This window comes from Nostoc sp., assembly GCF_036919495.1.
Lineage (GTDB): Bacteria > Cyanobacteriota > Cyanobacteriia > Cyanobacteriales > Nostocaceae > Nostoc.
The window spans coordinates 1-51,968 of sequence record NZ_JBALBZ010000191.1; the positions used below are offsets into that span (position 1 = coordinate 1).

A 51,968-nucleotide genomic window follows, 5' to 3' on the forward strand; every position below is an offset into this window, starting at 1 on the left:
TATGGAAGTAATGCACGAGCGTAACGCTCACAACTTCCCCTTAGATTTGGCTGCTGGTGATGTTGCTCCTGTCGCAATGAGCGCTCCTGCTATCAACGGTTAATTCTGAAGTTTAGTTAAATTAAAAAGCGCTCTCCCTTTTGGGAGGGCGTTTTTTAGTGTCAATGATAATAACGCTTAATTCTGGCAGCGCATTCTCAGTTGAGTATGCGGTAGTTTAAAAACAACTGACTTCCAACCTAACGAGTTTCAACGAGTTGGAGATGAATAATTTTACTTTTTTGAATTCTTTACTATGAATACTTGTTGCATTGTGCTTTAGATGACTTACTAAATTATGGCTCCAGGTGCTAAAAGAATTGTGGTTGGATGATTGTCTCTATACAAGAGTCTAACAAGAGTCAATTTTTTTACATTTAAGAGCCTGTCATGCAAAAATACATATCTATATCTGCAATTGTATTTGTCTTAATTTTAATTTTGGGGTTTATATCTCCAAGTCAAGCTGCAACTGTCCGTTCAACTTGGGTGGAGAATGAAATTTATCAATACAATCATCCCTTTGCTTCTCAATTGCCTCAAGAACTAGCAACAAAAATGCAAAAGATGAAGGCTAGCCCTTTCGCCTTTTATCGGGGGACAGATCACATTTTTTATCGTGATATGCAGACCTTGCCAAGTTCAGGATTTGTGAATTCTTCAACTTCAGCTATCTGGTTAGAGGGAGATATGCATCTGCAAAATCTTGGAGGGATAAGAGATAGCAACGACAACAACGTTTTTGACACCACTGATTTTGATGAAGGCTATCTTGGCCCCTATGTTTGGGACTTGCGACGAATGGCAGTCTCTATCTTGTTGGCAGCTAAAGAGAACGGTCTTAACTCAAGTGACGCTCAAGATATTGTCCGTAATTTTTTGGATGCTTATTTGAACCAGATGAGTGACTTTAAGGGAACTAACGACGAACTTTCATACCGTTTGGAATCTGGCAATACAAACGGTGTGGTCAAAGATTTGATTCAAAAGGCATCAGATAACAGCCGTTCTAGCTCGCTAAATAAGTACACGCAGTTAAATAACACTAACAATCGAGTATTCCAGACTACCTCAGAACTTCAGCCTGTATCCAGTAGCACCTATTCCGACATTGCTAGGGCTATGAGCAGTTACATTGCCTCAATTCCTAGCAGTAAACGCTATAGCAATAGTTATTATGCTCTCAAAGACATTCGGCTAAAATTAGGTTCAGGCACTGGTAGTCTTGGTAAGTACCGATATTACCTGCTAATTGAGGGGCCAAGTTCAGGAACCGACGACGATCGCATTTTGGAGATGAAGCAAGAAGGTAGTAGTGCAGTTGCGATGGCGTTCCGCCCACCGGAGGCGATCGCAGTTCCAGGTCTGCTGCCAACTTCAGTTTACGGAAATCAAGAAGGGGCGAGGGTGGCAATCGCCACTAAAGCAATGCTTTCCAATAGTGACCCTTTAGTTGGCTACACTACGGTCAATGGTATCCCCTTTCTGGTACATGAAAAATCACCTTACCAAGTGGACTTTGACTATACATTGCTAACCACTAAATCAAAATTTATGGATGCGATGGGGTATGCGGGGAAGGTTGTTGCCAAGAACCATGCAATCTCTGATAAAGACTATGATGCTGCTATTGTTCCCGTAAGCGTTGACAAAGAAGTGACTGATATTGTTAGTGGTAACAAGGTTGTATTCAAAGACGAAATTGTTAACTTTGCGGTGGACTATGCAACTCAAGTTGAGTATGACTACACGAGTTTTGTAAATGCTTATAACCAAGGGGTGATACTTTACTAGTAGTGCAAGGCGGAAGTCAAAAGTACAAAAGACTTTAATTTTGAAGGGGTTGAGAAACGAACCGCATTGGCATTGGCGTAGCCTCTCGTAGAGAAGCCTCTCGAAGAGAAGACGCAAAGGAAGAAAAACTAAGAATTAGTTTAGCCATGATATTTAATGAGACAGACCACTAGAACACCGATTCCGTATTTAGAGATTGTCTGCTATTCAAACCTTGAGGAGTGAATTTTATAATGTTTCGTCTGCTAACAGCCTTCGCGCAGCGACTCCTGCGGAGTATCGCTTTTGTAATATTGCTAACTTTGATTAATACTTTAATACTTCCTACCGCAGCTTGGGCTACCTCTTCTGCTTTGGGAGTTGATAATGGTCATCTTAGTTCTTGTCCGGCTTCAGACAACTGTGTTGTGAGTCAAGATGGCGATCCCAAACATGCCATTGACCCAATTGCCTATCATATAGATCGTGATGCAGCACGAAAAACCTTACTAAAAACTCTTACCGTCGTTCCCCGCACAGAAGTTATAGAACAAACAGATAATTACATCCACGCTCTTTCTAAAAGCCGCATCTTCAAATTTATTGATGATGTAGAGTTTTATTTCCCTCCCAATGAGTCGGTAATTCATGTGCGCTCGGCAGCTCGCGTGGGAGAGTCGGATCTTGGTGTTAATCGCAGGCGTTTGGAGCAAATTCGTCTGGCTCTACGCGATCTAAATATTTGATTTTGGCTTGAGCGGTAATATGAATAGCAAGAGAAAAATGCTTCGCCCTCAGATAATTGTCCTGGTGATATATTAGGTTTTTTGCAAGTATAAAAGCTCCTCTGGCAAACTTCTCTCGAAAATTTTAATAGTAGATACCCTGTTCGCCGACTTTCCTCTAAGAAAATTTGCCTCTGAGCGATCGCTAGGAAGCTTCTATTGTTGATTCAGCGTGAGTGCGATCGCTATTACTCATGCATTAAAACTGGCAAACGAAGCTTGATTATTGCTTGGCTTTTTGTCATTAGCTAATCTCCTTTCTCAATAATTCTGGAATTTGAGAAGGACGTTCAGCTACTGGAACTTCCGCTTCTTTTAAAGCAGCTAATTTACTTTGGACAGTGCCAAAGTTAGGATCGCGTCCGATAACTGTTGCTAAAGTTCCAGTTTGACGCCAAGTTTTTCCTGGTGGTGCAAGTCTACCTGCAATGTAGGCAATTACTGGTTTATCAATTGCCTCGGTAATGTACCGGGCTGCTGCTTCTTCACTACCACCGCCAGGTTGACCAACTAAAACGATCGCCTCTGTAGTTTCATCCTCATCGAGAATTTGCAGCCATTGGAGAAAGGAGGAACCAACGATCGCATCACTACCAATACTGACACTAATCGACTGCCCCAAACCTGCTTTTGTTAATTCGTAGGCGATTTCGTAGGTAAGGGTGCTACTACGACTAACGATCCCCACTCCCCCAGGAGTATAAAATTCGCTTGGTTGAGTACCTAAAAGAATTTTCCCCGGCACAATGATTCCCGGACTATTTGGCCCGACTACCAAAGTTTCACAGGCTTCGGCTTTGCGGAGTAATTGCACCATATCCAAAGGTGGCACGCCAGCAGTGATAATAATGATCTGGCGAATATTAGAAGCGATCGCTTCTAATGCCGCATCTAGCACGTCGTAAGGATCTACACAGATAATTGTTGTGTCAATTACCCCAAAGTGTTCTATTACTTCCTCTACTAAGTCAAATACTGGCAGTCCATGCAGTTCCTGTCCGCCACATCCAGGATTGACACCTGCTACTAAGTTCGTACCATAAGCTTTCATTTGAGCAACATGAGTGCCTGAGATAAATTCACAAAAGCCTTGAATTAATACTTTGCTGTCTGGCGTTAGGTTCATAAAAAATTACCGTAAGTTTGGCAACCCAGTGGTCTATGGCACTGGGCATAAAAACGACATATTTACAGTGTCGTATTGATTCAATTTTTTTTTAATTTTGAATTTTAAGAATGTGACACTCATTACCTCTTATTAGCTGTTGGTTTAGCCAGACGAACTGCTGCCGCGACTGCCTCATCTAAATTTTCTACAACAAGGAGCGCATTACTAGGGGTTTTTAATGTTGCTAAATACTTTCTCGCAGCATCAAATTCCGAACCAGCAAGACGGACAACTAAGGGTGAAAAATTCTGCTCTCGCCGACTTTTACCACCATTAGAATGCACAACCTGTGAGTTAAGTTCGTTGTTATCTTGCTGTACAACTCTAGCTATAACTTCAACCACTTCCTCTGTTTGAGGAATGCTACCCAGAAAGTTAATTAATATTACTTGAATGCTGTTATCAGCCTCTAGGATTTTTAGACCTGTCTCTAGGCGATCGCGGAAAGTAGTTGGTGTAGTATCAGTGAGGAAAGCATGACGTAGATTCAAACAAAGACCTGGATTGCCACCAGCGTTAGCGACTAAATCCAAAGTTGCCATCACTGAACCAGTACCATTACCTAAAATACCGATTTTTCCGTGCATTTTCACACCATCCCAGTCGCCCGATATACCATCTATCTCAGTACTGGTATGACGACTGATGATTTTTGCCGCCATCTCGGTGAGGTCGGGATGACGCTTGATCGACCGTTCGTTGACCCTGACTTTACCATTAAGAGCCATAACTTGATCAGTAGCACTCACAGCCAAGGGATTGATTTCGACTAAATCCAGGTCTTTTTGCACAAATAACTGGTACATCTTCTGGACAACGCAGCTTACCGACTGCATCAGCGTCCCCTGCAAACCCATTTTCAAAGCCAGTCGTCGGGCATAAAATGGCGAAAATTCCTGTTCCACGACAACATGGTGCATTCTTTCCCCAGCCGATTCCCAATCAATGTCTGCTTCCTTGCAACCTAAAAGTACTGGTCGGCAAACAGCAGTATCTAAAACCACCGCCAGATAAAATTCCTGGTTGGCGTCGTATTGGGATTCTGCCAGCACAACTTCTGGCAACTCCCCCCATATTGGTAAACTAAAGATATTTTGGGCAGCTGCTATCGCATCAATTGTAGTCTCCGCAAATCTGACTCCACCTGCTTTTGCCCGTTCCGCTCCATGTACTTGAGATTTCAGTACAATTGGAAAGCGAATTTTTAAACGTTTTAAATCTGTGGGATGGTCAATTCGTTGCGAAGGCAATACAGGAATGCCTATCTTGCCAAACCACTCTTTAACTTGATACTCTAATAAATCCATTGATACACCTTGTATTTACACTTTCCCAGCCTTTGCTTAATGCTGTCTTAATATTTTGCAGCACTTTTCTTTTAGAATTAAGCTTTTGGCAGCTATAAAAATTTATTTTTCACATCAATTTTATCGATTTCAGCCAATGAGGCAGATTAATTTTGATAGCCAACCTGTTGGCGCTAGAGTCACAACATGTAATTTATCTCTTCAGTAAGTTTCCTAGCATAGAAGATAACTACCATTTCTGTCAAAACCCTTTGACTTAGCATTGTTTCCTTAACCTTTAGATAAATTTGTTGCAACTGTGCAACTAGAATCTTGCAGAGCATTAGCTCCTGTGTATTTTATTGTCCGGACATAATGCAGTTAAAATACTCAAAAATTCTATTATTCCCATTTTTTATTTGTAATTTACATCTAAAGACAGATAATTTAACTTTGCATCTAGCACTATGAAAATGTAGCAATGCGAACAATAATTGCTTTTTTTATTTTTGGTGAAAAGTCCGAATGTGTGTTAGAACGTTGGTCGTTCAGATTTTCAGGCTGTGGTTGGTTAAACTGTGCATTTGCATTCAACAAACCTCAAAAGTTCATTTTCTTCTCTTAAAGATAATCAAAACAATATAGAAATTAAGCGGGAAAGCTCTATGAAAGTAGCAGTCCAGCAGGAAGATTTACAGCTTTTAACCAAAACTTTGCAAGAACAATTACTTGCAGAAGTCTCAACGGCTGAAGTCTTCGAGGTTAAGTGTGTCGTCAATAAAGACGAGCTAATGATTTTAACCCAACACGAATCAAATGTAATAGTTGATACTCAGATAATCTTTGCAGTAATTGAGGAAGTACTTCAGTCTCTAGCACCCCACAGAGAGCGGCGAGTGCAATGTTTCCTCAGAGTTTTTGGTGAACAACTCCCTTATGCGAAATGTTTCTTGCCTTTGAAAGAGACGGGGGGAGGGGGAGATGAGGCAGGGGAGGCAGGGGAGGCAGGGGGAGCAGAGGGGCAATACTTTTCTACTCTTTCTTCATCAGCTATTACCTATTCTCCATCAATCGATAAGATTGATGAGGAGGAACTGTTTGATCCGTTTGCAGATGCGCCGAATTTGCCGACTTTAAAGCCAGCATCTCAAATCAAATCCATCTTACTGGGTGCAGCTTTGGTGGGAGTTGTAGTCTTAGGGGGCGGTGCTTACTTATTGACTCGCCCTTGTGTGATGTCTGAGTGTAAAGAAATACAAAATGCCGAGCAATTAAAAACAGAATCCCCGCAACTAATGCGCCGCGCCAAGTCTGAAAAAGAATTAGTACCTGTACAACAACAACTTGCGGTAGCCAGTGCAGCCTTGAATGCAATTCCTAGTTGGTCGCCTCGTTACCAGGTATCAGAAGAACTAAAAGCAAGTTTGTCTGGACGGTCAGAAAAAATCAGCCAGGTGGTAAAGGCTTTGGAGATGGGATCTTTGGCGACACAAAAAGTTCAAACTCCTGCATCTAGCCTAGAGGAATTACAAGCTAGGCAACACTTATGGCGACAGGCTATAGCGCCACTAGAAACTATAAGTTCCAGTAATGAACTCTATGGACTGGTGCAAGGTAAATTACTTAATTATCGTGTCCGTTTGCACGCTGTAAATCAGCAGATAGTTACGGAGGAAAAATGGCTAAAAAAACTAACGGCAGCAAAAGCTGTAGCTAGTGCAGCTGAGAATCGGGAAGCTAGTGCTAAATCTTTGAATGACTGGCAAAAGGTGCAGTCTACTTGGCTGGTGGCCATTAATGCCTTGAATAGCATTCCCCTAACTAGCTCTGGATACCAAGAAGCCGAAAAGCTGTTGGTAGATTATAAACCTAAGTTAGTGGCGGCACGCGATCGCGCTACTAAACAACGATTAGCTGTTAAAGCCTACCAACAAGTCCTTAGCGCTGCCAAGCAAGCCAAAGTATATGAGCAACAAAACCAATGGCAAGCAGCAGCGACATACTGGAATCAGGCTTTGCAAACTGCTAAAAAGATTTCCCAAGATAGCTTGTACTACACTCAGGCTCAGTCTCTTATCGAACCTTACTCAACAGCCCTCAAGCAAGCACAAGAAAAAGTACAAGTTATTAGTAGTTTGCAACAAACTCGCACTGACTTAGATAAAACCTGTATTAATGGAATTCGGATTTGCACCTTTAGCATAGACAATGCAGGAATTATTGTCCGGCTAACCCCTGAGTATGACCAAATAAGGCAAAATAACTTGGCTAATCCTTATTCTAAGAACTCGGATACTGCTGTTGATATTACCAATCACTTACAAATATTACGAGAAGCCCTAGCTGTAATTGGTGAAAATGCCAACTTGTCTCTTTTCCTTTATGATTCCCAAGGTCAGGTAATTTATACGCGGACTTTAGGCGGGTAGAAAAGTTAGGAGTTAGGAGTTAGGAATTTTTGATTTTGGGCAAATCCAACGTAACGTTAGGTAGCGAAATCACTACGATCAGAAGTATCTAATAACCCTTTGATTTATTCAATACTGAGTGGAGGGGAACGGCGATGAATCATAGCGTGGCAGTTTGGACAGACAGGACGTAAATCTTTCACAGGATCAACATTGTATTCCTCAGCAATTTCTGAAATAGGGCGTAGATGATGCACATGAATAAAACCTTCGCCGAATTGCCCAAATACTTTGCCAAAATTGAAATCGCAAACAGAGCAACTTGAACCGTAATAATCAATACATTTTTGTCGAGCTTTAGAATCTCGCTCATAAGCGTTGACTGAAACTTGGCGTACCGCTCCTTCACGAAATATTTCCGATGAATCTAACTCATCAGGAAAAAACCTGGCAGTGTTTTCAGAGCTTAACTCAGCGCCTTTTATTAAGTATCGTTGAGCAAGAAAATCATAGACTTTGTTAATTTCTAATTCCGATCGATGTCCTAACTTTGCTCCAAAGCGATAACCCAAATTGTTCCACGTAAAAACTGCATTCAACGTTTCATCAGTGTAATATCTTCGCTGTAGAGTTGCATTTTCCCATCCAATTTTGAACTGTGCCCGTCTTCGATTATCAGGAGGACTGCGATTGTCTTGGTCATAAACTAATTCATTGAAAATCTTTTCGCAAAGAGCTTCATTAGATAGTTCTGTTGTACTGCGTACAACCCATCCCAGTGTTTCTAGAGCCTGTGCAACTTCAGGTCTTAAAACCCAGTGCCACTCACCTTTGCGTTTCTCAAATGTGACCAGTGTGCCTAACTTCTCTGGTTCTGGGCTGTAACCCAACTGCTCACCGACCTAAACGCCCATACATCATATTTGCTGTTGTATGGTGGCTGTAGCCTATAGCTTGAGAAAGTTGTTTTGCAGTTATTTTTTGCTCAGGTGCATCATAGTGAATCTGGAGCATTTGAATATGATTATCTGTCAGATTATTTACTGCCTGAAAAGCAGCTATATATTGCTGGACTTCTGGAGGATTTGATGAAGCTAGGGTTGGCATAACTAAGCTCTAATACATCGCTACAAAGATAACTTGATTGCATAGGTTATTGATCATTTGTATCTGGTCGCTTGAGTGCTTCCATTAGAACTGCTTGTTGAAAAATATAATTAACCGCAGCAAATAATTTATCTAAATCTTGAATCACATACAAATTTTTATTTCGAGTAAACACATTAGCAATCAACTTTCCAAATTGCCATATTTTCCCGTTAGAAACAATCCCAAAAACATCACTAGCAAAATCATCATTAATTCGCTGGACTGCAATCATTTCAGCTAAACACTGACCCCAACCTTCTTCAAATTTGTCCTGTTTAGCTTCAACCGTCAAAAAATAAGGTTTATCAAAAACAATCGTACCCAGAGGGTTTCGCTGTGTCACCGTATAGTCTGGAACGCCTGATAAATCTTCATCGTAAGCTAATGTTTCGTGACTCCAAAGTGTTAATTTACTTCGGTAAGTTTTCCATACTTCTTTCAATACTGGATAGATGAGATTTTCACAAATAGCATCTTCAGAATTATCAATAACTCCATCTGTAAATAGCAAATCTAATTCTTCTTTGAAAGACTGTTTAACTGGAAAATCTACTTCCAGTATAAAATTAGACTGTACATATTTGATTTGAAATTTTTTAATTACCGCACTAATACTTTTGTAATTACTAAATGCCATTTTAATTTACCTTGTTGTGAAAACACTATTAACGTCTAAACACAGGTAATATACCGAAAATCTTTTTAGCACTCCCATTATCAAGCTATCATCATTATTTCAAGACTATTAATTGCGATACCTGCGGTAGTCACTGAGCTTTGTCGTTCGCGGAGCGTCTCGTAGAGAAGTGCGGGTGGAGCCATTGCTAATCAAAACCTGATGATTAAAATCTGGGGATGGGTATGTTGCACAAAACAATGTAGGTTTAAAATCCTTCATACATCGTACCAAATCAGGAAAATTGTAAATTAACCGCTTCACTTCACCAACTGGGCGGCAGAATTGAAAAATTGACGACACAACCCCTTCGTGACTAAAAGTGTTGTCAACAAATTAGCGAAAGCAACCATAAATATAATTAAAATTTCGTAGGATACAGCATCCAAAGGTTTCACACCAGCTAATAGCTGTCCGGTGGTAATTCCTGGTATTGCTACCATACCGATGAGGAGCATTTGATTGAGAGTCGGAATCAATCCGGCTCTGATGGCATCTTTGCGATATTGGCTAACTGCTTGCTGGGGCGTTGCGCCTAAGCTCAAATGGGTTTCTATTTCGAGATGGCTGGAATTTATGGTGCTGACAAGACGTTCGCCTGCGATCGCAGCTGCATTGGTAGCATTACCTAAGACTATCCCTGCTAGGGGAATTACATACTGTGGTTCATACCATCTTTCTGGTTGAACGATCAAGAAGTTGGTGTAAAGCACTGTCAGTACGGTACTAATTAAAATTGCACCCCACACTAAAGGCAATATATAAGGAATTTTTTGGCTGATCCGATTTCGTGCGACAATCGCCGTAATTGTCAGCATTATTGTTAATATCGCCAAAACTGCCCAAGCATTGTCTAAAGCCAAGATGAAATCTAAAATGTATCCCAATACAAGTAGTTGTAAGATGGTTCTCCCAGTAGCAAGAGCTAAGTTTAACTCTAGTCCTAATTTTTCCCAGGCAGATAAACCAATGGCGATCGCCATCAATCCTACAGCAATAGCTAAATCCACGAAATCCAGCTTGATCAACTCCTGCATGGGTTCTCTATCTCCATCTCCTGGTATTTCCTTTTCAAAGCAGCCCACACACCTGGAACTTTGATCCGATGTGTTGGATCTTGGTTGATATATATTACCTTTATCAATTCAAAATTCAAAAATGGTACAACCTTAACATGGCAAACACCTAGTATGCTTATTATCTGTAAATTAAATGTGCGGTAGTTTCTGGCGCCACAATTTAAGTAAAAACCCTAATAGATGCGTATCTTGGGCGATAGTCTTTTAGTAGCTCCTTTTTGATTAACAATTCAATTAGCAAAAATTGACTCTCGAAGTGCATCCTTTGTATCTCCCAATCAAATAAGAACTCATGATCCAAAGTGTAAATCCTATCCCTGCCTTTGATATCAAGCAGCAATACACCACCATCGAAGCAGAAGTAAGTGCAGCTGTCTTAGAGGTTCTGGCTTCTGGTCGCTATATCGGCGGTCCGTTAGTCGAAGGCTTTGAGCAACAGTTTGCTGCTTATAATACTGTTACTCAATGTGTGGCTTGTAATTCTGGTACTGATGCGCTCTACTTAGCGTTACGAGTCTTGGACATTGGTGCAGGCGATGAAGTCATAACAACGCCTTTCACCTTTATTGCTACGTCTGAAGTAATTAGTGCCGTGGGTGCAAAGCCTGTTTTCGTTGATATTGACGCTACTACATTTAATTTGGATGTGGAGCAAGTAGCGGCAGCGATTACACCCAAAACGAAAGCGATTATCCCAGTTCACCTATTTGGACAACCTGTGGATATGACATCATTGATGGCGATCGCTCAGTCTCATAATTTATCAGTAATTGAAGATTGCGCTCAGTCTACAGGGACAATGTGGGCTAATCAAAAAGTAGGAAGCATTGGACATATTGGTTGCTTTAGTTTCTACCCTACCAAAAATCTTGGTGGTTGCGGCGATGGCGGGGCAATAACGACTAATGACCCTGCGATCGCCACTAAACTGCGAATACTACGAGATCATGGCAGTAGAATTAGATATTTACATGAAGAAATCGGTGTGAATAGCCGCTTGGATGCTCTCCAAGCAGCTATTTTGCAGATTAAGCTGCGTTATTTAGATATTTGGAACGATCGCCGACGAGATATTGCCAACTATTACTATCAGTTCCTTAGTCAAGTTCCGGGAATTGTCCCACCGCAAGAATTACCTGAAGGTGTTGGGGTATGGAATCAATACACTATTCGCATATCAGGCGAAGGGCGAAATGGTTCTAGCGCCAAATATCGAGATTGGGTGCGTAGTCAATTGCAAGAACAGGGCGTGAGTTCAATGATTTACTATCCCCACCCTTTACATTTACAACCAGTTTATCAAAGTCTGGGCTATCAAATTGGAGACTTACCGATAGCAGAGCAAGCTTGCCATGAGGTTATATCCTTGCCTATGTATCCAGAACTGACACAACAACAGCAAGATCAGGTGATTTATGCGCTGAAAGATTGTTTGGGATGAGGGGAGTAAGAAGTAGGGAATAGGGAGTAGGGAATTTTTATATTCACCACTCCCCACTCCCCATTAAAAACTAAGCGATCGCGCGGTTGTTAGCAGTCGCTAAGGCTTCTACTAAGCCACGCACAGCAGCAATCATTGCCACTTCGCTATTGAGTTGGTTGATGGCGGAACCAACACCAACACCAGCAGCACCAGCTGCGATCGCTAATGGTGCGGTAACGTTAGAAATACCTGAAGCACACAATACTGGTACTAACACCACACGGGAAATCTCAAAAGCTGCTGCCAAGGTCGGAGCAGCTTTTTCAATTAATCCTAGAGTTCCAGGGTGAACTGGGTTACTGCTAGTACCGCCTTCGGTTTGGATAATATCTGCTCCAGCTTTCACCAGTTCTTCTGCTAACTGTACCTGTTGATCTAGTTCTAAAATGTGGGGAACGGTGACAGATAGGGTGATTTCTGGGAAAAGAGCGCGGGTTTGCTTAGTCAGCGCTAGCACTTCTGGAGCCTCAAAGCGGCGTCCTTGAGCATAGAAGGAATCGAAATTCCCGATTTCAATTAAATCAGCACCTGCTGCGACAGCTTGCACAAATTTTTCTGGTTCTACTGCTGAAACACAAATTGGTAAATTTGTCAAACTTTTAGCTAGCTGCACTAAGACTGGATCGGCAGCAATATCGACAAAAGTAGCACCGCCAAATTCAGCAGCTTTAACAATAGCAGCGACGCTAGCGGCGTCGAAGTTATTCAAGCCGCTAATCACTTTCAGGACGCGGTGGTTAGTAAATGCACGTTGGAGTGTGGAATGCATCGTCATATTTTGGCTTTTGAAGCTACGAAAATTAGGTATATTCTACCGTCCCTGGGCTGATAGGGGACTAAATCACTATCGCAGTTGCCAAATTTTGATAATTTTATTGTAAATTAAAGGGTTTAAGTCCCCTATGTCTACAGGCAGTCTCAGTTACACTAGGGGATTTTGCTACAGTCGGGGTTTAAATCCCTGTTTGAAAAGTGTTTAATTTTGAACTTTGAATTGTTACCACTATCCTAGTCAAACTCTGGAGGCCACAAATCTGCAATTGGCACTTCCCATCCTGGGAGCAGTTCGGGAACTGTTAAAATATCGCCATCACGAAGTATTATTGCTTCTTGCCCAAAGTTGTAGACTTCAACAATCCGCTCATCTGGATTGAGCAAAATTCCTACCTTAGTTCCCAAACTCAGAAATTCTTGAATCTTGGCTCTGAGATCCTCTAAATTATCACTAGGGGACTTCACCTCTACAGTCAAATCGGGAGCCAATTGAGCAAAAGACTTCGGACTGCGACGCAAGCGTTCGGCTAAAACAAATGAGGCATCCGGTGCGCGTAAATTTGAATTTGGCAACCTGAAACCGGCGCTAGAAGCTGCTGTTCGTCCCAGCTTGCGCGGTCTAACCCAGTTACGTAACTGGGCTACCATTTCAGCTGCGACTTCATCTGATTCGTATCCTGATGGACTCGAAACAACAATATTACCCTTGACTAGTTCCATGCGATAGTCGGGATGCTGTTGCTGCATTTGTTCCAAGTCTTCAAGCGTCAGGGACATAAAACCTCTCTAGGAGCGATCGCTTTATTTTGCCTAGAATTACTATACCGTAATACTTATAGACCTCTCCAGGAGCGATCGCCCCATGAATTCTCCAGTCATCGCCAAACCTGTCACTCCAAAGACATCCTATGTTTTGTTGTATAACGTCAGTTGGGATCAACTAGAAAAGCTAGATGTAGACCTAGAAGGTACAGGTGCGCGACTAACTTATTTGGATGGAATTTTAGAAATTATGTCCCCAGTTTCCGATGACCATGAAGATGCTAAAAGTACTACAAGTCGTTTGTTAGAGGCATACCTGAGAGAAAAGAAAATTCGCTTCTACGTGAGAGGAAGTGCTACACTCGGCAAATGCAAAGATGGTATGCGACGAGAACCAGATGAGTCTTATAACTTTGGGGCTAAAAAACCGATTCCAGATTTGATTATTGAAATTACTGTCACCAGTGGCGGCATTAATAAGTTGGAGATATACAAGCGTCTGAAAGTTCCAGAAGTCTGGTTTTGGGAAGATGGGCTACTTTCAGTCTATTGTTTGCGAGATGAGGAATATGAAAAAGCATCCCAAAGTTCTTTCTTCCCAGATTTAGATATAGAATTGCTAGCCCAGTATTCGCGTATGGCGGATCAGTATGATGCAGTTAATGAGTTTAGCCAGGTGATTCGAGAACATAGATGAAGGTAAAATCTAATATCATTGCTTATTTTTCAAAACACTCCATTGCTGTTTGTACCTTCTCAACTTGCTTGGGTGCTTGCATTTCGTTAAAAAGTGCGATCGCTTGCATAAAATTTCCCTTACTATTCTCAATTTCATCCATTTGTTGATGAGTTAATGCCAATTGATAGTAAGCCTCTGCTAAATTAGATTTAGCTCCTATTTTATTCAAAATTTCTATCGCTTCTGCATGATGGAAAAGTGCCCTAGCAAATTCTCGTTCTTCTCTATATAACCCAGCTAAACAAGTTATAGCTTTAGCCTTAAGCTGAGTAAAGTTGTTTTCTTCGGAAGAAAATATAGCTCTTTGGCATAAATCAAAAGATTTTTTAATATTACCTAAATTCTTGTAGGTTAAACATAGGTTTATTAAGCTATGCCCCATTCCCCATAAAGTCACTTTAGTTGATGAAGATATTGCAGAGAAGGCATCTTCAGCAATATAAAAAGCTTCCTCTTTAAAGTTAGAACATGATTTAACAAAAGCCAAGCAGCACTGAGCATAAGCCATGTAATTGTCAAGATTTCTATCTTCTTCAGCTAAGTTACAAACCGATTTAAAACAATCTTCGGCTGCTTCCATTTCCAATAAATCAAGTTTGCACAGTCCTGTATTAAACATCATAGATATTTTGATTAGCTTAATATCTAAATTGTCTAATATCTCTTCTGATTTTTTATAGCAATCTATCGCTTCTCTAATACATCCGATAATTCGATATGTATAGCCTAGTATATTGTAAAGTTTAATCAGTCTTTCTTGCGATTTTACATCGTCTATTATTCGTTTAATGACAGAGAAATTTTTCTGGAGCAGTCCCAGTTGGTAAAACGAGCAACCCAAAGGCAAACCTATAGTCCACTGTTCACCTCGCCCTTGTAAAATTACATCACCAGCCTGCTCAAAATCATTAATTTCTACATAGTGATAATAAGCTTCTAAAGCGGTTAATGCATCTGTAATATCTTTGATGGCTGGAACTCGTTGCGTCCAGCATTCTGCGGCTTTTCGGTTTACTAATTCCCATTCTTCACTGACTAACCTTAATCTACCGATAGCTTCATACTGAATTACCGGATGCAGCCAGTACTGTCCTTTTTTTGCTTCTATTAAAGACAAATCTTGCAGAGCTTTAATTACACCTCTACGTTTTTGCTCTGGTACATCCCAAAGCAAACATAAAACTCCCTCAATAGGTAATGAAGGAATATCTTGATAACGATAGCATCCTAAACGACACAAGAGGCGATAGGCTTCTAAGTCATTTTTTTGGAGACGGTTAAATTGACTGGCGACTAAATCTTTTAACTCTCTTTCCATTAATAAATCTGTACAGTTTTCCTGCCAATAGGCGTGGATGTCACCAGAAAAATCTGTCAATATTGCTCCTCGAAGAATTTGCATGGCTTTGGCGTTACCTCCATAAGCTCTGCACATTTCACTGAGAATAGTACAATCACAATTAATGTGGCAACTGCTGAAAAACTCTCGCCATGCTTCATCATCTAAACCTTCGAGTGGATAAAGATGAACTTCTACACTAGACTCCCGCAAACGCTCACGACTTGTTACTAAAGTAACGGAATGCACATCCGAATCTGCTAATACTCTCAATAGCTCAACATAAGGGCGACGATATTCTAGGAACTTGCCATTTTGATCGAGAGCAGTTTCTAGATTATCGATAAATACCCCAATTTTAGATGTTTGTTCTCGGAGTTTGCGCCGTAGTCGTTCTAAACTGATACCAAAGTCTCCTCCCGGTTCTTCGTTAAAGTACCGCCGTAGCCATTCTTCAACCACACTCTCTACAGGAGTCAGGTTTTGGATTTCTGTAGCCATCCACAGTTCTAGGACAAAATTAAATTTTTGACTTTTAAAATATTTGCGTGCTAATCTGGTTTTGCCAACACCACCTTCACCTTGGATGAGGATAACTTTTTGTCCCCGACTAACTAAGATGTGAAGTTCGGCTATTTGGCGATCGCGCCCCACGAAGTTAGAATCTAAATCTTGGGGTTTAGTGTTATTGCCCATTAGATTTGGGATATCGAGGATTATTTGCGACTGTTGAGTTGTTCTAAACCTCTGAATCACTCCTTGAAAGTTTGATTTTGAGACTTTCTCTTCTAGCACCTTTGATAGTAGATGCCAAAGTTCTGCACCAACTGCTTTTAAATGCGCTTCTGTATAACGAACACTTTTGGCAATATCGTGGTAAGTCCGCTTTTCGTCCTCCCACAAATGACCTAAGATAATTCTTTGAGTTTTATCTAAATGTTCTCCCGTCTTGAGAAAAACCAAGTTATCTACAAACTTTAAGGCTTCTTCTACACCCATTTGTTAACTTGATGTATCATTTGTAATTCATTATAACGATATTTTTACTACTTCTTCCTACCCGCCATACTACAAAATACTTTTTCCTACTCGGTAGGGAATTTACTTTATCCGACTGCAAAGCATTCTGGACTGTATTACTCTTGTAAGTAATACAGGCGAAGTTAAGTTAAGCGTCAAGAAAAGGTGGTTGAGGAGAGATTTAGAGAGCGCTACTACTGCAAGCTTAGTAAATCACACATATTACTTGTTACTGTCCGATATTAATTACTCATGAAAGTGGTGTCTACTAAACAGGCAGTGGGTATTAACTAACTAGATTCTGTAGAGCATATTTACAACTCAGTATGTAAGCCATTACCCTACAGGAGGTTCAATGATGTTAGACAGAGATTGTCATCATGATTGCAATCAAAATCAGTGCCCCTTTGCCCAAGATACACGTAATCCCAATAGATATGTTTGTCTTAAATGTGGTGTTGAGCGAGAAATAAATAAGTACTCCTCTGGTTTCGGCTCGTTTTTGCTGCTGCTGTTAGGCTTGTTTATTTCGTTCCAACTATTAGCTAATTATGAAAAGCAAAACAATCCACAAAGGCAACAACAGTCTTTGAATAATTCACCCCAACAGATGAATATCGACGGGTAAAACTAATCTTTAGGCTGGGCACGATTTCCCATAGCCTTGTTTTTTAAATGGGAAATGGGAAATCAAAAAGAATATTCGCTCGTAAAAAGTCAGCTACTTTCGTGAGTAAAATTATGGACTCAAATCAAGATACGCTTCTATTTCGCTTTGCCTCTAGATCCTTGAAATATTTCTTGCTGGTGCTAGTTGGCATTGCGATCGCCTATGTTTTATCCAGTGGTTTAGGTATTTTACAAATCATACCCATACTGCTGTACCTTTTACAACAGTTTTTGCTTCCACTAGGAATTATCCTGTTGTGTTTAATTACAACAGCAGTAATTATTGAATCTTTGCGTTAAGAATCTGGGGAGTGGGGAGCGAGGAGTTATGAATTACGGCAATTTTCTCTATAGACTACGGTTTAAGACAGCAAGTAGTCTACTACTCCAAACCCCTGTACAGACGCGATTAATCGCGTCTCTCTTCTTCACTTTCCGTAGTAAACCCTGGCATTTTTGTATCCTAAATTTCGCAGATATTTATTCCATTCTCCAGCTTGAAATCGATCGGAGAAAGGCCCTACTGCTACATGTGGCCCTCGTGGTTGCGTCCTTTCGAGGACTCCGCCAGAGCGTCCTAAATCTTGGCTAAATCGGGCTAGATTCTGCCTAATTTGTTCTGCGATCGCAGGTAACTGTTCTTGAGTGGCCGGAATAACGACATAATATCTAGAGGCTTGTTTGGGAGGATTTAGAGTATTGCGATCGCCTCCAAAGGTTCCACCGCCTACACCTATTTCCTGCCCGTTACCGAAGCTGATAATTCGGGCGTTATATATGCCTCGTGACTGTAACTCATTCACCCGTTGTTGGGCGTTAGATACTCTGTTAAAAACGCCTGATTGTATTACATTCCGTCCTTGATATTGGCGAATGTAAGCACTGGGTTCAATCTGACGAATTGCTTGTAGTGTCTGAAAATCATTAGCATCTACGTAAACTAAGTAGCGCTCAAAGTTCTGGTTATATTGACTAAACTGTGCAGGTTGAGAGGGCTGATTTGGCGTAAACTGATTGTTTCCTAATGGTTGGGAAGGCTGAAAATCCTGCTCCAATTGATTGGACTGTAATGGTTCCGCCGGTTGTAACTGCGGTGATGGCTGTTGACCAAAGGGAATTGTCGGTGGCGGTAAAATTTCACCGATTCCTTGAGCTAGTAGCACTTTGTTGTTGGGAATCAGCAGTAACCATCCTCCCACTAACAAAGGGAGAAGTTTTATAGTGGGCTTCCAACCTTCATAACTTCGACGCAGCATCTGAAATGGGATAAATTGACTTGGTAATCCTCTCGACATAGTACTTTAGAAAGTAGTCAAAGTATTTTTAAATAATTTCCATCAAGAACTAATTAGTTCACCGTTGTAGCAACTATAGCAGTCCGCTTTTATTTTTGAAATTATTTGCGTGGTGCGTGAAACGCAGCGCAAGCGCGATAGACAGGGAGTGGGGAAAAAGCTTTTTCAGGGTGTACTGATTTTTTTCAAAAATCAAATATGAGCCCTAATATATAGGGTTAACGTAAAATTAGCTCATCTGCGTGGCAAAAAATACTTCTGTAATTAATCTTAGATAAGGGTGATAAAAGAGTAAACAGCGATGTCTACGATGGGCTATGCCTACGTTCCTTCAGCTAGCTTAAAACTGAAGTCCATTGCTAGCAAGGCTTTGAAAGAGTGTGTGCTACAATTGGACAACCACGCAGCTATCGTGTCGTGCAATGTATGAAAAAAGTCGTCGTTGGTCTTTCTGGTGGCGTTGACAGTTCCACCGCCGCAGCTATGCTGCACCATCAGGGTTATGAAGTGATTGGTTTGACTCTTTGGCTAATGAAAGGCAAAGGTCAATGTTGCTCTGAAGGTATGATCGACGCGGCTGATCTTTGTGAACAATTGGGCGTTCCCCATCAGGTTGTGGATATTCGGGATCTCTTTCAGACGCATATTGTCGATTACCTGGTAACTGGTTACAGTGCTGGAATCACGCCTTTGCCTTGCTCACAGTGTAATAAAACGGTGAAGTTTGGGCCAATGGTGCAGTATGCTCATGAAGAATTGGGGTGCGATCGCATCGCCACTGGTCATTATGCCCGAATTAGCTATGACGAAGCAACTGGACGTTACCAATTATTAAGGGCTGTTGACCGCAACAAAGACCAGTCATACTTTCTTTATGATTTGTCTCAAGATTTACTTGCAGCAACTATATTTCCTCTAGGCGAACTAGAAAAAACTGATACGCGTCGGATTGCAACTGAATATGGATTGAAAACTGCTGACAAGCCAGAAAGTCAAGACTTATGCTTAGTGGAAAGTAACGGTTCCATGCGGGCATTTTTAGATAAATATTTAGCTCCCAAAACAGGCGATATTGTGGATGTTACAGGCAAAGTTTTGGGACAGCATGATGGTGTCCATCACTACACCATTGGCCAGCGCAAAGGCTTGGGAATTGCTGCTGCCGAACCGTTGTATGTGATTGAATTAGATGCGGAAAATAATAAAGTAGTAGTAGGCGATCGCACTAAGGTAACTCAGCCAGAATGCACTGTAAATCGGGTAAACTGGGTTTCCATTGCCGAACCATCCACCCCAATTCATGCCGAAGTGCAAATTCGCTATCGTTCAACCCCAACACCTGTGACAGTGATTCCGTTGGAAAACTCCCGTGTGCGTTTGGTGTTTGATGAACCCCAAATCAGCATCACTCCCGGACAAGCGGCGGTGTGGTACGACGGGGAAAAAGTATTAGGTGGCGGAATTATTGAACAGTTTAGTTGAACCCAACCGAGGTTTCGGTAGAAGTTAAAACTGCCCCTCCTGTGAACTTCAGATAGGCAAAAGCTGCCCTGAGTTTTGGAGGGGTATTTTTGTCTTTAAATTGGATAATAATGCCAGAAAAAGAGCTACTCCTCAAAACTCTGATAGAGAACATCTAATGCCCCTTCAAACTCTTTCAAAGCTTGTACGGTTCCTACTTGCCAAGCTCGTTGAACTGTCGCGGTAATAATTTGAGTTATAGGGATATTTGGAAAGTTAGGACTGTTATCTGATTCGATGTAATGTCCATCCCTAAGTAAATAAATCCTCAGTTTTTTACTATCGTAAATCCATAGTTCTGGAACTGCGATCGCAACGTATGCATCAAGTGTTATTTTTAATGTTACATCTGTTTCAATTGCCAAATCAGGAGGCGGATCGTTTGGTTCCAGTTTACGACGACCGATCATTCTTTGGTAATTCTGGATGTAGAAACAAGCATCTGGTTCTACCCCTGCTATATTTTCCCGCTTAAAAGTGGTTGAACCGAAGGGTTCATAACTTTTCCCTGCGATCTTCAGCAAGATTTTTACAATATCCGAAATTAAGTCCTTTGATTTTTCGTGTTTGGGTAGAGGAACCATAATTTCTAACGTAGACTTGCTATAAGCAACTCGTAGCGATCGCTTTTCCCCCAATTCTTGCAAAATGGACTCAAATTCCTTCCAGCTTACATCTTGAATAGACACTGTACTACCAGGCGCTAGCCACATTTGGCTAACAGGTTTAACAACGGGGGATACAGTAGTCATAAGCATTTTCCTTATAAAGGAACTATTCTGAAACTTGAGGCTGGATTAGCTTTAGCGTAACCTAATCAGATCGCTTACAGGCTAGTTGCAAAATTTTCCTCCATTGCCTAAACTCTTTTTCTCTACGTACCAGCATTTGATAAGTTAGTACATAATCTGAAAGAATAACAGTTAATACAAAGAGGGGATTACGTTGAGTCAAAATCCAGATGCCATAGCCCCGCACGGTGGACAGTTGGTTAACCGTATCGCCACACCAGAACAAAGAGCAGAGTTTCTCTCAAAAGCTGACTTTTTGCCGCGAGTGCAACTTGACGATCGCGCCGTTTCCGATGTAGAAATGATTGCGATCGGTGCTTTTAGTCCACTCACGGGTTTTATGAACCAGGAAGACTACGATCGCACTGTTACAGAAATGCGACTAGCTAACGGTCTTGTGTGGTCAATCCCGATTACACTATCGGTAAGCGAAGAAGTAGCTTCCCCCTTACCAGAAGGCGGCTTAATCCGTCTGGATAACTCGATAGGCGAATTTATCGGTGTTTTGCAACTTACGCAAAAATATCACTACGACAAAATCCGCGAAGCAATAAAAGTCTACCGTACTAATGATGTCAATCATCCCGGCGTGCAGGTACTCTATAACCAAGGTAATGTACATCTGGCGGGTGATATTTGGTTGTTGCAACGCGAACCTCATCCCCAGTTTCCCACTTACCAAATCGATCCAGCTGCCTCACGGCAACTATTTCAAGACAAGGGTTGGAAAACCATCGTCGGCTTTCAAACTCGCAACCCCATCCACCGCGCCCATGAATATATTCAAAAGTGCGCCTTAGAAATCGTTGATGGTCTATTTTTGCACCCGTTAGTGGGGGCGACAAAAGAGGACGATATTGCTGCTGATGTGCGGATGCGTTGCTATGAAATTTTGCTGGAACACTACTACCCCTTAGACCGGGTAACTTTGGCAATCAATCCAGCCGCAATGCGCTATGCTGGGCCTCGTGAGGCTATTTTCCATGCTTTAGTCCGCAAAAACTACGGCTGTACTCACTTTATCGTCGGACGCGATCATGCTGGCGTTGGTGACTATTATGGTACTTACGATGCTCAACACATCTTTGATGAATTTGACCCAGGTGAATTAGGCATTGTGCCAATGAAATTTGAACACGCTTTCTACTGCACGCGCACTAAGCAGATGGCAACATCTAAAACCAGTCCCAGCAGGCCAGAAGAACGCATTCATCTATCGGGAACAAAAGTCAGAGAAATGCTGCGGCGCGGTGAATTACCTCCACCAGAATTTTCTCGTCCAGAGGTGGCAGCAGAATTAGCGCGGGCAATGCGGATACAAGTACCGGCTTAGGGGATTGGGCATTGGGCATTAAAAAGAGGCAGAGGGGCAGGGGGCAGGGGGCAGGGGGGAAAACTCTTCTCTCTTTCTCCCTGTTCTCCTGCTTCTTCCCTACTCCCCAAACTTTTGTAACTTTACAATACAGAGTTCAGCCCTGTAAGCTGCTAACTGATGGCTGAGGGCTGATAGCTAATTATGGAACGGCGCACGTTTTTACATAGAATTGGCTCAATACTCGCGGTATTGGGGATAACTGAAGCTGAGTGGTTGACTTTGGGAAATCGCTATTATCAGGCTTTGGCACAACCCAATCCGCGTAAGTTGGCATTTTTAATTGGTATTAACCAATACCCCCAAATTCCAGCCCTCAGTGGTTGTCTGACGGATGTGGATTTACAAAGAGAGCTTTTGATTCACCGCTTTGGTTTCCAAGGGTCAGATATTCTAACCTTAACTGAGGAACAAGCTAGCAGGGAATTCATTGAGGCGGCTTTTTTGGATCACCTGGGTAAGCAAGCTAAACCCGATGATCTTGTCGTCTTCCACTTTAGCGGCTATGGCAGCCGTGTCAAATTGGAAACATCATCAGATACAATGCAAAATGCTCTGGTGCCAGTTAATGTGGGTGAATATGCACAAAATGATAAAATAGTCAATTATATATTAGAAGAAACTCTACTGCTATTATTGCGATCGCTCCCCACAGATCGAGTAACAGCAGTATTGGATACTAGCTATTATGCTCCTAGCCCAGTCTTAGGATTAAAAATTCGCGCCCTTCAGGAGTCAGTAGCAAAGCTAGCAGCAGAAGAACTCGACTTTCTCAAACAACTTCAAACTCAGAAGTTATCCAGCACTCCGATTGTTTTAGCAGCTACCTCACAAGCAAACCAGTCAGCAAGGGAAGGACTCTTTTCTGGTTTTAGTGCTGGGTTATTTACCTACGCCTTGACACAGTATTTGTGGGAATTCACCCCACCTACTAAAATTCAAGTCGCCCTCTCGGATGTGGAAAATTCTCTATATAAATTGGGTAGTAAACAGCAACCAGCGTTATTAAGTAGTCAGAAAAATCCAGATATAAAGTCTCTACAGCCAGACAATATCATTGGTGCAGAAGGCGTGGTGAGTGCTATTGAAGAAGACGGTAAAACAGTTTATCTGTGGTTGGCAGGATTACCACCACAAGTGCTGCTATACTACGGAGTTAATTCTCGATTCACCTTAGCAACAACAGAGCAATTAGTATTGCGATCGCGCACTGGGTTAACAGCAAAAGCGCAAATTTTCAAAATTGAAGGTGCAAATCCCCTACAAGTCGGACAATTTGTCCAAGAAGCAGTCCGGGTTTTACCGCGAAATATTAATTTAATAATAGCTTTGGATACTCGATTAGAAAGAATTGAGCGGGTCGATGCGACAAGTGCCTTTGCTGGATTTTCCCATGTATCTACCGTAATAGCAGGAGAAAAACCAGCTGATTATGTATTTGCCAAGCTACAGGAAATTCCTAGTCGTTATGGTCTATTTTCTCTTGGTGGGGAACTAATTCCCAATACCGCCGGGGAAGTAGGAGAAGCAGTAAAATTAACAGCCCAAAGGTTAGCGCCCAAATTATCAACCCTGTTTGCAGCTAAGTTATGGCGACTTACAGAAAATCAAGGTTCTTCCCGCTTGCCTCTCAAGGCAACCTTAGAAATAATTAGCGGTATATCGCCACAGGTGTTGATGCAACGTGAAACCATACGAACTTTCAAACCTGAAACTTCGATAAAAAAATCAGCACAGACGCGATTAATCACGTCTCTCCCGACTGCGATTGTACCTATCGGTAGCCGAATGCAATATCGAGTGGAAAACCAGAGCGATCGCTCATTATATTTAATCTTACTGGGATTAAACAATAATCATACAGGAGTTGCCTTCTATTCTTGGGAAACCCCTCAAGAACCAAATACTGCGGACACCAAGCCCCTCCTTAAACAAATCGTCATCGCCCCAGGTGAAACCCTTACCCTACCCCAAGCTAATAGTGCTTCCGAATGGCTGATTTCAGGGCCAGCTTGCTTTTGCGAACAACAACTGATTTTTAGTACTGCCCCCTTTAGTGAAACCCTCGCCGCCTTGAGTACTGTTAAGTATTCCACAGCCGAACAACAGTCGATTGGTTCATTGTTAAATCCCTTAGACGTTGCACATGCCTTGCTACAAGACTTGCATAACGCCAGCGCCCTCAAAGCAGAGATGAACAGTACAGCAGCCGACTCATATATCTTAGATGTGAATAATTGGGCAAGTCTTAGCTTTAGTTTTCAAGTTGTGTAAACAAAGATATGATGCAATATCCTTGAGTTAAGGATTGTCATTGCCCACATTTTTATAACAATCAAGCTGTCGCACTGTGACTAACATCCCGTCCCAAACTTAAGTTCTGCGGCTTAGAACTACTGTCCACTTAAGTGGACTGAAATCTTGCCTAACACACAGAGTTTAGCCATAGACATCGCTTAAAATCCCTATATTTAGTCCTCTTGAGAGGACTTAAGCTATTAGCCTGGGAATAAATTCCCAGGCAGGTTAGCAACGAAGCGAAAGATTTATTTGATGTAGCTATAAGTCTTAAAAAGGGAGGTTGGGGGATCTTAAAAAGATTAAAACGTTAACCTTAATCGTATTGGATCATCTCTAGGAAAACTTTTTTATACCAGCAGAATATAGAGTTTTTTATCACTTTAGCTTTTTATTACTTTAGTTCTACTCCTATTGATTACCCTGAGCGTTCAATTTGAGTATTTAGATTATAAGGTATGAACTATAAACTACAAAATATCTCACTTGCAATTCAGTCGCCAGCAGGAGGAAACTGAGCAAAATATTTTTTACAGTATAAAATGAACCTTATAAATAAACTGGAAACAGCATATGCCTCTTCACAAACTTGAACATTTTGACCCCAACTATCGAGAAACTTTTGGCGGAGACGATGTTAAAGCCCTGGTTCTTTACACTGAAGGAGGAGACAGAGTTGGCTCAGTGGTGGATGTTTTAGTTGATGATCATGGCCATTTCCGGTATTTAGTTATTGATACAAGCTCAGATTTTTTGGGTAAGAAAATATTACTACCAATTGGTCTTTCCCGGATAGACTATCCTGCAAAACGCGTCTATGTTGATGGATTAAGCAGACATCAAGTAGAAGGTTTAGTCGAGTACAGAGAAGACATGGTTGTTGATCGTGATTATGAAGAAAATGTCCGTAGTGTATTTCGTTCTCCAAATAGCGGTGTAACTTACGATCGCAATACATATAATTATGAAACAGAACCAGCTTTATACGGGTTAAAAAATCAGGATAATCAAACTTTTAAACTCTATGAAGAACGATTAATTGCCAGCAAACAGCGCATCAAAACTGGAGAAGTAACAGTTGGTAAACACATTGAAACAGACACTGCAAGCGTTACAATACCTATTCAAAAAGAACGAGTTATAATTGAGCGAGTTGTGCCAACAGAAGCAGGAAAAACTGTAGATTCCAGTGAACTTAAGTTTCAAGAAGGGGAAGTAGCACGCATAGAAGTCTACGAAGAAACGCCTGAGATACATAAAGAAGCCTTTGTGCGTGAAGAAGTCAGAGTTAAAAAAGTAGTAGAACGGGACACTGTGGAAGCACAAGAAACTATTCGTCGAGAAGAGTTAGATGTTGAGACTGAGGGTAATTTACAGGTTCAGGAACATGGTACAACTACACATGAGGCTATTTAAGTAGTTGGTCAATAAGTTTGTTTGCTAGATTGATCTGAAATAATCATGCAGGCAAATTTAATTTTTATCTCTGCATGTGTTGTTTTATTAAACAATTAAGATTCCCGATTTCTCTAGGAAGTCGGGAATTTAACGCTTTAAAAAATTTACATTTTAAGCAAGTATATAGAAACATGGGAATTTTTTGCTTTGCTATCATAAAATATCTATAACTTTTGATGATTAAACTTTTGAAATAATTCATTCGCCAGAAGGAGGTAAACAAATCATAAAATATCTAACTTAGTTAATAGGAGATGGGAAATAAAATTTTTGAGGAAAATATAATGGTACTTTACAAATTACAAGATTTTGAGCCTAACTATCGGGATACATTTGAAGGTCACGATCTTAATGGACTCGGCGTTTATACACAAGGAACTGATGAAAAAGTTGGTACTGTCAGCGAAGTTTTAGTGGATGAAGAAGGTCATTTTCGCTATCTAGTCGTTGATTTAGGCTTCTGGATTTTTGGTAAAAAAGTGTTACTACCAATTGGTCGTACCCGTGTCGACTATAATGCTGATCGCGTCTACACAATTGGCTTGACTAGAGAGCAAGCAGAAGATTTACCTGAATTCAATGAGCGCGAAGCGCTTGATTATGATTATGAAGAACGGGTGCGTGGGGTATATCGCCAACCCGCAGAGTACGTTCAACCTCCTGTAGATCCATTATTACCATTGGAAGCGACAGCACCAGTGGATACAACCTATCAGCAGCCGGTTACGCCAACTTACAATCGTGATAGCTACAATTACGAACAAGAGCCTTCTTTATTCGGGTTAAATGAGCAAGATCATCAAACTCTGAGATTGTATGAAGAACGGCTGATTGCCAGCAAACGCCGCCAAAAAACTGGGGAAGTAACGATTGGCAAGCACGTTGAGACTGATACTGCACGGGTTGCAGTGCCAATAGAAAGAGAGCGAGTTGTAATTGAACGTGTAACTCCAGCAGACGCAGGTACTGCGGTTTCTGGGCGCGAAGCAGACTTCCGTGAAGGCGAAGTTGCTCGCGTGGAAATCCATGAAGAAACTGCTGAAGTTCGCAAAGAAGCATTTTTGCGTGAAGAAGTCAGAGTTAGAAAAGTGGTTGATCAAGACACAGTTGAAACTCAAGAAACCGTGCGTCGTGAAGAGTTAGATATCAATTCTGGTAATCTTCCCGTTGAAGAACGCTAAGTAACAAAGTCATTAGTTGCCAACTAATGAATAATAATTAATTCGACACAGTACAGGTGAGGCTGTAAAAGTAGCTTTACCTGTGCTTCCAATAACTAATACAACTTTAGATTTTGGATTGCGAATATTTCTCTGAATATAGGTTAGATAAATACATCTATCGCAATCATTTTCTAAATGGTATTTAGATGATTGATACATTTAATTTAGCTAACTAGAAAACAGCTCATAAATTTTGCACTATGAATAGCCAACCGATGACAAAAAACATTGGACAGGCAAACTCTGACTCTCAGACTAGTACCTCATTAGCAGATTTAAAAAAGAAGGTGAATAATTTTGCTGTGTTCGATCGGCAAGGTCAGCTAGTAGGAGTAGTTCGTGATTTAATTGTGGATGCTAATCGCCGATTAAACCTAGTTATATGTAACCAGGTGAATCAAGAAACTCTAAAATATGGTCAGCAGTTAGCTGATAAACATCCTTCTTTATTTCGGTTGCAGAGCCAGAGAATAAAAAAAATAGACAAGCCAACTAAATCTGTTTTCATAGACTTAAATAAATCAGAAATCGAATATATGCCTGAATATTTAGAAACAGAAACACCAGGCGAGGGCACACTATCAGAAAACTCAACTGAGCAATTAGTGAATTATAAAACTACAAATAGCCCAGTTGAGCCAGTAGATTTAGATGAGGCTACGGAAGAACAGATTATTCGTTTACTAGAAGAACGACTAGTTGTTGAAAGCAGTAAGCGTAAAGTTGGTGAGGTGATTGTTCGCAAAGTAATTGAAACCCGGATGATACAAGTTCCTGTCCGGCGTGAAAAGTTGATTGTAGAACAAATTAGTCCAGAACACAAACAACTTGCAGAAATTGATTTAGGACAAGAGGAAATTTCTGGTATTGACTTAACGGAAGTAGAAAGACTTGAAGTTCCGCATTTTGGCACAGGTTTAATGGTAAGCGGTGAATTTAGCTCACCTAAGACTGCTAGTTTATTGTTGAATGCGATCGCACTAGAGCAAAATCACGGTTGCAATCAAGTGCGAGTGACCATTGCTGTTGAAGATGAGTCACACCAGAAAAAATATCAGGAGTGGTTTAATCGCTGTTCTAAAGGTCAGCAACCAAATCCTGAAAAATGAGTTAGTTTCTCGCTGATTGTTAGGGTGGGCATTGCCCACCCTACTTTTTTTTGCTAATTTAAGAAAATAAAGTTGGAATTTTCGTTCCCTTGGGGGTAAGTGGAATGTCAAAATACTAAGCAGTTGCCGTTCTTTTGGCTACTTGCAATGAAATTTCGACTGAAGAGACTTTTACCGAAGAAAAAACAGCGTCTGATCCCACCTATTCGGATTAAAGTTCGAGATGGAAAATTTGAGATTATGGGTATGGGTGCATGGCATTCTTACTGGCGCGATCCCTACCATCTGCTGCTAACGATTCCCTGGGCTGGCTTTCTAATCCTGATTTGTACTTTCTATATAACTATTAATGCTCTATTTGCCCTAGCTTACTTGATAGGAGGAGATTGTATTGCCAACGCCCGACCTGGCTCTTTTTTAGATGTCTTTTTCTTTAGCGTGCAAACCCTAGCATCCATTGGCTATGGGGCAATGTATCCTAAAACAACTTACGCCAACATTATTGTCACTATTGAAGCAATGATCGGTTTGGTGGGAATTGCTGTAATGACGGGACTAGCTTTTGCTCGATTCTCCCGACCTACAGCCCGGGTGCTTTTTAGTCGTGTTGCTGTAATTACACCTCATAATGCAATGCCGACTCTCATATTTCGCAGCGCTAATCAGCGTCGCAATATGATTCTGGAGGCGCAGATGCGAGTCTACTTAATGCGCGACGATATAACCTCAGAAGGGCAGTTCATGCGTCGGTTCTACGACCTGAAACTGTTGAGGAACCAAACACCTAGCTTTACGTTAAGCTGGTCAGTGATGCATGTCATTGATGAGTTTAGTCCTCTATATGGGATGACACCAGAATCCTTAACCCAGACAAATACTATACTGATCATCTCTTTGAGTGGCATTGATGAAACGGTTGCACAGGTTGTCCATGCCCGTCATACTTATGGTGCTAATGAGATTTTGTGGAATAATCAATTTGTCGATATCTTCCATCACACACCCGATGGACATCGCTACATTGATTACAACCGCTTCCACGATGTTTTACCTTTAGATGAAAACAGTTGAAATGCCTGAAAGTTACTCCACACTCTGATTTACAGGAGCTTCTAAGGGTTTAACTACAACCCGACCATTTTCAACTACAGTGCAACTTTTCACCTTGCTCTTGCTGAGGTTAACTGGCACATCCTGACACTGATTTTGGTGAGAGATATTTTGCTCTTGTTGTTGATTGAGGACGACAACACAACAGGGACACGACGAGAAGGACATATAAAATATTTTGATCTCTATATCTATTATCGCCTTACTGATGCTGTTTGGCTGAAAAATTTGTTACTCATGTGTTTGTCATTGGTCATTGATGATTGTTTTTTGGTACATCCCTTGCTTTAAAGATGGGTAATTTAAAGCGTATATGGAAAACTATGGCTGTAAGTACTTGCTTCTTGTGCTTGTAACCTGTTTGATATAGCTAAACCAAGTAAACAGGAAAGCGGTTATAGATCCCGCCCCGCTTTCCTCCCTGCTTAAACTTCTCTGGCAGGGTTAGACAGTGGGTTTTTCTAATGAAAAAATTTTTGAGATACCTGGGTTTAGGTTTGCTATCTACGTTTTTGACTGCAACTCCCGGATTGGGAGCTGAACGTATTAGCTTTTATTACCCTCCCTTCGGCGAATTCTCGTTGTCTGTAGATTCGCTGGAAACTTTTGCGAAAGAAGGCAAAATCGATCAAGATTTTTCATTTTATGCTAGTCGTGCTACACCCCAACAACTCGCTCAACTGCGGGATCTACTTCAGCAAAAGTTCAATGTCACTCCTACACTTGTATCTCAAGTTACCTACTCACCTATAGGCGAAGAAGTAGTGCAACAGCTAGGAGAGTTACTCCTCACTGAGTCTCGACAGAACGGCTTCTATGCCATACGTGCCTCTTTGATTTTGGCTGCTGCCGATCGAGAAGGTTTAACGGTTGTGAATTTGCTGCGGAAATTTCCTAGCAATACTGTGCGGGTGAATTTCACTGGAGGGTTAAAGATAGTTGATGACTTGTCACAATTGCTCAAAAAAAGGGATGAAGTTGTTGCCTCTCTTCAAAAAGAAGCGATCGCTGAAGCAGCCAATTCAAAAATTGACTTCTCAAAACAGCCAGATTTGCGATCGCCAGGAAAATTTCGCTGGCAGAAAAAAACCTTCGAGTTAAATGACTTTTCTCGCTCACGCCGTCTACCGGTGGATATCTATCTGCCGGAAGCTGGTTCACAAGATACTAAAGAACTGCCTTCACCTCCTTTTCCCCTGATTGTAATTTCTCATGGCATCGCCTCAGACCGCTCTACCTTTGTCTACCTAGCTGAACATCTAGTATCCTATGGTTTTGCCGTTGCCGTACTGGAACACCCTGGTAGTAATGCTGAACGGTTTCAACAATATTTTGCGGGTTTGGCCGGGCCGCCAGATCCATCAGAATTTATCAATCGACCTTTGGATATCAAATATCTCCTCAATGAACTTGAACGTCTGGACAAATCTGATCCTACCCTCCAAGGAAAACTCAATTTTCAGCAAGTTGGGGCGATCGGTCAGTCCTTTGGCGGTTATACCGTTTTGGCTCTAGCAGGAGCAAATATTAACTTTAACCAACTAAGGCGAAACTGTAATCCTAATTATTCATCCTTTAATTTGTCGCTCTTGTTGCAGTGTGAAGCAAATAAATTACCTTTAAGAAATTACGAACTCAAAGACGATCGCATCAAGGCAATCATGGCGATTAATCCAATTGACAGCTTAGTTTTAGGTGAGGGCGGAGTCAGCCAAATTAAAATTCCAGTGATGCTAGTAGCAGGTAGTCAAGATATTTTTGCCCCACCTGTATCTGAGCAGATTCGCCCTTTTACCTGGCTTTCTGACTCTAATAAGTACCTAGCTTTGATCGAAAACGCCACCCACTTTTCAGCGATCGGAGAAACTACTTCTGGAAATGATGTCTTACCTGTGCCAGCTGCCTTGCTAGGCCCCGATCGCGCCCCTGTTTATTCCTATCTCAACGCCCTCAGCGTAGCTTTTTTGGAAGCCCATCTCCTCAACCGCCCTGAGTACCGTTCCTATTTGCAGCCTTCCTACGCCACATTTATCAGTAAAGAGCCGCTTAATATCAGTATTTTACAGTCGTTGTCGGCAGATCAATTCAATCAAATATGGAATGGTTCAGCCCCAACCCTTGGGGACGCTACGCCAACGGGGAACTCAAAAGTCAAAAGTCAATAATTTACCAAGCCCATAAATAAATTTGGGGGCGAGAGACGATGCCTCCTCGCATAAGCACAAAAGGCTGACTGTAACGAAGTTTGTGAAGTTTTGTAAAGAATTGGCTGACTCTGCATAAAACCATAAGCGGGAACTGATAGGTCAAGAGACACTTATTGTCCACTTAATCAGGCAGAATTTTTTATCATGAAAAAAGTGTTTGCATTAAAAGAATCAGCCAAATTTACTCAATTACCCTTTTTTGAGTTTTTAGTCAATAAAAGCATTGCTTTTATGCAAAGATTATCTTTTGCTCTTTGTTTTGCACTTTTTGTCATGGGATATGGAGATTTAAATAAATTTGTTTCCTTAGAAGAAGCAACAATTAACCCAATTCAATATATTCTTAACAACCCAAACCGTGGAGAACAGAATAATTGGATATGGTCTTTAAAAGATTTAGAATACTTGGCTTTTAACTTATTTTTAAATTTTACCGATTCTTTAAAATTTATTTCTAGACAACTAATTTATGAACTATATCAACAAACTTTTCAAGTAAATCCCATTTATCGACAAAGGCAGGAGGAAAACTGCCTTCCGCCTACTGCCTTCGTTGATAAAATTTTTGAACTTTTTACAGCCTTGGTAGATATGCTTGTCAATTTCGCTGAAGAATATAATATTAAACAATTATTAACTTGGAGTTTTGATGGCTCCGACTTTGCTCAGTTACCCTGTGAGAAGAAAGCTACAGTCGGGGTTTAAATTCCCTTATGTAACTTTCTTCTCTAGGAGATGCTGGGCGAACAATGTGTAAATTTTGAATTATTATAGTGCTACTCAATAGCGTGGAATACAGGAAGGAATTTACACATCCGTTAGCAGTCTTGCTTTTCTCAGAATAAATGTCAGTAGGGTTTCTTTTTTGGAAATGATTTCAGATGTAACTTCCATCCCTGCTTTAATAGGATACGATTTATCGCTCTTTTTTAAATAAAGTTTCTCTGGCTCAATTGTCACCTCATAGTAAGGCACAGTTGGAATGTTGCCGTTACCCTGAGATGTAATGGCATCGGCACTAATGCCTCTGACAGCACCTTTGAGGATGCCATAATCTGGATACGGATAAGCAGAAACTCGCATTTGTACTTGCCCCTCTGAACATTTTGCTACTTGTGCGACTTTACACACCTGTACTTTGCTAATATCTGAGGAAGCAACACGAGCTTTGATTACAACAGGGGCAGCGCTGGGAGCAATTTGAGCGATCGCATCCCCAACACGGACAACTTGTCCAGTATTTCTTAATACTAGTTGGAGAATAGTACCGCTCTCAGAGGTACGAATTACAGTTTTTTGCAGTTCCATAAAAACTTGTTTAAGTTCTTGTTGAGCGCTGCTAATTTGATTTTGGATTTCAACTTGACGCCTGATGAGTTCCTCTTTCTCTTTGTTTAATTGAGCAATAGTAGACTCACCCTTCGTCAACTCTTGGGAAATCCGTTCTTGAGCGATCGCTACATTAGCATCACTAGGATTAAGTGCAGCTTTAGCCCGTTCGAGTCTAGCAGCAGCAGCTTTAAAAGCTTCTTCTTTTGCTTTAATATCGAGAAAGGCGATCCCCCCTGCTCCCACATCCTGATATCGCTTCAGTTCCTCTTTAGCTAATTCAAGAGAGGCTTCTATTTCTTTTACGTCTGCCTTACTTGTGATTTGTCTATCTTGATAATCTCTTTGGTTGCGACTCAAGTCTGCTTTGGCGGATGCGATCGCCTGCCTCATTGCATTAGACTCAGCTGCCATTTGATTTTCTAACGCTTTTAGTTGTGCATCAATTTGCGCTCGTTGTAACTGATTCTGTTCGATAGTTCCGAGTAGTTGGCTTTTTTTAGTTTGCAATTGCGAGTTGTCGATGAAGGCGATCGTATCTCCCTTTTTCACAACCTGATTTTCTTTCACTTTGATGCTTGTCACCGTTCCCTCAGCTGCTGCTTGCACTAACCGGATCTCTCCAGTTGGGCGGACGGTAGAATCAGCTTTTACTATAATGTTGTATTGAAATACACTGGCAAGGCTGAAGGCAGCGCCCACACTTCCAATTAAAAATATTCCTCCCAACCTCGTCCATATACTGACTGAGGGAAGATATTCGTCGTTTTGGACTAGGCGGAGAAAGTCTGGTTGGGGGTCTATGAGCATGAATGCTAAAAAACATTTTAGTTACGTAAATAATCTAGCAAAAAAATCTACCTAGCGTTAGCTTGATGATCAAGATTTAGGTAGATACAAAAAAATAAAAGCTTTCTTCTGTTGCAAGAATATTTTTGGCAAAATTCTCATAATTTTGGCGCTTTCGCCTTTCAGGGCGAAAGCAACAGCTTTTGATTTTATTACTGATAAGTCCCTTACCTGTATATAGTTAGTATGTAAATACAAGGTTTCTATACAGCTAACTATAAATAACAATTAGGCATCTTAGTAGGAACATCAAATCTTTATAATATTTATCTAAAATTTTATCTTTTCTTTATTTTTTTGTAAAAAAATAGTATAATATCTACAACTTTTTCAAAACTATTTCTTATTTATAAAAGATTAAGTGAAATTACGCTATTCTATATTAAAATAATTTATATAAATTCACTTTAGCTTTGTATATAAAAATTTTCCATAAAGTATACTTACGTAAAAGCACTTAGTCAAGTATACGATAAACTCAGTTGTGAATTTTATCTTATACCTAATTGTATTTAGTATAAAAAACGTCTTAATTTTAATAAGTTTATCTTTAAATGCTTATATTTACGTTATTTCCTCAGTATTAACACTACATATGTTTAAATTATGTATTTTCGGAAAAAATACATCTTTTAGTTCGCAATATTTATATGAATATGAATATTGGCACTATCTGCTATTTTTTGATAATTGAAATTTTTCTAACTAAATTTGTATAAAGAAGAACTATGTAGTATATTTTTTGAAGACGTGTAATACATGTTTCTTAAAAAATTAATTGCTTGACCTTTAGAGCAAGAGTCGTATAATACTTTTAGCGGAACGAAAAAGTGATCAAATATACTCTTTAAATGTTTATATTTATTACTTTGAAGCGACGCAATTTTAACCTCAACAATCAAGCGAGAACTAAGATTATGGAAAGCACATTATTCAGCACATTAACCGTTACCGAAGAAGCTAGTTTGTCTGGTGGTCATTGGAAGAAGCCCAAACCCCCCGTTACCCCCCCCGTTAAACCCCCTACCACCCCCGCCCCCACAACCACCAACAACACCACCACCACCACCGGTATTGTGAGCATCATTACACAAATTACAGGTCCTGCCATCGCGATCGCTCCTTGGGGTGTAGCCGCAGCACAAAGTGGTAGTAACTATAACTCTTCGCCAATTACAGTTGGAAAATAACTGAATTTTAAGTGACGCGATTTTAACCTCAACAATTCAACAATCAAGCGAGAACTAAGATTATGGAAAGCACATTGTTCACTACATTAACCGTTACCGAAGAAGCTAGTTTGTCTGGTGGTCATTGGAAGAAGCCCAAACCCCCCGTTACCCCCCCCGTTAAACCCCCTACCACCCCCGCCCCCACAACCACCAACAACACCACCACCACCACCGGTATTGTGAGCATCATTACACAAATTACAGGTCCTGCCATCGCGATCGCTCCTTGGGGTGTAGCCGCAGCACAAAGTGGTAGTAACTATAACTCTTCGCCAATTACAGTTGGAAAATAACTGAATTTTAAGTGACGCGATTTTAACCTCAACAATTCAACAATCAAGCGAGAACTAAGATTATGGAAAGCACATTGTTCACTACATTAACCGCTACCGAAGAAGCTAGTTTGTCTGGTGGTCATTGGAAGAAGCCCAAACCCCCCGTTACCCCCCCCGTTAAACCCCCTACGCCCACCACCACCAACAACACCACCACCACCACCGGTATTGTGAGCATCATTACACAAATTACAGGGCCTGCCATTGCGATCGCTCCTTTCGGTGTAGCCGCAGCAGAAAGTGGTAGTAACTATAACTATTCACCAATTAAAGTTGGAAAGTAACTGAATGTTTGATAAAAGGGAAAGAATAAACGTAAAGACACGATTAACCACGTCTTTACTCAGGTAAAGTGTCTTAAACAAACTAACCTGCTCCAATAGAGTTAGTTTGCCTTCTTACAAGACATCACCTTTGTTGCTTATCGCAGTTATTCTAGCATTACGTTTATTCTGACCGCATACTTTTGTTGAACAAAGTTAATAAAGTCTATCAACGGTTCCTATTAAGCAACTGTTGATAGATTCACTTAATGCTTTTGCTAAAGATACTGCTCACCTTGAACAGTAAAGCAGAGAAGTAAGCGCTGCTATTTGAGAAATCGCTCATATCCATGTTTAATCACTCTCGGCAGAGTAAAATCTCAAAACATTTCATATTTAGGGTTATGTTTATTTGCCTTAGTTACGGGGTTTATATCAATATACGAGCATTTAATCCCTAGCTATATCTGACTTTCGGCATTTAGCCCTAATTATTATAATTCGAGAGTGATTAAAGAAGAATATTGATCAAAATTTACTAGTTTTCAAAAAAGAGCGAAAAGGATATAGCCATTTTTGTACGTGCTAACTCTCGTTATCTTTCAGTTGATGCAGATTTCCATCAAGTTGAAAACTCGTAATTAGCATCTGAGGTTAATTAGAATCATGAAAAGCAATCAAATCTTTCCAATGTTTACCTCCTTGACTGAAGCTCAAGAAGTAACTCTGTGTGGTGGTGAAAGCAAGGTGGTTTCTTATACTCAAATAATTGAGCAAAAAGGAGGAAAGAAACAATTTAAAAAAGTTGTGAAAACGAAAACTACCAAAGGAACAACTTTAGTGTCAGGACTATTGAAGAGCCTGGGAATAAAAATATCCATAAACCTATCCTCCTTACCAAAATTTGATTGGTAGTGATGATAAGTAAGTGGGCGTGAATAATTAAAGTTTTGTAGTAAGCGGTTGGAGCCGCCTACTACTATCGAATTTAATCAATTTTACATTGCATAACATAGTTTGATTTTTTCCTCAGTTACTTAGTAAAATTAAACTGTTGGTCAAATTATTAACCACGCAGGGACGAAACCCTGCTATTTTTTTAAGTTTTTTTTACGATGCTATTGGGTACTGGAGTCTGAAATGAAATACCAAGTTGTTGCACAACATAGCGAAGAAGATTGTGGAGCTGCTTGTCTTGCTTCCGTTGCCAAACATTATCGACGTAACTTTACACTAAATCGCATCCGGGAAGCGGTAGGCACGGGGCAACTTGGAACAACATTGTTGGGATTAAGGCGAGGAGCCGAGGCACTTGGTTTCAATGCGCGTTCGGTCAGGGCATCAAAAGAAATATTAGACCGAATGAACCAAGCACCACTGCCAGCAATCATTCACTGGAAAGGCTACCACTGGGTTGTTTTGTATGGTCAGAAAGGCAAAAAATATGTAATTGCTGACCCAGCCTTTAACATCCGTTATGTCTCTAAGAATGAATTAATTGAGGCTTGGTCAGATCAAGTCATGCTTTTGCTAGAGCCAGATTCGGTTCGCTTTTATGCTCAACCTGATGATAAAGTCAATGGTCTTTGGCGCTTTGCGCGGCGGGCATTGCCTTATAGTGGCATAATATTCGAGGCTTTTCTCTGTGCTATAGTTATCGGTCTGCTTTCGTTAACGTCTCCTTTCTTGCTTCAAATTCTAACGGATGATGTACTAGTTCGAGGTGATACCCAGCTTCTTATTGGTGTAATTATTGCGGTTGTGGTGATGAATTTGGTGGGAAGTAGTTTGCAATTAGTTCAATCTAACCTGATTGCCAATTTTGCTCAAAAGCTTGAGTTAGGGCTAGTTCTAGAATTTGCTAGGGCAATTTTACGGCTGCCTCTGGCTTACTATGAATCACGTCGTAGTGGCGAGATTGTTAGCAGATTGCAAGATATTCAACAAATTAATCAGCTAGTTGCTCAAGCAGTTATCAGTCTGCCTAGCCAATTATTTATCGGACTGATTTCTTTGTGTTTCATGGTGTTCTATAGCTGGAAACTCACCTTTGTTGCCGTCGTTGTTGCTATTGTCATGAGTTCATCTACGGTGGTTTTCCTACCTACACTTCAACAAAAAATCAGAAGTATGTTGGTTTTAGACGCGGAAAACCAAGGTGTTCTTGTTGAAAGCTTTAAAGGAGCGCTGACACTCAAAAGTACTACTGCTGCTCCTCAATTTTGGGAAGAATTTCAGAACAGATTTGGTCGCCTCTCAAACATAACATTTCGCACAGTTCAGATTGGAATTATTAACAGTACCTTTTCTGGGTTAGTTTATGCTATTGGCAGCGTTAGTTTGATTGGTTTTGGCAGCATCCTAGTTATTGGTAAGGAACTCAGCATCGGTCAACTGCTGGCATTTAACGGGATGAATGGGAACTTTTTGGCATTAATCGGTGCTGTGATTGGATTTATAGATGAATTCATGCGTGCCAAAACTGCCACGGAACGTTTAACAGAAGTTATCGATTCCACACCTGAAACTCCGAGCGATAGTAGCAAACCCTTTGCTAAAATTCCTAATGATGCTGATATTATTTGCAAAAACCTAAATTTTCACTACGCTGGCAGGCTAGAGCTACTGGAAGATTTTTCCATCACAATTCCTGGCGGTAAAGTTGTTGCCCTAATTGGTACATCCGGCTGTGGAAAAAGTTCTCTTGCTAAACTGATTGCCGGATTATATACACCTAATTCTGGCAATATTCGCTTTGGCATTTATAATATGCAAGACCTAGCTCTTGATTGTTTGCGGCAACAAGTTGCTCTGGTTCCTCAAGACGCTCATTTTTGGAGTCGCACAATTATTGAAAACTTCCGCTTAGGTTCTCCTCACCTCACCTTCGATCAAATTGTCAAGGCTTGCCAAATTGCTGAGGCAGATGATTTTATTAGTAGACTACCTGAAAAATATCAAACTGTATTAGGTGAATTTGGGTCAAATATTTCTGGTGGACAACGCCAAAGACTGGCTTTAGCAAGAGCTATTGTTAACGATCCACCAATCTTGATTTTAGACGAATCAACTGCTGGACTCGATCCAGTTAGTGAAGCTCAAGTTTTAGATCAACTGTTGTTGCACCGCCAAGGTAAAACCACAATCCTGATTAGCCACCGTCCTAGAGTAATTACCCGTGCTGATTGGATTATTTTGCTTAATCAAGGCAAGTTACAAATTCAGGGGACAGTAGAGGATTTACGTGCCCAACCAGGAAACCATTTAGACTTTTTAACCCCTTAATTACTCACAGTTTTAATTAGAGCGATCTGTCTGATTAAATTTGATGAGTTTGTAGTAAGCACTTCAGTGCTTAAAAATCCAGTGAAACTCACTGTCATCCCGTCTCGGAATTCATTCCGAGGCGGGATAGAAACGCAGTACAAGATTTATTAATAGAGATATGTCAACTTAACCTAAAACTCATGTCCTACAAGGAAGTGAAGTTCCTTGCTAATAGCTAAAGTCATCTAAAGATCAATACGCTTGGGTTAAGGAAAATTGTAGGTTGGGTTAAGCAAAGCGCAACCCAACAAAGCCCCGAAAATGTTGGGTTTCGTTCCTCAACCCAACCTACACATTTCAAGGTTTTTGGGGCTAACCCAAGCGTATTGCTCTAAAGATGACTAAATAATCTGAAAAATCTTTAGTCTACTTCAGTAGACTTTAGCTATGAGCCGCTAAAATTCATTTCTGGGCGGGTATGGAAACCAACAGATAAGCGATTTTAGCTTAAGTTGACAGCAAGGAGCATTGCCATGCCCCTACCAGCGTATTTATATCATTAGTAAAGTGAAATGGTATAATCCAACATTTCGAGTGCTTTGTTGGGTTGCGCTTTGCTTAACCCAACCTTGTATCTTAGAGGATCGGGAAGGGGGTTAGGTTTTTCGTGCGCTTTTCCAGATGGCATGAATAGTCATACACCAGGCAAGTCTCAAGCATTCCTTTGATGAACTCAAAGCTAAAGCCAAACAAGTTACTCTTTTTACTAAAGTTTTGGCAGATAAATCTGCTGTTCTAATTTGCATTAAAAAGAATAATTTAACTCCCTTTCTTCTATTATTTAAAATATCAAAATCAGAAACCTTTATTTTGAAAATATACGTAAATATACTGGTGCAGCTATACAGGATAGCTGAAAGACTGGGGTTTTGCAAGAATAACCAAAACCTATATGTCTTTTTTGTTTCTTAATTAAGACTGAGATACTACAATTTTCCAAAATAAGGCTTAATTGTCAGGAAAGTTAGATATTTGTACTTAGATATTCATAAAAACTTATTTAATAAAATCTTTTTCATATATATACCTGTCGTTAAGAAGTATTAAGAAATTCTGATTAAAGAATATTGCAATACCTTGATTTAATTGCTAACGTGTGTATGACAACGATGCTGATGAGCGCTCTGATCTAGGAGAAGTAAAATTATGAGCTATATACATTCAGCCAAGTCTGTTAGGCTTTGACAGGTTAAAAACGATAAATTTCTGCCTCGTATAGACAATTATGAGGGATTGCAGATTAACCAAGAAATATCTCGTTGCTAAAGGCTTAGTTTGGGTTTGATTTCAATTGCAATTGATTATTTGTCTTACTTTGTGCCGACAAGAGACTAGCTCTGAATTGTGTGTTTCGGCAATAACGAAGAGTTTGGTAAGACTTAAATTTTGGAGGATAAAACCAATGGAGATTCAAGGTAAAGTTGCTCTAATTACAGGGGCTTCTCGTGGGATTGGACGAGCGATCGCACTCGAACTAGCCCAACAAGGCATCAAACGGCTGATATTGGTAGCACGCGATCGCCAAAAGTTAGTAGAGGTAGCTAACGAAATCGAGGCGATAGGAACAGAAACTGCGATCGTGGCCTTAGATTTGACGCAGACAATTGAAGTAAATATTGCTGTTGCCCAACTGTGGCGCAATTACGGACAGATTCACCTGCTGGTTAATTGTGCGGGAGTCGCATACCAAACCTCGTTTTTGCAATTTAAAATGCCCCAAGTCCAAGAAGAACTCTCGGTAAACTTGTTAGGAATGTACAACCTCACTAGTCTGATAGCTAGACGCATGGCCAGCCAAAGGCAAGGAACAATCGTCAATGTATCAAGTCTCATGGGGAAGGTGGCTGCACCGACGATGGCGACTTATTCTGCTACCAAGTTTGCCATCTTAGGATTTACCCAAGCCTTGCGCCAGGAACTAGCTGATTACAATATCCGAGTCATTGCATTACTACCTTCCCTCACAGACACAGATATGGTACGCGACTTAAAATTATTTCGCTGGGTGATCCCCATGACTCCCCAGCAAGTGGCTAAAGCACTTGTCACCGGAATGCAAAACGATTCACCAGAAATTTTAGTCGGATGGCAAAGTCATTTAGCTATATGGTGTCAACGCCTTGCCCCTTGGTTGCTAGAGCTAATTTTACGAATAGCAACTCCGCCAGCGCCAAATAAACAACAGCCAAGTCAAAAACTGAAAAAGCTGATGCCGAAACTAAATTTTTGATGGTTTGTTCTGGTAAAGAACATGATTTATGGCGTGTCTGCGCCTAACTCCTAAATTTTTTGAGGCGATCGCCTACCGTGTAGCAAAATTTCTACCAGAGTTGCGATCGCTCCATTATCGATCTTTTATTCCTATGAAAAAATAAAAATGTTTGTAGTTTTTAGATAGGGTTGAGGCAATGCGTTACCCAACAAAACCAAGGATTATTGTTGTTAGGTCTACGTTCCTCAAACGCCACTTGCTTCAACAAATCAGAGACTACTAAAAATAATCTGGAGTTAAGAAAATCATGATTCATCAAGAACATAACAAGTTAATGTACGACAAATATGGCGAACAATATCATCTAAAGCGAAGCAACAAAGAAAGTAGTCTTTGGAATGAATACCTCGATATTCCCACAATGACAAAGCTAATTGAGAAAAATGTCAATCAATGTGATGTGTTAGACTTGGGCTGTGGATCTGGGGATTTTACTGCAAAAGTGAAGTCTTTGGGAGGAAATGTTATTGGTCTGGATCAATCGAATAAAATGATTGAGATAGCTCGTAGAGAACACCCAGAAATAGAATTTTATGTTGGTACGGCTGAAAAAATACCATTTAATGATAAAAGTTTTGAGTTAATTTATAGCTGTTTAATGGTTCACTATATTAGAGAATTAAGTCCATTATTTGCTGAGGTTGCAAGAGTAATCCGTAGCTTGGGTAAATTTGTATTCTCATTTCATCATCCATTTAATGAAATAACCCATCAAGTTTGGAATGGTAGTGGTTATGATGTGACCATGCATCCATATTTTCACAACGATGAATATAGATGGAATATGTTTGATGAAATGGAATTAGTAAGTTATCATCATACTTTTGAAACAATATTCAATTCTTTAAATGATAATTCCTTCGTAGTAGAACGCCTAATTGAAACTACTCCAAATGATTCAATAAGGGATAAATATCCAAGATTTTATGAAATGACTTCTAATTATCCATCATTCTGTGCCATAAGTGCAATCTATCTACCTAACCAGAAATGAAGCCTAGCTTTACTTGGTGCATCCGCAGAGCGTAAACAAACTTTATCAAAAAGTAGAACACAAAGATGCGAATATCTGGGTAGACTGCACTGATGATTACTAGACTTGCCTGAGTTCGCAGTTACTGAAAATGACCTAAAAATGTTATGGCTCAGGGTATTTACTATATTTATGCTGAGTCAAGCGCTATTAGATACTTTCGCAAGTTTTATAGATATAACTTATTTCGGAGCAACTAGAAATGCTTTCCTTCCCCACGACTCTTACTCCTTTGCCCGAAATCATTGATGGCTTGCCGAATATATCTGGTTGGGAAACAGAGGTTCTCTCTGTAGTTAACGATAATCAGCCAGTATTTTTACCAACAACAAATATCCGCTTAGAAGATGTAAATGCTGTGTTTGCGATCGCCTTACACATGCACCAACCAACTATACCTGCTGGAAATGGTGGTACACTCATCAGCAATCTGCAATATATGTTTGAACATCCTCATGAAGGGGATAACCACAATGCAGATCCTTTTGCCCATTGTTACAGCCGCATGGGAGACTTGATCCCCGAACTTGTCAGCCAAGGGTGCAATCCCCGTGTGATGTTGGATTACTCAGGTAATCTTCTATGGGGGCTGCGGCAAATGGGACGCAATGATGTTCTCGATAATCTTAAACGGATTACTTGCGATCGCACCTACCAACCTTATGTAGAATGGTTGGGTACAATGTGGGGTCATGCAGTTATTCCTTCCACACCCATAGCAGATATTAAATTGCATATCATCGCATGGCAACATCACTTTGCGGCAATTTTTGGCTGGGAAGCATTAGCGCGAGTTAAAGGATTTTCGCCTCCAGAAATGCACCTACCAAATCATCCTGATGCTCTCTTTGAATTTGTGAAAGCGCTGAAAGAATGTGGATATCGCTGGTTACTCGTTCAAGAACATTCTGTAGAAACAATTAGCGGTCAATCTCTTACCCACAAACATTTACCACATCGTTTGGTTGCCCGCAATTCTCAAGGCGAAACAATTAGCATTACAGCCTTAATTAAAACCCAAGGTTCGGATACTAAATTAGTCGCACAAATGCAGCCTTATTATGAAGCAAAAACATTATCGAAACAACAGATTGGGAGTGTTTTTGTACCACCAATAGTTAGCCAAATTGGAGATGGCGAAAATGGTGGCGTGATGATGAATGAATTTCCTAGCGCCTTTAAACAAGCTTGGTGGGATATGGTCAATAACGGCGGCGGTAAATCAGGCGTAGTCGGAATGTGTGGTACAGAATATTTAGAATTAATTGAAGCTGCTGGATGCAAACCTGAAGACTATCCAACTTGTCAACCAGTGGGACAACATCAGATTTGGGAGCGAGTTTTACCAGACAATTGCCAACCTGAAGCTGTAGAGAATGCCATTCAAGAATTAAAGCAAATCAACTCTAATTTCCATTTGGATGGAGCCTCGTGGACAAATCATATCAGTTGGGTAAAAGGATATGAAAATGTGTTGTCTCCCATGTATCAACTAAGCAGCTTATTTCATCAAAAATTTGAGCCATTACAGCAATCTGACTCAGCAGAACCTGTTACCAGACAATCTCATTACCGTAACGTTCTTTTACATAATCTTTTGTTGCAAACCAGTTGTTTTCGTTATTGGGGACAAGGTGCTTGGACTGATTATGCGCGGGAAATTTATCAACGTGGCAAAAATTTATTGCAGATAAATTGAACTGAGGACTGGAAGCTAGTAAAATGTGACGGAAATTGGCTACTTTTAATATCGTGTCCGGTTAAAGACTTATCATTAAGAACGCAAGGGGGCAGGGAGAAAAAGAGTTTTCAAGTTATTGCACAGATGCAGAAACTATAACTAATCTGCCGGACATGAGATAACAAGGGTTTTAGAGCAAATAAATTTATTTATGCCCAAAAGTAAAAAGATTTATTTCTCGTGTGACACATCTCGAAATAAAACTTCCTTGGTTCAGAGCCAATACATTTATGTATGGGGATTCCCCCCCTGCTCCCTACTCCCTGCCCCTTTTCCTCTTATTGACCTTGCTTATTATGCCAGTGTCATAAAAACACAAAACTAATTTAGTAAATCAGGTTCTTCGCGCACAATTCTGTCGTAAAGAGGCTGGAAGCCGAACCACCCACTTGTATGTGACCCCACTTGAGTTTGTGTTAAACGGGCTGTTTCGTGTTTGATAGTAGTCGGTCTACCCGCAGCTTCTGCCAGTAGTTGGGCTTGGCACGATCGCTCTAAGTTAATGTACCAATAGGCAGCTTCATCTACCGTATGTCCCACAGTTAAAATGCTGTGGTTACGCAGGATTATAGCTTTGTTTGGCCCCAAGGCTTGCGCCAATCGCTGACCTTCAGAAATTTCTAAAACCACACCTGTAAAGTCATCAAATAGTGCATGGTCTTCATAAAAAGCACAGGAATCTTGAGTCAAGGGGTCAAGAAGCCGACCTAAACTAGACCAAGCTTTACCATAAAGTGAATGGGCATGAGCCGCCGCGATTACATCAGGTCGAGCTTCATGAATCTGAGAATGGATGGCGAAAGCAGCTCGATTCACTTCAGCATCGCCTTTAACCACCTCACCTTCTCTATTAACTAATAGCAGGTCAGAAACTCGGATATGACCGAAGTATGTTCCTAATGGATTGACCCAAAAATGGTCTGTAAATTCAGGATCGCGAGCCGTAATATGGCCTGCGATTCCCTCGCTGAAACCAAACTTACCAAACAGGCGAAAGGCAGCAGCTAGGCGTTGTTTACGGTGCAGGCGTTCGTCTTCAACTCGCTCGAATACGGGGGGTTGTGGTCTAGCGTAGGGCATATTTTTTTTCTTCTTCCTCTTTGCAGGGAGCGTTAGAATATCCAGAGCGAAAAGATTTGACGCTGTGAGATTCTGGGATGAACTGGTGACGCAAAATGCAACCAGTATCATTACCCAGAATATGGATAGATACAGATGCGCTCTGGGATGTAGTTTTGACGGCGTGGATATCACCATCTGGGGGTAACAGACGATAGATATCCCCTGGTTGAAGCAATCGCACTTCAGTTATTTGTAATTGTGCGTGTCCTTCAGCATCGCCGTTATCTACACGGCGATAGACTGTTTCTTCTTGATTGCCTTTGTATAAACCAATTAATCCCCAGGCTAAATGGTCGTGGACAGGAGTCGTTGAACCTGGAGGAATCACCAAACTAAAGATTGACAGGGAACGGTCTTTGGCGCGATAAAGTAGCCACTGACCAATACCACCACCCATTCTGCTTTCGGGATTGGCTTGGGCAAACTTCTGGGGTAGCCATTCCTGTTGGGCAAGCAGTTCTTGAAAATAGGGTTCTAATCTAGCGAGGGTTTGGGTGCGATCGTCAACAGTAATAGCGCTAATTTCACGCACTGTTGCTACAAAGGATCGTAGTTCCTGGCTCTCAATAAACCACTGGTCTTCTGGCAATGGTTCTAAGATGGTGTTGTTTGTCATCTATACTCCTCCGTTTGGGAGGCAACTAAGATTAATACCAATTTTTTTATCTTTGCTGACAATAGTACTAGTACCGCAAGGCGGAAGTCAAAAGTCAAAAGTATTATGGAATCAGCTTTTTAGGGATTTTAAATGGTTGCTCTATTTCCGCCCTGTTGTACTAGTAGTTTTAATACCAGGATGAATTTTGAAGCCAAGTTGCTCAAGTTTAAGATGAGAAAGGGATTCCTTCAGAATTATAGTAAAGGGATATCGCTGAAATACTGTCGCTTTACCTTGTGACAATAGCAGCCTAGCACGGCTGATGCGTACTGGATATAACGGTTGTTGGTTGGCATTAAGAATGAATACTTTACTCATATAATCGTGAATTGTGGGACAAATAGTAGCAGCAACATCTATACCTTTTTGGTAAAATCTTTTGCTGAAGTTCGTTTTTTAATAAAATAAAGATAAGAATGAGAGTCTAGAGGTAAACTCCTGCACTTTTATCTTTACCACTCATTAGAGATTTCCTTGAATATTTTTTTGGGGAGTCTCTTAGGTGTGATATCGATTTCTTTAAGTACGGTAAGTTGGTCGGAGAACCGTTCAATTAACTACAAGCAAAAATTATCACATACAAATTTAAAAAGCAATAGGCTAACTGTTCGGGGAGGAGATTAAAGGAAAGTAGTGCGTTTCCTCCTTCCCAGGCGAGAGTTGAGCGTCAAAAGGGCGTAATTGATTGTAAATACAGGGTTTTTTCTGACTGCGGATGCTTGAAGCGAAGTAATTTTACCTGGCGTTGCAGTGAAAGCGGGATGAATTAACAACTTCCAAACTTCCCCCCTGCTTCCTCTACTTCCCCTACCTGCCCTGCTTGCCCCAAGTCATCCCACTTGCAACACCTTTTACCTTGGTTAATTGTCACAACACCGGATAAGCTGATGAGCATTTAAGTTGCATAACACCAGGGCTGAAGCCGTTACTACAAGCGAATCAGTCTGGAAAAATGAATGACGATTAGCTTATCGCTTCATAAACCTTGTGAACCTGGCGTTGGTGAAACTGCTGGTTAGTTTGCCGATGGGTTTGGCGATCGCGTCGCGTGCGAACAACAAAATCCCAGATGTTTTTTGATCTAGGCGATGCACAGATGCAAGCGCCATCCCTTTCAGCAACAGATGACGTAATAGTTATATACAAGTGAACGATAAACATCAAACATAATGTTTATAATTAGCAACTAGCTGTATTAAATAAAGGCATTGAATGGCTCAAAATTGTGGATAAGTTTGCTCTCCATAATTTAATTAATAATTTAGAGAGAGCGTAGAAAAACTTTTCCATTAACTTAAAAAATTAGTAAAAAATGTGTTAGATTTCCTAAATTAAAAAAGAAGTACGAATGCAAACTGTGAAGCATAAATCAAGCCATATGTATGTTTGTAGGATTAAACAAAATTAATAACTGGTTGACTTTCTGTGGATATATTTGTAAATTTAACAAACAAACAAAAATGTACATTCATATAAAAAATGCTATGCAATTGATAAAAAATGATTTGTAAAAAGCTGAAACGACCTATTTACCTTAATACACAAGATGATGTGTCTGTACAGTATGTAAATCTTAGTATTTCAAATTTTTTCAAATCTACTGATTGCTAAAACCATTCAGGCCAATTTCGCAATACACTAATAAAGAAATAAAAGTGATAAAAATAACTAGACGAGAAGCCCTGAAGCTAGGAGCGCTTACAGGTGGTTCTTTGCTGATTCCTATAGGCTTGCTATCTCGTGGACAAGCAGCAACTGCTGGTAGTCCTCAGCCTACTCGTTTTAGGATCAAACTTCCCATACCGCCAGTACTTAAACCAGTGCGGAGCAATGCGACTACAGATTACTACCAAATCACGATGAAAAAAGCTCAGGTTAATATTTTACCTGGGCTAACAACGCAGATATGGGCGTATAACGGTATTGCTCCTGGCCCCACAATTAAGCAACGTCAAGGGCGACAATCAATAATTCGCTTTATCAATAATAGTGTCGATACACCAACATCAGTTCACTTACATGGCATGGGATCGTTACCGCAGTACGATGGCTATGCTGAAGATTTGACACCACCAGGTTTCTACAAAGATTACGTCTATCCGAACCAACGCGCTGCTACTTTATGGTATCACGACCACGCCATTCATAATACTGCGCGTAATATTTATATGGGTTTGGCAGGCATGTACATTGTTCAAGATGACTTTGAGCTTGGACTACCCTTACCCAAAGGTAAATACGACGTACCACTATTTATCCAAGATAAACAGTTTACTAATACTGGCAAGTTAGTCTTCAATACCCAAGGTGAAATTAGTCAATATGGTGATGTCATTTTGGTCAATGGTGCGCCTTGGCCGCGCATGGAAGTAGATACCTGTAAGTACTGTTTCCGGATCTTGAATGGTTCGATTTCGCGCTCTTATAATCTTGCCCTGAGCAACGGCGATGATTTTATTATGATTGGCACTGATGCCGGATTAATGAGCGCACCAGTTAAAGTCAAAAATTTCCGGTTGGCGATGGCAGAACGCTACGAATTTATTATTGACTTTTCTAAATACCCAGTTGGCTCTCAGGTAGTGCTGCGAAATCTCGGACTTCCTAACAACACGAATTACGATGGTACGAATCAAATTATGCGCTTTGATGTTGTGCGGCGTGAACCAGATAATAGCTCTATTCCCTCCAGGTTACGTACAATCCAGCCTATCCCAGAATCTTCAGCAGTACGAACCAGAGAATTTCAGTATGAGCGATCTAATAATCTGTGGGTGATCAATGGCAAAACCTGGAATAACACCCGAATTGATGCTAATCCTAAATTAGGCGATGTTGAAATCTGGAAATTGTCTAACCCATCAGGTCGTGCGTTTCATCCTATCCACCTTCACCTAGTTGATTGCCTAATGCTTGATCGTAATGGTAAACCACCTTTTCCTTACGAGCGTGGGTTAAAAGATGTCTTTTATGTTGGGGAAAACGAAACTATACGAGTAATTGGTAAGTTTGGCCCTAATACAGGCAAATATATGTCACACTGCCACAATGCGGTTCACGAAGACCACGATATGATGAATCAGTTTGAAGTGGGACAGGGTGGACGCTCACCTTTTGCAGTTGCAGCAAAGCCACTTCCAGCTCCACCTTTATAGGCATTAACGCTAAGAGGATTATTTAGAGAGAAGGCAAGGGCAGGGGGAGCAGGGGAGGCAAAAAAATTTGTATCAATTATTTCGTGAAATTGGATGAGTACTTGCAACAAGTCTTTGCGCTTATCCCTAATTATCCTTGTCCCCAAGTCCTCTTCGTTGAGCATCAAAAGGGTGTAATTGCTTGTAAATGAAGGGTTTTTTCTGACTGCGGATGCTTGAAGTGAAGTTCTCTGGCGTGCAGATGTAAGCGACTGGTAACTGCACAGCATCCATAAAAGCGATCGCCTAAAATAGTTACCCCAAGTCCTCGCGCATCAGCTGCATGAACCCTTAATTGATGAGTGCGCCCTGTGAGCGGCGTAAATTCTACACGGGTGTAATCTTGTTCTTTGGCAATTACCTGGAAGTGTGTCAAGCTGGGTTTACCGTGCTGCCAATCGACTTTTTGATAAGGACGATTTTCAGGATCTCCCCACAGTGGCAGGTCAATTTTACCTCGCTCAACTGTCATAACACCGGAAAGTATCGCTTCATAAACCTTGTGAACCTGGCGTTGCTGAAACTGCTGGCTAATTTGTCGATGGGTTTGACGATCGCGTGCTAACAACAAAATCCCCGATGTTTCTTGATCTAGGCGATGCACAGATGCAAGCGCCATCCCATCCGGTAACAGATGACGTAAGCGACTCAAGACACTATCTTGGCGATCGCGATAACGACCAGGTACTGAAAGTAATCCAGCAGGTTTGTTGACAGCAATTAGCCATTCGTCTTCATAAATAATGGGGATTTCTCCCTTCATTGAGGGAAATTCATTGGACTCAAACACATTAGGTCTAGGTAAATGTGTTAATGTATTTAGTAATAGTGGAGTTATTATGTGAAAATACTTATTAGGGATTGAAATAGGTCTTAACCCGGAGAGCAAAAACCCCATCAATGGCTGGCATCGCTCGGCACATGCTCCATAAAATTTTCCCTGGATTTTATCTTGATTTACCGAAGACGCACCCCACCAAAATTCTGCCATTGCCACGGGTTTGAGATTATGTGTTGCCGCATAATGGAGCAGTTTTGGGGCACAACAGTCTCCTGTGCCAGTGGGCGAACCTCCTGGCATCAATTGCTGTAATGATAGCGATCGCCCAGAAAAGTTAGTCAGGCTGTAGGTAGCCTGCATCTGAGCTTGTAATTGACGGGATAGTGCTTTACGCTGTTGTTTCAGTTCGCTAATTCGGGCATCCGTTGCTGCAATTAACTGTTGAAGAGGCTCTAATACGGCATTTTGCTGGCGTTTAAGTTGTCGTCGCTCAATTCCCTGCTGACGGCTCTCTTCGTCGAGTTGTTCAAGGGCAATCGTGAGTGCTTCTGAAGAAAGTGTATTGCAGATTTGCTGACGTTTCTGTTGTCGTTGATGTTTGCAATGGCGATGGCGATCGCTCATTGCTTGCAATTGTTGCTCAAATTCATTAGACAGAGTTTCATACTGCTGGCGTTCGGTTAGTTGCTTTAAGGTAAAGAGTTCCTGCTTAATCGCGTCCAACTGTGCCAAAGTGCGGGCTTCCTCTAAAGCAACTTCGTCTCGTCCTGGAATTGGTGGAACCCAGCCCTCAACTACACTGCAACCATTCAAAAGACCGGAGAAGGCTTTGAGTACCCTTTGTTCGCCATCAGGCAGTTCAACTAATAGTATTCCATACATCTTGCCTTCACGAGAATAACAGTCATTGTTGGCAAGTTGTTGCATAAGTCCATGAGCGATCGCTTCAGATATTGAGGTGCGGGGTAATTTTAGGCAATCACCACTTTGGAGACAATGCCCCTCGTACCAATAACTAGGAGATGAGCCACTTATGGCAAAATCGCAGTCGATAAAATCTGAAAGTGCGTGCAGAACTACCATACAAAGTATGATTGGGGAGCATCCCACTTTAGCAAAAATATATTAATCCTGCGTTGCGGATTATCTTGAGCTTTGGAGTCAATCACAAACTAAATTCTACTGCGCCATCTTCATCCACATCTGCATCATTACCCGCGATCGCTAGTTCAATTTTCATCAAATCAAATGCAGGAATCATCTCAAGCTATTGATGTAAAACGATCGCTTGTTTATTATTTAATAGCTGTGAAGCTTGAATTTGCGATCGCCTCTGGAGTGAGAAAAGTCTATTTAACAGAGGGAAGCTTTAGTTCGATGCCTACTTTGTTACCTATATCTATAACATTGTTTTCAAAATCTGTCATACCTGCGATCGGGGCAGCAACTACAGTAGCAGCAGTTAGTAAAGCTACTAAACGCTTTTTAAGTTTGGGTAAATTGCGTTCTTTTTCTGGCTTTTGAATTTCTGCTTCTACATCATCAATATCAATGATCATGTCGTCGCGGGTTTCCGGTGGGAATTGGGCGGCAGTTTGGCGCAGGTTGCCGATTAGTTGCAGAATTTCGCTGATGTTTGCGCCGCTTGTTTGGTTGAAGTTAGAGGCTTGCTGACTGGCGTTGTCTTTGACTTCGTTGGCAAAGTTGGCGATGTTTGCGCCTTGAAAGTTGTTTGTGTTTTCTGTCATGGGTTTAAAATCTCCTTGGTGGTTGTTGTAAATCTTGTTGACAATTGTAAAGCGATCGCTTTCTGGATCTACTTTTTGTATTTTTTGACGTGATTCTAGTGATTCGTAGCCATCTAAAAGTTGACGCAGATCGAGTTTTAATTTTAGTTTGCCAATGGTGATTGTGCTTTCACCCATTGATTCGAGTCCGAGGAGTTCTTGGTAGTCGAGAGGCGGATGGTTGGGATAGTTGGGGACGGGAACCCATTCGGTAATTTCGAGATTGGGAAGCCGATTTCCTCGTAAATCTAGTTTTTCCAATTTCGGTAAATTTTCGATCGCCTCTGGAATCTGGGTTATTTGGTTGTAACTGAGGTGAAGCTGCGTCAGATTGGTTAATTTAGCGATCGCCTCTGGTATCTGGGTTATTTGGTTGCCATCGAGGTCAAGCTGCGTCAGATTGGTTAAATTAGCGATCGCCTCTGGTATCTGGGTTATTTGGTTGTTATAGAGGATAAGCTGCGTCAGATTGGTTAAATTAGCGAGCGCCTCTGGTATCTGGGTTATTTGGT

General features: G+C 40.9%; 43 protein-coding genes and 2 pseudogenes. 26 read left to right on the plus strand and 19 right to left on the minus strand.

Annotated features, from left to right (window positions below; genetic code table 11):
* The 3 genes and pseudogenes from V7K25_RS26885 to V7K25_RS26895 form a co-directional block, all read left to right on the plus strand.
* Positions 1–103, plus strand: a pseudogene (locus V7K25_RS26885) (photosystem II protein D1); the annotation flags it as partial.
* 326 nt (positions 104–429) lie between these two features.
* A complete protein-coding gene (locus V7K25_RS26890; RefSeq protein ID WP_335162280.1) occupies positions 430–1,833 on the plus strand; it encodes a DUF2252 domain-containing protein in 1,404 nt (467 codons plus the stop codon).
* Between the two features lie 233 nt (positions 1,834–2,066).
* Positions 2,067–2,558: a DUF1499 domain-containing protein gene (locus V7K25_RS26895; protein WP_335162282.1), complete on the plus strand. Its 492-nt coding sequence runs from the start codon at positions 2,067–2,069 to the stop codon at positions 2,556–2,558.
* A 283-nt stretch (positions 2,559–2,841) separates the two neighbouring features.
* Here the strand turns inward: V7K25_RS26895 and V7K25_RS26900 are convergent, their stop codons facing one another.
* A complete protein-coding gene (locus tag V7K25_RS26900) occupies positions 2,842–3,723 on the minus strand; it encodes a succinate--CoA ligase subunit alpha (protein ID WP_335162284.1) in 882 nt (293 codons plus the stop codon).
* Between the two features lie 122 nt (positions 3,724–3,845).
* Positions 3,846–5,072: a succinate--CoA ligase subunit beta gene (locus V7K25_RS26905; protein ID WP_335162286.1), complete on the minus strand. Its 1,227-nt coding sequence runs from the start codon at positions 5,070–5,072 to the stop codon at positions 3,846–3,848.
* Positions 5,073–5,716: 644 nt separating this feature from the next.
* Between V7K25_RS26905 and V7K25_RS26910 the strand changes: the two genes are divergently transcribed.
* Complete coding sequence (locus V7K25_RS26910; protein ID WP_335162288.1) at positions 5,717–7,480, plus strand: hypothetical protein; 1,764 nt, start codon at positions 5,717–5,719, stop codon at positions 7,478–7,480.
* Positions 7,481–7,584: 104 nt separating this feature from the next.
* Here the strand turns inward: V7K25_RS26910 and V7K25_RS26915 are convergent, their stop codons facing one another.
* From V7K25_RS26915 to V7K25_RS26930, 4 genes are all read right to left on the minus strand, one after another.
* Positions 7,585–8,349, minus strand: a complete 765-nt coding sequence (locus tag V7K25_RS26915) for an HNH endonuclease (protein ID WP_335162290.1) — start codon at positions 8,347–8,349, stop codon at positions 7,585–7,587.
* A 4-nt stretch (positions 8,350–8,353) separates the two neighbouring features.
* The gene (locus V7K25_RS26920) at positions 8,354–8,566 is read right to left on the minus strand and encodes a hypothetical protein (RefSeq protein WP_335162293.1); all 213 of its coding nucleotides are present in this window, start codon (positions 8,564–8,566) and stop codon (positions 8,354–8,356) included.
* A gap of 46 nt (positions 8,567–8,612) precedes the next feature.
* Positions 8,613–9,245, minus strand: a complete 633-nt coding sequence (locus V7K25_RS26925; RefSeq protein WP_335162295.1) for a hypothetical protein — start codon at positions 9,243–9,245, stop codon at positions 8,613–8,615.
* A 299-nt stretch (positions 9,246–9,544) separates the two neighbouring features.
* Complete coding sequence (locus tag V7K25_RS26930) at positions 9,545–10,321, minus strand: ABC transporter permease (protein ID WP_335162363.1); 777 nt, start codon at positions 10,319–10,321, stop codon at positions 9,545–9,547.
* A 334-nt stretch (positions 10,322–10,655) separates the two neighbouring features.
* Between V7K25_RS26930 and V7K25_RS26935 the strand changes: the two genes are divergently transcribed.
* Positions 10,656–11,804 (plus strand): DegT/DnrJ/EryC1/StrS family aminotransferase, encoded by a 1,149-nt coding sequence (locus V7K25_RS26935; RefSeq protein WP_335162297.1) that lies wholly within the window; start codon positions 10,656–10,658, stop codon positions 11,802–11,804.
* A 70-nt stretch (positions 11,805–11,874) separates the two neighbouring features.
* Here the strand turns inward: V7K25_RS26935 and V7K25_RS26940 are convergent, their stop codons facing one another.
* Together V7K25_RS26940 and V7K25_RS26945 are read right to left on the minus strand one after the other, a co-directional pair.
* The gene (locus V7K25_RS26940) at positions 11,875–12,621 is read right to left on the minus strand and encodes a DUF561 domain-containing protein (protein WP_335162299.1); all 747 of its coding nucleotides are present in this window, start codon (positions 12,619–12,621) and stop codon (positions 11,875–11,877) included.
* Between the two features lie 233 nt (positions 12,622–12,854).
* Complete coding sequence (locus tag V7K25_RS26945) at positions 12,855–13,397, minus strand: Uma2 family endonuclease (protein ID WP_335162301.1); 543 nt, start codon at positions 13,395–13,397, stop codon at positions 12,855–12,857.
* Positions 13,398–13,482: 85 nt separating this feature from the next.
* On the opposite strand from V7K25_RS26945, the gene V7K25_RS26950 reads away from it, so the two are divergent.
* Complete coding sequence (locus V7K25_RS26950; RefSeq protein ID WP_335162303.1) at positions 13,483–14,079, plus strand: Uma2 family endonuclease; 597 nt, start codon at positions 13,483–13,485, stop codon at positions 14,077–14,079.
* 22 nt (positions 14,080–14,101) lie between these two features.
* Here the strand turns inward: V7K25_RS26950 and V7K25_RS26955 are convergent, their stop codons facing one another.
* Complete coding sequence (locus tag V7K25_RS26955) at positions 14,102–16,459, minus strand: ATP-binding protein (protein WP_335162305.1); 2,358 nt, start codon at positions 16,457–16,459, stop codon at positions 14,102–14,104.
* A 376-nt stretch (positions 16,460–16,835) separates the two neighbouring features.
* Between V7K25_RS26955 and V7K25_RS26960 the strand changes: the two genes are divergently transcribed.
* On the plus strand, positions 16,836–17,108 hold the full coding sequence (locus tag V7K25_RS26960) for a hypothetical protein (protein ID WP_335162306.1): 273 nt from the start codon (positions 16,836–16,838) through the stop codon (positions 17,106–17,108).
* A gap of 113 nt (positions 17,109–17,221) precedes the next feature.
* Positions 17,222–17,449, plus strand: coding sequence for a hypothetical protein (locus tag V7K25_RS26965; protein ID WP_335162308.1), 228 nt, complete (start codon positions 17,222–17,224; stop codon positions 17,447–17,449).
* Positions 17,450–17,577: 128 nt separating this feature from the next.
* Here the strand turns inward: V7K25_RS26965 and V7K25_RS26970 are convergent, their stop codons facing one another.
* On the minus strand, positions 17,578–18,444 hold the full coding sequence (locus tag V7K25_RS26970) for a hypothetical protein (protein WP_335162309.1): 867 nt from the start codon (positions 18,442–18,444) through the stop codon (positions 17,578–17,580).
* Positions 18,445–18,870: 426 nt separating this feature from the next.
* Here V7K25_RS26970 and mnmA point away from each other — a divergent pair, with 426 nt between their 5' ends.
* On the plus strand, positions 18,871–19,926 hold the full coding sequence (mnmA, locus tag V7K25_RS26975; protein ID WP_335162365.1) for a tRNA 2-thiouridine(34) synthase MnmA: 1,056 nt from the start codon (positions 18,871–18,873) through the stop codon (positions 19,924–19,926).
* A gap of 125 nt (positions 19,927–20,051) precedes the next feature.
* On the opposite strand, the gene V7K25_RS26980 is transcribed toward mnmA, so the two are convergent.
* Positions 20,052–20,717 carry a Uma2 family endonuclease gene (locus tag V7K25_RS26980; RefSeq protein ID WP_335162311.1) on the minus strand — a complete coding sequence of 222 codons (666 nt, stop codon included), beginning with the start codon at positions 20,715–20,717 and terminating at the stop codon, positions 20,052–20,054.
* 193 nt (positions 20,718–20,910) lie between these two features.
* Here V7K25_RS26980 and sat point away from each other — a divergent pair, with 193 nt between their 5' ends.
* The 6 genes from sat (at position 20,911) to V7K25_RS27010 (ending at position 29,287) form a co-directional block, all read left to right on the plus strand.
* A complete protein-coding gene (sat, locus tag V7K25_RS26985; protein ID WP_335162313.1) occupies positions 20,911–22,089 on the plus strand; it encodes a sulfate adenylyltransferase in 1,179 nt (392 codons plus the stop codon).
* A 183-nt stretch (positions 22,090–22,272) separates the two neighbouring features.
* Positions 22,273–24,402: a caspase family protein gene (locus tag V7K25_RS26990; RefSeq protein WP_335162315.1), complete on the plus strand. Its 2,130-nt coding sequence runs from the start codon at positions 22,273–22,275 to the stop codon at positions 24,400–24,402.
* Between the two features lie 597 nt (positions 24,403–24,999).
* On the plus strand, positions 25,000–25,842 hold the full coding sequence (locus V7K25_RS26995) for a DUF2382 domain-containing protein (protein WP_335162317.1): 843 nt from the start codon (positions 25,000–25,002) through the stop codon (positions 25,840–25,842).
* A gap of 326 nt (positions 25,843–26,168) precedes the next feature.
* Positions 26,169–27,065: a DUF2382 domain-containing protein gene (locus V7K25_RS27000; protein ID WP_335162319.1), complete on the plus strand. Its 897-nt coding sequence runs from the start codon at positions 26,169–26,171 to the stop codon at positions 27,063–27,065.
* A gap of 257 nt (positions 27,066–27,322) precedes the next feature.
* Positions 27,323–28,216 carry a YsnF/AvaK domain-containing protein gene (locus tag V7K25_RS27005; protein WP_335162321.1) on the plus strand — a complete coding sequence of 298 codons (894 nt, stop codon included), beginning with the start codon at positions 27,323–27,325 and terminating at the stop codon, positions 28,214–28,216.
* A 147-nt stretch (positions 28,217–28,363) separates the two neighbouring features.
* Positions 28,364–29,287: an ion channel gene (locus V7K25_RS27010; RefSeq protein ID WP_335162323.1), complete on the plus strand. Its 924-nt coding sequence runs from the start codon at positions 28,364–28,366 to the stop codon at positions 29,285–29,287.
* Between the two features lie 12 nt (positions 29,288–29,299).
* On the opposite strand, the gene V7K25_RS27015 is transcribed toward V7K25_RS27010, so the two are convergent.
* Complete coding sequence (locus V7K25_RS27015; protein WP_335162325.1) at positions 29,300–29,494, minus strand: hypothetical protein; 195 nt, start codon at positions 29,492–29,494, stop codon at positions 29,300–29,302.
* A 296-nt stretch (positions 29,495–29,790) separates the two neighbouring features.
* Between V7K25_RS27015 and V7K25_RS27020 the strand changes: the two genes are divergently transcribed.
* Complete coding sequence (locus tag V7K25_RS27020) at positions 29,791–31,491, plus strand: alpha/beta hydrolase (protein WP_335162327.1); 1,701 nt, start codon at positions 29,791–29,793, stop codon at positions 31,489–31,491.
* A 186-nt stretch (positions 31,492–31,677) separates the two neighbouring features.
* Positions 31,678–32,238 (plus strand): hypothetical protein, encoded by a 561-nt coding sequence (locus tag V7K25_RS27025; RefSeq protein ID WP_335162329.1) that lies wholly within the window; start codon positions 31,678–31,680, stop codon positions 32,236–32,238.
* Positions 32,239–32,340: 102 nt separating this feature from the next.
* Here the strand turns inward: V7K25_RS27025 and V7K25_RS27030 are convergent, their stop codons facing one another.
* Positions 32,341–33,672 (minus strand): HlyD family secretion protein, encoded by a 1,332-nt coding sequence (locus V7K25_RS27030; RefSeq protein WP_335162331.1) that lies wholly within the window; start codon positions 33,670–33,672, stop codon positions 32,341–32,343.
* A 956-nt stretch (positions 33,673–34,628) separates the two neighbouring features.
* On the opposite strand from V7K25_RS27030, the gene V7K25_RS27035 reads away from it, so the two are divergent.
* The 8 genes from V7K25_RS27035 (at position 34,629) to V7K25_RS27070 (ending at position 43,872) form a co-directional block, all read left to right on the plus strand.
* Positions 34,629–34,901, plus strand: coding sequence for a hypothetical protein (locus tag V7K25_RS27035; protein WP_335162333.1), 273 nt, complete (start codon positions 34,629–34,631; stop codon positions 34,899–34,901).
* 62 nt (positions 34,902–34,963) lie between these two features.
* On the plus strand, positions 34,964–35,236 hold the full coding sequence (locus V7K25_RS27040; RefSeq protein ID WP_335162335.1) for a hypothetical protein: 273 nt from the start codon (positions 34,964–34,966) through the stop codon (positions 35,234–35,236).
* A gap of 62 nt (positions 35,237–35,298) precedes the next feature.
* Positions 35,299–35,562 (plus strand): hypothetical protein, encoded by a 264-nt coding sequence (locus tag V7K25_RS27045; RefSeq protein ID WP_335162337.1) that lies wholly within the window; start codon positions 35,299–35,301, stop codon positions 35,560–35,562.
* Between the two features lie 645 nt (positions 35,563–36,207).
* A complete protein-coding gene (locus V7K25_RS27050; protein ID WP_335162339.1) occupies positions 36,208–36,456 on the plus strand; it encodes a hypothetical protein in 249 nt (82 codons plus the stop codon).
* A gap of 225 nt (positions 36,457–36,681) precedes the next feature.
* Entirely contained in the window at positions 36,682–38,826 is a 2,145-nt protein-coding gene (locus tag V7K25_RS27055) for a peptidase domain-containing ABC transporter (RefSeq protein ID WP_335162341.1), read from the plus strand.
* 1,444 nt (positions 38,827–40,270) lie between these two features.
* Entirely contained in the window at positions 40,271–41,098 is an 828-nt protein-coding gene (locus V7K25_RS27060) for an SDR family NAD(P)-dependent oxidoreductase (protein ID WP_335162343.1), read from the plus strand.
* Positions 41,099–41,387: 289 nt separating this feature from the next.
* A complete protein-coding gene (locus V7K25_RS27065; protein WP_335162345.1) occupies positions 41,388–42,134 on the plus strand; it encodes a class I SAM-dependent methyltransferase in 747 nt (248 codons plus the stop codon).
* Between the two features lie 241 nt (positions 42,135–42,375).
* Positions 42,376–43,872: a glycosyl hydrolase family 57 gene (locus V7K25_RS27070; protein WP_335162347.1), complete on the plus strand. Its 1,497-nt coding sequence runs from the start codon at positions 42,376–42,378 to the stop codon at positions 43,870–43,872.
* Positions 43,873–44,235: 363 nt separating this feature from the next.
* Here the strand turns inward: V7K25_RS27070 and V7K25_RS27075 are convergent, their stop codons facing one another.
* The 4 genes and pseudogenes from V7K25_RS27075 to V7K25_RS27090 all read right to left on the minus strand — a co-directional run.
* On the minus strand, positions 44,236–44,994 hold the full coding sequence (locus V7K25_RS27075; protein WP_335162349.1) for a class II aldolase/adducin family protein: 759 nt from the start codon (positions 44,992–44,994) through the stop codon (positions 44,236–44,238).
* The gene (locus V7K25_RS27080; protein ID WP_335162351.1) at positions 44,981–45,652 is read right to left on the minus strand and encodes a cysteine dioxygenase family protein; all 672 of its coding nucleotides are present in this window, start codon (positions 45,650–45,652) and stop codon (positions 44,981–44,983) included. Before V7K25_RS27080 ends, V7K25_RS27075 begins: the two co-directional genes overlap by 14 nt.
* Before the next feature lie 141 nt (positions 45,653–45,793).
* Positions 45,794–46,012, minus strand: a complete 219-nt coding sequence (locus V7K25_RS27085; protein WP_335162353.1) for an RRXRR domain-containing protein — start codon at positions 46,010–46,012, stop codon at positions 45,794–45,796.
* Positions 46,013–46,663: 651 nt separating this feature from the next.
* Positions 46,664–46,827: pseudogene (locus V7K25_RS27090) on the minus strand (pseudouridine synthase); the annotation flags it as partial.
* Between the two features lie 522 nt (positions 46,828–47,349).
* On the opposite strand from V7K25_RS27090, the gene V7K25_RS27095 reads away from it, so the two are divergent.
* A complete protein-coding gene (locus V7K25_RS27095; RefSeq protein WP_335162357.1) occupies positions 47,350–48,849 on the plus strand; it encodes a multicopper oxidase family protein in 1,500 nt (499 codons plus the stop codon).
* Between the two features lie 163 nt (positions 48,850–49,012).
* Here the strand turns inward: V7K25_RS27095 and V7K25_RS27100 are convergent, their stop codons facing one another.
* Positions 49,013–50,752: an RluA family pseudouridine synthase gene (locus V7K25_RS27100; RefSeq protein ID WP_335162359.1), complete on the minus strand. Its 1,740-nt coding sequence runs from the start codon at positions 50,750–50,752 to the stop codon at positions 49,013–49,015.
* 266 nt (positions 50,753–51,018) lie between these two features.
* The coding region (locus V7K25_RS27105; RefSeq protein ID WP_335162361.1) for a leucine-rich repeat domain-containing protein at positions 51,019–51,968 on the minus strand (950 nt) is incomplete at its 5' end.

Bases quoted from the DNA above. Each gene is read 5' to 3' on its own strand.
- V7K25_RS26890 (WP_335162280.1), top strand. From the start codon at position 430: ATGCAAAAATACATATCTATATCTGCAATTGTATTTGTCTTAATTTTA.
- V7K25_RS26895 (WP_335162282.1), top strand. From the start codon at position 2,067: ATGTTTCGTCTGCTAACAGCCTTCGCGCAGCGACTCCTGCGGAGTATC.
- V7K25_RS26900 (WP_335162284.1), bottom strand. From the start codon at position 3,723: ATGAACCTAACGCCAGACAGCAAAGTATTAATTCAAGGCTTTTGTGAA.
- V7K25_RS26905 (WP_335162286.1), bottom strand. From the start codon at position 5,072: ATGGATTTATTAGAGTATCAAGTTAAAGAGTGGTTTGGCAAGATAGGC.
- V7K25_RS26910 (WP_335162288.1), top strand. From the start codon at position 5,717: ATGAAAGTAGCAGTCCAGCAGGAAGATTTACAGCTTTTAACCAAAACT.
- V7K25_RS26920 (WP_335162293.1), bottom strand. From the start codon at position 8,566: ATGCCAACCCTAGCTTCATCAAATCCTCCAGAAGTCCAGCAATATATA.
- V7K25_RS26925 (WP_335162295.1), bottom strand. From the start codon at position 9,245: ATGGCATTTAGTAATTACAAAAGTATTAGTGCGGTAATTAAAAAATTT.
- V7K25_RS26930 (WP_335162363.1), bottom strand. From the start codon at position 10,321: ATGCAGGAGTTGATCAAGCTGGATTTCGTGGATTTAGCTATTGCTGTA.
- V7K25_RS26935 (WP_335162297.1), top strand. From the start codon at position 10,656: ATGATCCAAAGTGTAAATCCTATCCCTGCCTTTGATATCAAGCAGCAA.
- V7K25_RS26940 (WP_335162299.1), bottom strand. From the start codon at position 12,621: ATGACGATGCATTCCACACTCCAACGTGCATTTACTAACCACCGCGTC.
- V7K25_RS26945 (WP_335162301.1), bottom strand. From the start codon at position 13,397: ATGTCCCTGACGCTTGAAGACTTGGAACAAATGCAGCAACAGCATCCC.
- V7K25_RS26950 (WP_335162303.1), top strand. From the start codon at position 13,483: ATGAATTCTCCAGTCATCGCCAAACCTGTCACTCCAAAGACATCCTAT.
- V7K25_RS26955 (WP_335162305.1), bottom strand. From the start codon at position 16,459: ATGGGTGTAGAAGAAGCCTTAAAGTTTGTAGATAACTTGGTTTTTCTC.
- V7K25_RS26960 (WP_335162306.1), top strand. From the start codon at position 16,836: ATGATGTTAGACAGAGATTGTCATCATGATTGCAATCAAAATCAGTGC.
- V7K25_RS26965 (WP_335162308.1), top strand. From the start codon at position 17,222: ATGGACTCAAATCAAGATACGCTTCTATTTCGCTTTGCCTCTAGATCC.
- V7K25_RS26970 (WP_335162309.1), bottom strand. From the start codon at position 18,444: ATGTCGAGAGGATTACCAAGTCAATTTATCCCATTTCAGATGCTGCGT.
- mnmA (WP_335162365.1), top strand. From the start codon at position 18,871: ATGAAAAAAGTCGTCGTTGGTCTTTCTGGTGGCGTTGACAGTTCCACC.
- V7K25_RS26980 (WP_335162311.1), bottom strand. From the start codon at position 20,717: ATGACTACTGTATCCCCCGTTGTTAAACCTGTTAGCCAAATGTGGCTA.
- V7K25_RS26990 (WP_335162315.1), top strand. From the start codon at position 22,273: ATGGAACGGCGCACGTTTTTACATAGAATTGGCTCAATACTCGCGGTA.
- V7K25_RS26995 (WP_335162317.1), top strand. From the start codon at position 25,000: ATGCCTCTTCACAAACTTGAACATTTTGACCCCAACTATCGAGAAACT.
- V7K25_RS27000 (WP_335162319.1), top strand. From the start codon at position 26,169: ATGGTACTTTACAAATTACAAGATTTTGAGCCTAACTATCGGGATACA.
- V7K25_RS27005 (WP_335162321.1), top strand. From the start codon at position 27,323: ATGACAAAAAACATTGGACAGGCAAACTCTGACTCTCAGACTAGTACC.
- V7K25_RS27010 (WP_335162323.1), top strand. From the start codon at position 28,364: ATGAAATTTCGACTGAAGAGACTTTTACCGAAGAAAAAACAGCGTCTG.
- V7K25_RS27015 (WP_335162325.1), bottom strand. From the start codon at position 29,494: ATGTCCTTCTCGTCGTGTCCCTGTTGTGTTGTCGTCCTCAATCAACAA.
- V7K25_RS27020 (WP_335162327.1), top strand. From the start codon at position 29,791: ATGAAAAAATTTTTGAGATACCTGGGTTTAGGTTTGCTATCTACGTTT.
- V7K25_RS27025 (WP_335162329.1), top strand. From the start codon at position 31,678: ATGAAAAAAGTGTTTGCATTAAAAGAATCAGCCAAATTTACTCAATTA.
- V7K25_RS27030 (WP_335162331.1), bottom strand. From the start codon at position 33,672: ATGCTCATAGACCCCCAACCAGACTTTCTCCGCCTAGTCCAAAACGAC.
- V7K25_RS27035 (WP_335162333.1), top strand. From the start codon at position 34,629: ATGGAAAGCACATTATTCAGCACATTAACCGTTACCGAAGAAGCTAGT.
- V7K25_RS27040 (WP_335162335.1), top strand. From the start codon at position 34,964: ATGGAAAGCACATTGTTCACTACATTAACCGTTACCGAAGAAGCTAGT.
- V7K25_RS27045 (WP_335162337.1), top strand. From the start codon at position 35,299: ATGGAAAGCACATTGTTCACTACATTAACCGCTACCGAAGAAGCTAGT.
- V7K25_RS27050 (WP_335162339.1), top strand. From the start codon at position 36,208: ATGAAAAGCAATCAAATCTTTCCAATGTTTACCTCCTTGACTGAAGCT.
- V7K25_RS27055 (WP_335162341.1), top strand. From the start codon at position 36,682: ATGAAATACCAAGTTGTTGCACAACATAGCGAAGAAGATTGTGGAGCT.
- V7K25_RS27060 (WP_335162343.1), top strand. From the start codon at position 40,271: ATGGAGATTCAAGGTAAAGTTGCTCTAATTACAGGGGCTTCTCGTGGG.
- V7K25_RS27065 (WP_335162345.1), top strand. From the start codon at position 41,388: ATGATTCATCAAGAACATAACAAGTTAATGTACGACAAATATGGCGAA.
- V7K25_RS27070 (WP_335162347.1), top strand. From the start codon at position 42,376: ATGCTTTCCTTCCCCACGACTCTTACTCCTTTGCCCGAAATCATTGAT.
- V7K25_RS27075 (WP_335162349.1), bottom strand. From the start codon at position 44,994: ATGCCCTACGCTAGACCACAACCCCCCGTATTCGAGCGAGTTGAAGAC.
- V7K25_RS27080 (WP_335162351.1), bottom strand. From the start codon at position 45,652: ATGACAAACAACACCATCTTAGAACCATTGCCAGAAGACCAGTGGTTT.
- V7K25_RS27085 (WP_335162353.1), bottom strand. From the start codon at position 46,012: ATGAGTAAAGTATTCATTCTTAATGCCAACCAACAACCGTTATATCCA.
- V7K25_RS27100 (WP_335162359.1), bottom strand. From the start codon at position 50,752: ATGGTAGTTCTGCACGCACTTTCAGATTTTATCGACTGCGATTTTGCC.